Annotated in this window: 42 protein-coding genes and 2 pseudogenes (1 of these 44 running past the window's edge); 16 read left to right on the top strand and 28 right to left on the bottom strand. The window is 66.3% G+C overall.

The window, feature by feature from the left end; genetic code table 11:
• The 9 genes from IE206_RS37280 to IE206_RS37240 form a co-directional block, all read right to left on the bottom strand.
• A protein-coding gene (locus IE206_RS37280; protein WP_189970300.1) for an FG-GAP-like repeat-containing protein crosses the window boundary here: on the bottom strand, positions 1–2,754 show its 5' end (the start). It extends 3,744 nt beyond the left edge of the window; the window shows 2,754 of its 6,498 coding nt (coding positions 1–2,754); the start codon lies at positions 2,752–2,754; its stop codon lies off the left edge, out of view.
• A 347-nt stretch (positions 2,755–3,101) separates the two neighbouring features.
• Positions 3,102–5,978 carry a hypothetical protein gene (locus tag IE206_RS37275; protein ID WP_189970298.1) on the bottom strand — a complete coding sequence of 959 codons (2,877 nt, stop codon included), beginning with the start codon at positions 5,976–5,978 and terminating at the stop codon, positions 3,102–3,104.
• Positions 5,979–5,993: 15 nt separating this feature from the next.
• Positions 5,994–7,085: a hypothetical protein gene (locus IE206_RS37270; RefSeq protein ID WP_189970296.1), complete on the bottom strand. Its 1,092-nt coding sequence runs from the start codon at positions 7,083–7,085 to the stop codon at positions 5,994–5,996.
• The gene (locus IE206_RS37265; protein WP_189970294.1) at positions 7,085–8,011 is read right to left on the bottom strand and encodes a hypothetical protein; all 927 of its coding nucleotides are present in this window, start codon (positions 8,009–8,011) and stop codon (positions 7,085–7,087) included. The genes IE206_RS37270 and IE206_RS37265 overlap by 1 nt, the downstream gene beginning before the upstream one ends.
• Positions 8,008–8,925 (bottom strand): phage tail family protein, encoded by a 918-nt coding sequence (locus IE206_RS37260; protein ID WP_189970292.1) that lies wholly within the window; start codon positions 8,923–8,925, stop codon positions 8,008–8,010. Before IE206_RS37260 ends, IE206_RS37265 begins: the two co-directional genes overlap by 4 nt.
• Positions 8,922–13,898, bottom strand: a complete 4,977-nt coding sequence (locus IE206_RS37255) for a phage tail tape measure protein (RefSeq protein WP_189970290.1) — start codon at positions 13,896–13,898, stop codon at positions 8,922–8,924. Before IE206_RS37255 ends, IE206_RS37260 begins: the two co-directional genes overlap by 4 nt.
• A gap of 53 nt (positions 13,899–13,951) precedes the next feature.
• On the bottom strand, positions 13,952–14,254 hold the full coding sequence (locus IE206_RS37250) for a hypothetical protein (protein ID WP_226599558.1): 303 nt from the start codon (positions 14,252–14,254) through the stop codon (positions 13,952–13,954).
• Positions 14,255–14,280: 26 nt separating this feature from the next.
• On the bottom strand, positions 14,281–14,868 hold the full coding sequence (locus IE206_RS37245) for a hypothetical protein (protein WP_189970288.1): 588 nt from the start codon (positions 14,866–14,868) through the stop codon (positions 14,281–14,283).
• Positions 14,869–15,006: 138 nt separating this feature from the next.
• Complete coding sequence (locus IE206_RS37240) at positions 15,007–15,504, bottom strand: phage tail tube protein (RefSeq protein WP_189970286.1); 498 nt, start codon at positions 15,502–15,504, stop codon at positions 15,007–15,009.
• A 347-nt stretch (positions 15,505–15,851) separates the two neighbouring features.
• Between IE206_RS37240 and IE206_RS37235 the strand changes: the two genes are divergently transcribed.
• On the top strand, positions 15,852–16,319 hold the full coding sequence (locus tag IE206_RS37235) for a hypothetical protein (RefSeq protein ID WP_189970284.1): 468 nt from the start codon (positions 15,852–15,854) through the stop codon (positions 16,317–16,319).
• Positions 16,320–16,416: 97 nt separating this feature from the next.
• Here IE206_RS37235 and IE206_RS37230 read toward each other — a convergent pair whose 3' ends face one another.
• The 6 genes from IE206_RS37230 to IE206_RS37205 all read right to left on the bottom strand — a co-directional run bounded on the left by IE206_RS37230 (position 16,417) and on the right by IE206_RS37205 (position 20,344).
• The gene (locus IE206_RS37230; protein WP_189970282.1) at positions 16,417–18,303 is read right to left on the bottom strand and encodes an RICIN domain-containing protein; all 1,887 of its coding nucleotides are present in this window, start codon (positions 18,301–18,303) and stop codon (positions 16,417–16,419) included.
• 207 nt (positions 18,304–18,510) lie between these two features.
• On the bottom strand, positions 18,511–18,849 hold the full coding sequence (locus IE206_RS37225) for a hypothetical protein (RefSeq protein ID WP_189970280.1): 339 nt from the start codon (positions 18,847–18,849) through the stop codon (positions 18,511–18,513).
• Between the two features lie 86 nt (positions 18,850–18,935).
• On the bottom strand, positions 18,936–19,175 hold the full coding sequence (locus tag IE206_RS37220) for a hypothetical protein (RefSeq protein ID WP_189970278.1): 240 nt from the start codon (positions 19,173–19,175) through the stop codon (positions 18,936–18,938).
• Positions 19,172–19,495 (bottom strand): HK97 gp10 family phage protein, encoded by a 324-nt coding sequence (locus IE206_RS43740; RefSeq protein ID WP_506005494.1) that lies wholly within the window; start codon positions 19,493–19,495, stop codon positions 19,172–19,174. The genes IE206_RS37220 and IE206_RS43740 overlap by 4 nt, the downstream gene beginning before the upstream one ends.
• 74 nt (positions 19,496–19,569) lie before the next feature.
• The gene (locus IE206_RS37210; protein WP_226599557.1) at positions 19,570–19,983 is read right to left on the bottom strand and encodes a DUF6093 family protein; all 414 of its coding nucleotides are present in this window, start codon (positions 19,981–19,983) and stop codon (positions 19,570–19,572) included.
• Positions 19,976–20,344, bottom strand: coding sequence for a hypothetical protein (locus IE206_RS37205; RefSeq protein WP_189970272.1), 369 nt, complete (start codon positions 20,342–20,344; stop codon positions 19,976–19,978). Before IE206_RS37205 ends, IE206_RS37210 begins: the two co-directional genes overlap by 8 nt.
• Positions 20,345–21,217: 873 nt before the next feature.
• Here IE206_RS37205 and IE206_RS37200 point away from each other — a divergent pair.
• The 4 genes from IE206_RS37200 to IE206_RS37185 all read left to right on the top strand — a co-directional run bounded on the left by IE206_RS37200 (position 21,218) and on the right by IE206_RS37185 (position 28,691).
• Positions 21,218–25,606 carry an RICIN domain-containing protein gene (locus IE206_RS37200; protein WP_226599979.1) on the top strand — a complete coding sequence of 1,463 codons (4,389 nt, stop codon included), beginning with the start codon at positions 21,218–21,220 and terminating at the stop codon, positions 25,604–25,606.
• 414 nt (positions 25,607–26,020) lie between these two features.
• Positions 26,021–26,818 carry a hypothetical protein gene (locus tag IE206_RS37195; protein ID WP_189970267.1) on the top strand — a complete coding sequence of 266 codons (798 nt, stop codon included), beginning with the start codon at positions 26,021–26,023 and terminating at the stop codon, positions 26,816–26,818.
• A gap of 230 nt (positions 26,819–27,048) precedes the next feature.
• On the top strand, positions 27,049–27,426 hold the full coding sequence (locus IE206_RS37190) for a hypothetical protein (protein ID WP_189970265.1): 378 nt from the start codon (positions 27,049–27,051) through the stop codon (positions 27,424–27,426).
• Positions 27,427–28,121: 695 nt separating this feature from the next.
• Positions 28,122–28,691 carry an HD domain-containing protein gene (locus IE206_RS37185; RefSeq protein WP_189970326.1) on the top strand — a complete coding sequence of 190 codons (570 nt, stop codon included), beginning with the start codon at positions 28,122–28,124 and terminating at the stop codon, positions 28,689–28,691.
• Here the strand turns inward: IE206_RS37185 and IE206_RS37180 are convergent.
• Both IE206_RS37180 and IE206_RS37175 read right to left on the bottom strand, forming a co-directional pair.
• A complete protein-coding gene (locus IE206_RS37180) occupies positions 28,679–29,146 on the bottom strand; it encodes an NUDIX hydrolase (RefSeq protein WP_189970263.1) in 468 nt (155 codons plus the stop codon). The two genes, IE206_RS37185 and IE206_RS37180, sit on opposite strands and share 13 nt — an antisense overlap.
• Positions 29,133–29,891: a DUF5919 domain-containing protein gene (locus IE206_RS37175; RefSeq protein WP_189970323.1), complete on the bottom strand. Its 759-nt coding sequence runs from the start codon at positions 29,889–29,891 to the stop codon at positions 29,133–29,135. The genes IE206_RS37180 and IE206_RS37175 overlap by 14 nt, the downstream gene beginning before the upstream one ends.
• Before the next feature lie 97 nt (positions 29,892–29,988).
• On the opposite strand from IE206_RS37175, the gene IE206_RS37170 reads away from it, so the two are divergent.
• Both IE206_RS37170 and IE206_RS37165 read left to right on the top strand, forming a co-directional pair.
• Complete coding sequence (locus IE206_RS37170) at positions 29,989–30,693, top strand: HAD family hydrolase (protein WP_189970261.1); 705 nt, start codon at positions 29,989–29,991, stop codon at positions 30,691–30,693.
• 251 nt (positions 30,694–30,944) lie between these two features.
• On the top strand, positions 30,945–31,562 hold the full coding sequence (locus IE206_RS37165; RefSeq protein ID WP_189970258.1) for an SMI1/KNR4 family protein: 618 nt from the start codon (positions 30,945–30,947) through the stop codon (positions 31,560–31,562).
• A 66-nt stretch (positions 31,563–31,628) separates the two neighbouring features.
• Here the strand turns inward: IE206_RS37165 and IE206_RS37160 are convergent, their stop codons facing one another.
• From IE206_RS37160 to IE206_RS37115, 10 genes are all read right to left on the bottom strand, one after another.
• The gene (locus tag IE206_RS37160; protein WP_189970257.1) at positions 31,629–35,168 is read right to left on the bottom strand and encodes a DNRLRE domain-containing protein; all 3,540 of its coding nucleotides are present in this window, start codon (positions 35,166–35,168) and stop codon (positions 31,629–31,631) included.
• A gap of 1,414 nt (positions 35,169–36,582) precedes the next feature.
• Positions 36,583–37,563 carry an NUDIX hydrolase gene (locus IE206_RS37155; RefSeq protein WP_226599555.1) on the bottom strand — a complete coding sequence of 327 codons (981 nt, stop codon included), beginning with the start codon at positions 37,561–37,563 and terminating at the stop codon, positions 36,583–36,585.
• Between the two features lie 69 nt (positions 37,564–37,632).
• Positions 37,633–37,782: a hypothetical protein gene (locus IE206_RS37150; RefSeq protein ID WP_189970255.1), complete on the bottom strand. Its 150-nt coding sequence runs from the start codon at positions 37,780–37,782 to the stop codon at positions 37,633–37,635.
• Positions 37,783–38,018: 236 nt separating this feature from the next.
• Complete coding sequence (locus IE206_RS37145; RefSeq protein WP_226599977.1) at positions 38,019–38,918, bottom strand: aminoglycoside phosphotransferase family protein; 900 nt, start codon at positions 38,916–38,918, stop codon at positions 38,019–38,021.
• 131 nt (positions 38,919–39,049) lie between these two features.
• Entirely contained in the window at positions 39,050–39,178 is a 129-nt protein-coding gene (locus IE206_RS43310; RefSeq protein ID WP_264198676.1) for a hypothetical protein, read from the bottom strand.
• 469 nt (positions 39,179–39,647) lie between these two features.
• The gene (locus IE206_RS37135; RefSeq protein ID WP_189970249.1) at positions 39,648–41,093 is read right to left on the bottom strand and encodes a glutamine synthetase family protein; all 1,446 of its coding nucleotides are present in this window, start codon (positions 41,091–41,093) and stop codon (positions 39,648–39,650) included.
• On the bottom strand, positions 41,093–42,619 hold the full coding sequence (locus IE206_RS37130; RefSeq protein WP_189970247.1) for an amino acid permease: 1,527 nt from the start codon (positions 42,617–42,619) through the stop codon (positions 41,093–41,095). The genes IE206_RS37135 and IE206_RS37130 overlap by 1 nt, the downstream gene beginning before the upstream one ends.
• Positions 42,620–42,649: 30 nt before the next feature.
• Positions 42,650–43,699 carry a hypothetical protein gene (locus IE206_RS37125; RefSeq protein ID WP_189970245.1) on the bottom strand — a complete coding sequence of 350 codons (1,050 nt, stop codon included), beginning with the start codon at positions 43,697–43,699 and terminating at the stop codon, positions 42,650–42,652.
• Positions 43,700–43,920: 221 nt separating this feature from the next.
• Entirely contained in the window at positions 43,921–44,115 is a 195-nt protein-coding gene (locus tag IE206_RS37120; protein WP_189970242.1) for a hypothetical protein, read from the bottom strand.
• Between the two features lie 734 nt (positions 44,116–44,849).
• On the bottom strand, positions 44,850–46,088 hold the full coding sequence (locus IE206_RS37115) for a helix-turn-helix transcriptional regulator (protein ID WP_189970240.1): 1,239 nt from the start codon (positions 46,086–46,088) through the stop codon (positions 44,850–44,852).
• A gap of 930 nt (positions 46,089–47,018) precedes the next feature.
• On the opposite strand from IE206_RS37115, the gene IE206_RS37110 reads away from it, so the two are divergent.
• The 8 genes from IE206_RS37110 to add are packed head-to-tail and all read left to right on the top strand — an operon-like array spanning position 47,019 to position 56,178.
• Complete coding sequence (locus IE206_RS37110) at positions 47,019–48,308, top strand: radical SAM/SPASM domain-containing protein (RefSeq protein WP_189970238.1); 1,290 nt, start codon at positions 47,019–47,021, stop codon at positions 48,306–48,308.
• Positions 48,305–49,393, top strand: a complete 1,089-nt coding sequence (locus IE206_RS37105) for a hypothetical protein (protein ID WP_189970236.1) — start codon at positions 48,305–48,307, stop codon at positions 49,391–49,393. Before IE206_RS37110 ends, IE206_RS37105 begins: the two co-directional genes overlap by 4 nt.
• Before the next feature lie 5 nt (positions 49,394–49,398).
• Positions 49,399–51,093 carry a carbamoyltransferase family protein gene (locus IE206_RS37100; RefSeq protein ID WP_189970234.1) on the top strand — a complete coding sequence of 565 codons (1,695 nt, stop codon included), beginning with the start codon at positions 49,399–49,401 and terminating at the stop codon, positions 51,091–51,093.
• On the top strand, positions 51,090–52,052 hold the full coding sequence (locus IE206_RS37095; protein WP_189970233.1) for a phosphotransferase: 963 nt from the start codon (positions 51,090–51,092) through the stop codon (positions 52,050–52,052). Before IE206_RS37100 ends, IE206_RS37095 begins: the two co-directional genes overlap by 4 nt.
• Positions 52,049–53,329 (top strand): DegT/DnrJ/EryC1/StrS family aminotransferase, encoded by a 1,281-nt coding sequence (locus tag IE206_RS37090; protein WP_189970232.1) that lies wholly within the window; start codon positions 52,049–52,051, stop codon positions 53,327–53,329. Before IE206_RS37095 ends, IE206_RS37090 begins: the two co-directional genes overlap by 4 nt.
• A gap of 15 nt (positions 53,330–53,344) precedes the next feature.
• Positions 53,345–53,809, top strand: coding sequence for an NUDIX hydrolase (locus tag IE206_RS37085; RefSeq protein ID WP_189970230.1), 465 nt, complete (start codon positions 53,345–53,347; stop codon positions 53,807–53,809).
• 6 nt (positions 53,810–53,815) lie between these two features.
• Positions 53,816–55,096 carry a nucleotide sugar dehydrogenase gene (locus IE206_RS37080; protein WP_189970227.1) on the top strand — a complete coding sequence of 427 codons (1,281 nt, stop codon included), beginning with the start codon at positions 53,816–53,818 and terminating at the stop codon, positions 55,094–55,096.
• A 38-nt stretch (positions 55,097–55,134) separates the two neighbouring features.
• Positions 55,135–56,178 carry an adenosine deaminase gene (add, locus tag IE206_RS37075; RefSeq protein WP_226599554.1) on the top strand — a complete coding sequence of 348 codons (1,044 nt, stop codon included), beginning with the start codon at positions 55,135–55,137 and terminating at the stop codon, positions 56,176–56,178.
• A 32-nt stretch (positions 56,179–56,210) separates the two neighbouring features.
• Here the strand turns inward: add and IE206_RS37070 are convergent.
• A pseudogene (locus IE206_RS37070) lies at positions 56,211–56,792 on the bottom strand (amino acid--tRNA ligase-related protein); the annotation flags it as partial.
• 73 nt (positions 56,793–56,865) lie between these two features.
• Between IE206_RS37070 and IE206_RS37065 the strand changes: the two are divergent.
• A pseudogene (locus tag IE206_RS37065) lies at positions 56,866–57,625 on the top strand (IS5 family transposase).
• Positions 57,626–57,671 lie beyond the last annotated feature (46 nt).

The raw sequence follows: 57,671 nt of genomic DNA, 5'->3' as shown, positions 1-57,671 counted from the left end.
ATAGGTATTGGTGGTGACCTTGCCCATGGCATCGGTGGTCTCGAGGACATTGCCGACACCGTCGTACTTGGTGCTGGTCACCTGGCCCAGGGGATCGGTCACCGAGACAGGCCGATTCTCTGCGTCATAGGCCGTCGCGGTGGTCTGGCCGGCCGGATCGGTCACCGTGATCCGGTTCCCGACCTTGTCGTAGCCGTACGACCAAGTGAAGTCTGCCGCCTTGGCACCTGCAGTGTTGCCGCGCGGCGTCGTCATCGTCAGGACACGACCCGCCTTGTCGTAGGTGTAGCTGGTCTTGCCCCCTGCCGCGTCGGTCCGGGCCGTTACACGACCCATCACGTCATAGGTTGTCGTGGATACGTTTCCTGCCGGGTCCTTTGTCTCCGTTAGCCGGTTCGCCGCATCGTAGATGAAGCTCGTGGCCCTGCTTGCGCTGTCTGTCTCAGAGAGCAGGTTGCCGACACCGTCATATGTGTAGAGAGTCTTCCCTCCCTTCGGGTCTGTTAAAGAGATGATGCGGCCCGCGCCGTCGTATGAGTAGCTGGTGGCGTAGTCGCCAGGATTGGCCCCGCTTGTATTTCCTCTCGGATCGATAGAACTTGTAACACGCCCAGCAGAATCGAAGGATTTCGTTAACCGATCACCTGATGGGTACGCTATGGATGTCTGATTCCCATCAGAGTCGTAGGCGTATGTGGTTACCCGACCTCCGGGACTTGCAACAGAGGAGTTCTGACCGGACGGAGTGTAGGCATACACCGTCGTGCCGCCTGCGGCGTCGTTGGCATTGATGAGGCGGTTATTGGAGTCATATCCGTAGCTAACTCGATGGCCGTTCTCGTCATAGTGAGAATAGAGGTTTCCTTTGTAGTAGCTCCAGCTTTGTTTAGTGAGGGGGCTCGAAATTGTCACAACTCTGCCGGCGGCATCGAATTCGGACGTTCTCTTGCGGCCCAAGCTATCGGTTACAGAGATGGGATCCAGCTGGTAGTCGTACTCGTAGCTTGCCCGGTTCCCGAGCGGGTCATATCGGGAAAGCAAAACATTGGCACTGTACACATCGGACCAGACACCGCCGTCCGGTGCCGTGATATCAGTTTCGCCACCCTTATATGCAAATGAATACTTGCCTCCACCCGCAGTCTTCTGCTCTGTTATCCGCCCGCTTTCGTCAAATGTGTTTTGTGCGACCGAATTGCCTCGCGCATCGACAATCGAGCTTATTCGGCCCGATGCATCCGTCAGGTAATGGATGCTATTCCCACCCGGCCCAGTTACAGAGGAAAGCCAAGCGCCGGAATACGAGTAGGAGACCGTGCGGCTGTCAGAGAAGACCGCTTTGGAGATTCTTCCGGAATCGTACTGGAAAGCCGCCGTGCGCCCAGAGGGGTTGGCGATTTTTGCGAGCTTCCCGTCGGCGCCGTAGCTGAAAATAGTGGCCTTATTTTGCTGGCTCTTCTTTTTCGCAAGCCGACCAGTCGTATCGAACTCCAGAGAATCGCCAGTGCGGCTCACGAGGGAATATCCTCCTCCGCTCATCGCGCTGAGGGAGGATCCGACAGCAGGTGGAGGAGAAAAGCTTCCGTCTGGCTGTTTGTCGAACGGGTACTCTGATCCATCTTCGGCATGGAAGAGCGCGTCACCGTTACCCGAGAAGCTCAGCGAGGCGTCCCAGGGGGTTGACCATCCAAGCCCGAAGGACCCTTCTTTCAGATTATTGGAGGAGTAACTGCGTTCAAGCAGGATCGGGTCATCCCCACCAGAGGAGGCATCGGTCGAATTCTGCCCAAAGGCGCCAGTTGCGGTATTGACGCCGTTGGCGGCAGTCACTTGGCACTGAGCCGCACTTGCCGAATTACCGCCGCAGGAAGTTCCGTAGGTCTGATTCGACGGGACAGAGGAAAGGGCAATACCTCCTGTAGTTGTTCCGTCCCAAGTCGAACTATGTTCATCACTGGTAGGCCAGCTCCCATTCTCATATTGCCCATAGATCGAGACGTGAAATTTGTCAGGAACTGTCGGACGCGATCCAGGATGCTCGGAATTCCACTGCTTTTGGGCGTCGAGGCACACCTTCGAGTCGAACACGAAAGAGTACGAAAATGGGACGCCGTGGCGGAATGGTGGATACGGTCCCGCATTGTGCTTCCTAGGCCATGCTGCATAGATGTCCGATATGGCGCTCGCTGTAATTATGTCGGAATGACGGGAGATGAAGTCCTGATTTCCGACCATGCAGTCGTACGTTACTTTGAATTGAATGTTTCGCTGGCCCACATCCGACTTATCTATGTACGACGTAAGCATATTTTCATAATATAATTCGGTTTGAATGGTGAATTTATCGCCGTCGTGCGGTATTGCGCCGAGGAAATCGCTCGGCGAGCCATCTAGCGTGGACTGGCTAACTAGTGATCCATCTGGACCAATCAATTGGGCATAGTCAATATCGAACATGTAAGGGACGGCAGGAGTTCCTCCAGCTTTTGCCTCCTTCGTCGCCCTGTGTGGGGGATTCAATCGGTCTTGGAGCTTGCCACGCGTTTCGTCTTCCCTGATTTGGTTGCGGCGCTGTGTGAGGGTCATCGGCTCCTGATTATGCGCTGCGGCGGGGGGCTTCAAGCTGTGGCTCTCGACCTGCGCGATTGCTCCTTGTGCCTTCGGTGTAGCGGTCGAAACCCCAGCAAAGAGCAGAGATGAAACGAGCATCAAGCACATGACGATGTGGATTCGTCGGAGTTGTTGGACGGTCACGCAGGCCTCCCCGGTAAATCGCCTCCGTGTCAGGCCACGGAGATGATCAATGTGTGATCGAAGATGCGACGATAGTCACCGGTGCTCGCTCGGCGCCTGGGAATCGTGCACATGTGGCGGAAAAGTTTCCAAGTGTGGCCTCCGGTTAGCGTCGCGGCACGGCAAAATGCCCACATATCCCGGCAGGTATAGGTGAGGCTTCAACAACGACATCACCGGTGGGATTCATTCCGCTTTTAGCAGTTAGCCACCGAGTGTCGAGTTGCTCAGTGGTGGACAGCATTCTCACCTGCCAGAGACCATGACTCCTCCGACGGCTCCCCCATCCCGTTCCATGCCTTGGATCTCTACTTCGTGTAAACCACCCGAAGCCGTGGCGTGTTGGCCTGACCCACGCCCTGCGCGCGCCCGTAGTACGTGCTCGAGTTGCTGGCTGGGTCCAGGGCGATGCCGCGCCAGCGGGCCTCGTCGAAGATCGAGCTGATATCGACCCACTTGCCCTCGTTCCGGCCCCAGTTGACCAACACGGAACCGCCATCGGAGGAGAACGTGGAGGGCCGGGAATTGTGACCGTGAGCCTTGATCACGGCGGTGCCGCCACTGTTGGCGTACCAGTGCTCGAAGTACAGGTACAGCTGCACGGACTCGATCTTCGCACCGGCCAGGTCGTTGCGGAGCGCGGCGGGGAAGCCGACGAGTGAGGCCTGTATGCCGTTGGTGCCGGAGTAGTAGCCCTGCATCATCTGGTTCCCGTAGTAGCTGTTGTACGAGCTGCGGTTGGCGTAGCTTCCGCTCCAGGAGGCGGTGTACTCCTTGGTGTAGCGGGTCGGGTTCGGCTTGGGCGGGGGCAGGGCAGCGCCTCCGGTGTTCAGGCCGCCGGTGTTGGGGATGGCCGGGCCGATGTCCTCGACGTACAGCACGCTCGGGTAGCCGTCGCCGCTTACCATGCGGAGCTTCTGCCCGGTAGGGCCCCAGCGGACCATGAAGGATGTCAGCAGCCGGTGGGTGCCGGCGCCCAGGGCTGAGCCGGGGCAGGTCAGCTCCATGTGGGCCTTGGACCAGCCCTCGCCGCGTAGCGGCATGACATGGCTGTGTATCTGGCGGGATTTGACCGTTGGCGGGTTGGGGCCGCCGGTGCGCAGCCAGAACAGCATCTCGCCGCCGTCGCCCTCCGGGTCGACGTAGGTTTCCATGACGATCCGGTACATGCGCATGGGGTCGATCTGGCAGGCCAGTTCGACCCAGCCCATCTCGACTCCGGAAGTTGTTGTGACGGCCGCGCTGGTCTGGGTATTGATGGCCTGGATACCGCGGGGGAGTTGGGCGAGGTGCGTGGCAAGGCTGTCGCCGCGCCACGTCAGTTCCTCGGCGACAGTGAGGGACTGGAAGCCAGCCCTGCCTTCCTCGCTGATCGAAGCGACGGGGCGCCCCTTGGACGATGCGAGGGTGAGGTAGTTGGCCTCACCGGTCACGAGGCTGACCACCTGCTCGCCGTCCTTGTCGAAGAGGCGGACACCGTCCGGGGCCAGCTCCGCACGTTCCCCGGCCGTGGCACTGCTCATCAGCGGCCGGCACTCGACGTTGTCGAACCAGACGCTGCCGGCCGTTCCGTTCAGGGCTCCGATGCGCAGCACCGCCCGCACCGCGTTGGCCGGGGCGCGCACGGTTCCCGAGACCCGCCGCCATTGATTGTCGGCGGCGGGGTTTCCGGAGATGGTGCCGGAACTGATGGTCTGGCCGTCGCTGCCCTGCCAGGCGAGGGTGATGGCGGCATCCTTTCCGGCCCAGTCCGTGGAGCAGCGAAGATCGGTGCCCAGCCAGAAGGGTTCACCCGGGGCCACGGGGAACGGGTCGAAGCTGATGACCCTGGACTCTCCCTCGGCCGCCGCGTTGATCCGCAGGGCTGTCGGCGAGAGGTTCCCGCCCGCTTCGACGGTGGCCCAGTCGATGGCCAGCTGCTTGATCATCTGCTCGGTGTGGCCGGTTTCGAAGCTCGGGTCCGGCGCCAGGTTGCCGGTGGCGCCGATACGGAGCTTGTCGACCGTGATCGCGCCGTCGGCGATGGCCGGGGTGGTGACCGCGCCCCCGGTGAGGTTGTCGGGCCCGACGACACCCGTCCGCAACGCCTCGACGAACATAGAGTCGGCCTGCATGACCGAGGCGGTGCCGCGTCCGTAGTTGAGCCACAGCATCGGCCGTACGAAACGGACATCGGTGTGCACGGGCGCTGGGGCGCGCGGATCGGGGAAGTCCCCCGCAGGCGCTGCGGCTCCGGCGATCGTGCGGCCTCGCACATAGCCGGTGTACGTGGTCCAGCCGTCGGAGGCCACGAGGGTCTTGCCGTGGCACGCCATGTAGTGCTGGCTGCCGGGGGAGTCTTCGCCGTTGCGGTTGACCATGACGGCGCCGTCGGCACCGTAGCCGATCAGCCCGATGTACACGGCGCCCGGCCCTTCTGGAGCCTGGGCTGTGGAGCGGACCCGAGCCGACACCCGGTAGAGGGTGTCGGGATCGAAGGCGATCCTTGTGGCGGCACACAACTGGACCTGCCCCACGGCCTCCAGCACCGTGGGGCCCTGCAGCGCGTCGGTGACACCGGAACGAATGGACCAGCTGGCGTCCTTGCCGGAACAGAGCTGCTTCCAGCCGCGCGGGTCCCGCATCGTGTCAGCGAACCGCTGCGAGGTGGCGTCGGCCAGCGCGCCATCCAGGACGGACTGGTCGACAGCGGCCGGACCGATTGGTCCCAACGTGTCGGAGGCGACGGACGGGGCGCCGGAGGTGTTGCGGGCCACCAGCCGGATGTGGACCGGCTGCTTGGTGGGGATCGTGAACGAGCCGCCCTGAGGGGACTCGATGCTGCCCTGCAGGGTGCCAGCCCTGGGTTCGAATGGCGCCGTCGGGGAGGCGTGGACCTCGATGCGGGAGAAGTCGAGCGGCCCGGCCTGCGCGCTGCGGAAGGTGCCGTCCCAGGACACGGTGACCGCGCCGAGCACCGGCACAACTTGCGGGATGGACGGTGCGGGTGGTGGGGGCGCGTTGACGGCGGTCACCCCGTGAGTGCCGTCCGGCTGCTGCCCCACCAGGGCACGGAGTGAGCCGTCCTTGTCATAGACCTCGACCGTGCCGTCTTCGATCGAGGCGTTGACGAGCTTCGGGGCGCGGATGACGGCGCGGAGCTGCTGCTCCAGGCGGGCCAGGCGGGTGCCGATGTCGGCGGGCATGATCGTCCTTGAGGTTTAGGCGGCTGCGCCGTACTGGTAGGAGTCGGCCGGGGCGAGCTGGATCGTCGCGGTCTCGCCGGCTGCCGTGTCGGGGTGGATGGTCCAGCCGGTGATGCGGCACCAGCCGGACCAGGTGGTCCACTGGTCGCGGACGGCGACCTGGACGTCGTCGCCGATCTGCCAGGCGCCGATGCGGGCCTGGGGGTGGTCGCGGACGGTGATCTCCTCGATGTGACCGAGGCGTTGGCGCCAGGTCCGCTCGGCCCGGGCCCGCTGGGCGAGGGTCTCGGTGGCTCGTACGTCGGGGAGGTCCAGGGCGTGTTCCAGGCGCAGCCGCCCGTTACGGACGGCATCGATGGCACGTTTCTGCGAGCGGCCTTCACCGGTTCCGGTAGCGATGACGACCTGGGCGTAGTCGTCCGCGGAATACTGCACGGGGGTGCTGGTGATGATGTTGATGCCGGTGGAGAACGAGAGGTCGTCGCGGCGCCGCCCAAGGCGCGGATAGCCGAGTTGGATCCGGCGTACGGGGCGCCGTGCGCTGTCCCACCACACACCGCAGGTGTAGTCCGGGGCGTTGGGGCCTTTCACGAGGTCGTCGAGCTGGTCGCCGAGGACGGGGTTCTCCCACCAGCGTGAATGCCACGGCTCCGCTGGGCTGCCGACGGTCGCTGACGACGTGATGCCGTCAACGCTCAGGCCGAGGTCGCCGTCGGGGATCGACTGGGCGTAGGCGACGATGTCGCAGATGATGCGGCACGGGTCGGCTCGTACGTACGGGCCGCGGCCGCCCAACTCGCCGTCCAGATCTCGGCGGCGTTGCAGGTACGAGGTCCACCCGGCCGCCTCGACCACGACCTTGTCGCCCTCGGGTTCGGCCCGCCAGATGATGCCGCCCCACCGCAGGTAGCCGTCCCGTTCCACGTAGATCAGCGTGTTCCCCGCGTCGGCGATCTCCGGCAGACGCCGTCCCAGATGCGGCTCCAGCGTGCCTCGCAGGTGCCCGGGTCCGTTCAGATCAGGGCCGAACTCGACATCGGTCAACGGGAGATCGGAGGTGAGCCAGGCGCCGGTGAGGGCGTGCTGGGTGAGATAGCGGTAGCCCATCAGGCCGCGCCTTCGTCGAAGGAGATCTCCGCTATCGCGGTGGTGGCGACGTCGGCTTCGAACCATCCGGGGAAGTCGCTGCTGCGGGCCACGATGTGCTCAAGCCACTGGACGGTGTCCCGGTAGGCGGGCGGAATGTCGATGGTGTCGGCGCTGATGAAGTTCAGCCGCTCCGAGCCGGCGTTCGACTCGACCACCACTGACTGGTATTGAAGCGTCCCGAGCCGCCCGGCGCTGCCGCCGTAGCCGTAGCCGCCCATCAGCTGCACCCCGGCCAGGGTCATTTTGATGCGGGCTCGTACGGCCCAGGACGGGACATAGACCTTCCAGCGGGCCACCGGCGGCCACTGCGTCCAGGTGTAGCCGGTGCCCTTGTACGGCTGGTCCTCGGTCGGGGAGGCGGTGAACAGCTTCGAGACGCTGCGCGGGTTGGCGACGTTGCGCAGGTCACGGATCATGCCCGCGGTGATCGTCGCGGTTCTCGCCGGGATGTCGATGCACGCCAGCGCGACCCCGGTCATGCCGGCGGGCGGCGTCGTCGCGGTGGCCGCCACATTGGGCACGACCTCGAACACATTGATGGCGTCCTTGGCCGGGTCCCGGTTGCCCTCGAACTCGGGGTCCACCACGCGCAGGACGATCATGTCGGTGCGCGGGGTCGCCCCGGTCGGTGCGACAGGCACGGTGGCGGTGCCGATGTTGTACGCCGTGTACGAGCCCTGCCAGGCATTGGCTCGGCCCCGGATCACCGCAGACCCGTCGCCGATCTGCACCCCTGCTCCGGGAGTGGGCAGCGGCACTACTTTCAGATCCCCGTACTCGGTCACTCCCTCCGAGCCGCGGGAGAGGTCCCGGATCATCATGCGGAACGTCTGTGCGGAGTGGGTGGCGCCGGTCACGAGGAGCGGGGCTTGTGCGAGCGTCATGAGAAGGATGTCTCCAGAGGGGTTCCGAGGGTGGTGAACGCGTCACGCCACGCCACGGTGAGGCGGGCGGACAGAGTCGGGTCGGCGGCCGTCCAGCGGATCTCACTGCGCCCCGGCGGCAGGCGGAACGCGTCGAGCGGCTGCGTGGTGGCAACAGCACCGCCGTTGTCGCGGGTGATGACCCGCTGCCCGGGCCGGGTATCCACCCGCACCCACTGGCCGGCATCCAGCACGACCGGGATGCTGAGCGTCCGGCCCGTCTCCACGTGCGTGATCTGCGGGTTGGCACACGGGCCGCGCACCGTGAGCACGGGGAACGCATCTGTGTTGCCGCTGTTGGTGACCCAGCCCGGACGCTTCTGCCCACCCGCCGGACCGGCCCCGTTCACGACGATCGGGGCCTGCACGGGGGCGGTGAAGCCGCCGCCGGACAGCCAGCCCAGCCGCAACTCCACCTGCTGCTCGACGTCGCCGCCGTACACCGGGTCGGGGGCGGTGAACTCGACATCAAGGGGGATCCAGCCCAACGGGGCTTTCTCCCACACCGGTTCGAGCTTGCGGATCCGGCCGAACAGTACCCGGATTGGCGACCCGGGCCACTTGATGCGCAGAGGCATCACCGCACCGCCGACCGTCCGTACCCGGCTGTTCTCTGCGATCTGCTCCAGCGCCGCCAGCAAACCGGCAGCGGCCACCGGATCGCCGGGGGTCTTGATGGCGCAGTCGATCCGCACCGTGCGTGCCTCGTACCAGTCCGGCGCCAGCCACGCCCCGTCCGCGCCCGGACGCTCCACGACATCACCGCGTACACCAGGGCGGGCGAGGCCTTCGATCGCCGTGATCGGGATCCGGGTGCCGTGGCCGAGACGTATCCCGCCGATCTCGATCTGCCAGTCCGTAAGGTTCGTGCTCATCGCAGCGCCCCACCGCCCCGCTTCGCACGCCGTATCTGGTACGAGACGGCCGAAGAGATGTCGTCGGCTGTTGCGCCGGACCGGGTGACGTGAATGGTCTGCGATCCGATCGCCGGAGCCTGCTGGACCACGACGACCTGAGAGCGCCCGGCCCGCGCATCCACCAACGTCCGCGGCACGAGTCCGTACCCGAACTTGCTGGCAGTGCCCGCGAGCACGTTGGTGGCACGGCCGCGCTTGGAGCCCGCGTGCGGAATGTACGACTCGCCTCCAGTCTCCCTCTCCGCGAACTTGATCAGCCCGTTCGCCGAGCTGGAGGAGTAGATGCCGGGCTCCCACGTGCCGCCGTTCGCGTACGCCTTCCCTGCGTTCGCCTTCACCAGGTCGGACAAGAACCGGTCCGCCCGCCCCCCTGCCTTGCGGATCTGGTCGGTGCTCTTGTTGGCGATCTCGATGATCCGGTCCTCGGACAAGCCCGTCGTGTCCGCGACCTGATGAATCCCGCCGCCCTTCGACAACGACTTGATGATCTTCACGAGGTCGCCGAGCTGCTCCCCGTCGAGCATCTTGTTCGCGCCGGCCGACGCCTTATTCGCCTCGTCTGCCTTCAGCCAGTTGTGCGCGGCCTGGTCGGCCAGGACCTCCGCGTCCCGGTCGTTCTGCTCGGCGAGCCGCGTAGCCAGGTCACCGAATCCACCGGCAGCGAGCTGAGCCAGGTTGTTCTGGAACGCTGTGGAGTCCTTGACCGCGTTCTGCAACTGCGCCGTGTAATCGGCGAGCGAGGCCTTCGCCGTGCTCGACAGCTTCTTCAGCTGGTCGGCCATCTCCTGGATGTACTTGGTGGAGCCGGTGGCCATCTTCCGGGTCAGCTCAACCCCGTCGGCGCCCATCTCCTCCAGGGCCTTCGCCACATCCGTGCCGGCCCGCCGCGCGACTGTCGTCAGGTTGGCGCGCCACGCCTGAGCCGTCGACACGGAGGTGCGGAGGTTCTGCTCGAACAGGCCGAGGTCGAAGACCTCCTTGTCGCCCTTCTTCTTCTGTGACTTCGACATCACATCGGTGATCGAGAACCCGGTGGTGCCCATCGGCTGGTACGACCAGTTCGACAGGCCACCCGAGGCGTTGTAGACAACCGACCCGCCGAAGCGATTCGCGACCTGGTCGAGGATCATCTTCGACCGGGCCCGCTTGCCGGACGCGAACGGGATGTACGCCTCGCCCTGCGTCTCGTCCTCTGCCCACACCCGCCACGTGCCGCCCTTGGCGATCTGCGCGACGTGGTTCTCCCGCACCCCGCCGTCCGCATAGGTGACGATCCCGCCGTCCGCCTTCGGGAGGACGTAGCCGTCCGCCCACGGCCCCGAGCTGCGTTCCGACGATGTGCGGTAGACGTCGTTGTGGACGGTCGTGATCGTCACCGACTTGCCGCGCAGCCCATCGATGGCGCCCTGGATCGTGGCGACGTTGCTGGTCGCCGTTCCGGTCGGCGCGGTGACCGTGATGTCCTTGCTGCCGGGCACTTGGCTGATCGTGAATCCGAGGGCCTCAAGCTGTTCCCGTGCTGCGGCTGTTGGGGCGCTCACCGATATGTACTTGGCGCCCGGGTCGGTGAGGATCTTCTGCTTGACCGCTTCGAGGCTGCTGATCGCGGCCGCGTTCTCCGCGGTCACCGCGATGCCCTTCGCGCCGGGCGTCTGGCCGAGCTTCACGATCAGCGCGTCCAGCTCGCTGCGGGCAAGATCGGTCGGCGCGGTCACCTGCACCCGCCGGTCCTTCAGATCAGTGATCGTGAAGCCGAGACTCTTCAGGTTCTCCCGGGCCTCGTTGTCGAGGGTGGAGATCGTGACGGTCTTCTGGTCCGGCGTCGCCTTCAACGCCTGCTGCACGGCGATGAGTTCGGCGACACCCTTGTCCATGCCGGCGGTCTGGAGCAAGATCGACACCTGTGACGGCACCAGCCCCGCGTTGTCGGCGAGCTTCGCCGCCGCCTCGGCCGTCAGCCCGTATCCCCGGGCGGTGGCGATCGCTGATTCGCGGGCCTTGGCCATCTGCGCCTGCGCGGCCTGCAACGCCTCCGGAACACTCTTCCCGTTCGCGTCGGCGTACTGGTAGGCCGCCAACGCCGCATCCGCCGAGTTCGTCGACAGGCCTTGCAGAACGTCGTACAGCTTCTGCCCGTTGCGCGTGACCGTGGACAGTGACCCATCCATGTTGAGCAGCACCTGGCCATAGCCCTGCCCCTGGTCGATGCCGCCCTTCAACGCCTCGGAGGCGTCCGACACCGACCGGTTCAACCGGGCCTCGGCCGCCGACAGGTTCACCGACCCACCGGCCAGAATGTTCAGCGCATCGTGCAGAGCCCGAGCCCGGGTGTCCGAGTCCGCCGTCGTGTCGGACAGGCGGCGCATCGCATCGGAGAACTTCCCGAACGGGCCGACCGCATCCGCAGCCGACTTGCCCCCAGACCCCGTGGCCTCGGCGAGGTCCTTGGCGTCCTTGACAGCCTGGGACATCTCGCCCTTGACCGAGCCGAGCGCGGTCGCCGCCCGCGAGGCCGCCAGCCCCTGATCGTTGTACGTCTTCGCGGCGCCCGCGGACGTCGCCAGCCACTGGACGTTGGCCTCCGCCGTGTCCTTGAGCCGGTTCTGGAGCGCGTTGAGTCCGCCGTCCTGCCCGAGGTAGGCGTCGGTGAGCTGCCGCGCGTTGACACCGGCCTTGGCCATCACGTCAACGAGCCGGTTCTTCCCGTCGAAGACCTTCGTGTCCATGACCGCCTGCGCGGCCGCCGCCCGCACGCTCTCGTTGATCTGCCCATGTGACTCGCGCAACGCCTGGGTGAGACTGCTGATCCGCGACTGGTGCTCGGCCGCCGCCTGCGCCGCCTTCTGCTGGTGGGACGCCAGCATCGACAGGCCGACACCTGCGGCGGCGATCGCAACTCCCCACGGCCCGCCGAGCGCACCCGTGAGTCCCGTCGCCGCAGCGCCCAGCCCGGTGCCCATGGCGCGGGCGACACCGCTCACGGTGCCCTCCGCGGACCGGAACGCCGCCGTCATCTGCCCGACGACAGGAATGCGTGTCTGAAGAACCGCCAGGGCCTGTCCGACCCGGCCGATCGAGACACCTTGGGCGGCGGCCAGCGACTGCTGGAGCTGCATCTCCTGGCGCAGCGTGCGGAACGCCCCGGTGACCGGCCCGGCGACCGTCCCGCCCAGACGCATGAAGGTGGGGGTGACGTTGCGGGCCAGAAGCATCGCGAAGATCGCGGACTGCACCGGCCCCGGCAGCGCCGCGAATCCGCGCACCAGCCAGGCCACGGTCTGCCCGATCGGCACCAGCACCCCCGACACCGCGCCACCAGCCGAGGAGACCAGGTTCAGCGCGGTGACGACCATGTCCAGGCCGGTCGCGCCGCCCTCCGACTCGTCCCCGACCTCCGCGATCGCCTCGATCACCGGCGCGGCCGCCTGGACGATGTTGCGGAAGACGTCCCAGACCGCCCGCCCGGCGTTGACGAGGACGTTCAGCCCGGCGCCCGCCACATCGATTGCCCCGTCCTTGAACGGTTCGCCCAGGCCACTGAACGCATCGGTCAGCTCCCGCACGCCCGCCTTGGCCTTCGCACCGAGCCCCGGTCCGGCGAGCGTGTACAGGTCGTGGACGTAGTCGACCGCGCCTGCCAGATACGGCGTCGCGGCGCTCATCCCCGCAGTCATCAGGCGCGTGAACTTCTCCAGCGCCGGCGCCGTCGCGGTGTAAAGGACCTGTCCGGTGTTCTTCGCCTGCGTCTTGAGCTGGGTGACCGCACCCGCGAGGCCCTTGGTCTGGGAGGCGGCGATCTCACCCGCGGCACCGGTCCGTGTGACTGCGGTGTGCATCTGGTCGTACGCAGCGACACCCTGATGCGCCAGAGCCGCCGCACCCGCGAGAGCAGGTTTCCCGACCACGTTCGCGAGAGCGCCGAGAAAATCCTTCTGGGACATCCGGTGCTGGGCCTGCTCGAAGCCCTCGATGACCGTACGCAGGCCCTTGAAGTTGCCCTGCGCGTCCCACGCCTCGATGCCGAGGTCCGCCAGGCCCTGGCGCATCGCCTTGGTCGGCTTCGCCAGGTTCGTGAGCATCCCCCGCAGGGACGTTCCTGCTTTCGAGCCGAGGATGCCGGAGCGGGCCAGCATCGCCACCGCCGAAGCGGTGTCCTCCAGCGAAACACCCAACTGGGCCGCGACAGGCCCGGTGTAGGACATCGCGTAGTAGATGTCCTGCAGCCCGCCCGACGCCGCGTTCGCGCCCGCCGCAAGCACGTCGGCCGCGCGGCCCGCGTTGTTCGATGACAGACCGAACTGGTCCATCACGTCACCCAAATACCGGGCGGCGTCGGCGGCCGAAAGGTTGTCGGCCGCGGCGAGCTGCATCGCCGCCCGCGCGTTCGCGATCGACGACGTACTGGTCTGGCCCGCCTTGGCGAGCTCCAGCATCGCGTCGGCGGCCTTCGCCGCCGACGTCCCGGGAATGTTCAGGTCGGCGCCGAGCTCCCGCGCCTTCGCGCCGGCCTGGACCATCTCCTGGCCCGAAGCCCCGGTAACGGCGCCCCACTTGTTGATGCCGCGCTGGTATTCGTTGCCCTCCCGGGCGATCTCCGCGAGCCCGGCGACGATGCCGCCACCGACCACCAGACCGCGCAGATGGTGCAGCTCCTGGCGGGCGCTCAGCAGACCGTGCCGGAGCTGCTGGGTCGAGGAGTGCCCGTCCGAGCCGAGACGGCGCAGACCGCCCCGGGCGCTGTCAGCGTCCCGGCTCAGCGAGCGAAGCCCCGTGCCAGCACCGCGCGCACCGTCGCCGACCTGGGACAGCTGCCGGTGAAGAGAAGCCGTGTCCCTGCCCAGGCCCCGAAGAGCCTGGGAGGTCTGGCGGACCTCGGAGAGCAGCCGGGAGAAATCCGCCCGCGCCTGAACGCTGAGCGTGTAGCTCGACACCGGGCGGTGCCCTTACTCCCCGCACCCCTCTCCCGCAGTGCCCTCCAGCGCCCCTACCGGGGACGCGGTACGAGGCCGATGCGCACCCCGTACCCGTCAGGCCCCTCAGGGACCTGGTCCTGCTCGACCGCGATCAACTCGCAGCCCACACACCGCACCGTTGTGGTGACGTACGCATACCGGTCGCCACCCTCGGCCTCGTCCCACTCCGAAGCCCTCGTGCCGCACTGCTCACACACCGACCGCCGGTACGCCTCGAACGCGAGGGCCTTCGCCCGGTCCGCCTCCGACCACCCGCCGTCCCCAGCTCCCAGGAACAGGGAGTGGGGGATCCGGTAGCGGTCACACAGCTCCAACTCCGCCCGGAACTGCGCATCGGCGATCAGTCTTTTCCCAGCTCCACCGTCGTGGTGCGGGCGATCTGCTGCGCCTGCCAGGCAGCCGCGAACAGCGCGTTCGACTCCGCGACCGGCCATGAGTCCAGAAGGTCCTGCGCCTCCTCCTCTGTCAGCCCCTCCACCGCCTGACCGGCGTCGTCCCGTTCAATGTGGGCGGCCGCCACCAGCGCGGCCGGGAACGTCTCCGGATTCCAGGTGTCGCCGTCCTCCGCCTGCGTCTCCGTCGGCGGGAACCGCTTGATCAGCCCGTCTAGCACCGGCCTCGGCAGCGCCTTGAACGTCAGCGACAGCGAAGCGTCGTTGAACTCCGCCTGTGCAACGGAGAGTTCGGCCGAGGCCTGCTCGGTCTCAGGGCTGGTGGTGCGCTGGTTTTCAGCATCGGCCATGCGGCAGCGGGCGGCCTCCAGCTTGGCCTGCTCCAGCCGCTTCTTCACGGCCAGGTCATCACAGATCTGGAGCGTGTGCTCCGGCAGCTGTCGGGCACGAAGACGAGCCAGCTTCCGCGCCCAATGCGCATCAAGGACAACGGCGTTGGCCGGCGGGGCGGGAACGGAACGGGCTGCGGCAGACATACAGAAGACTCCGAAAACAGAGGACGAGGAAAGGGGCGGGGAGCCCGGTCGGGCCCGTACGGCTCAGCGCCGCGAGGGAGGTGAGCGAGGGCACTGTTACGCGCACTCGAACCCGGCCGGGCAGCCTCGGGAGGCGGACTACTTGTCCACCTTCGGTACCGTGGCGGGCGGGATCACCGCGTCCTGCGTCGGCTTCTCCGTGATCGAGAAGGACACCGTGAACTTCGCTGCCTCGTTGTCTGTCGAATAGTTCGGCGACCGCGAACCGATCCGCACAGGGAACACATCCATGGAGCGCGAGCCCGGCACATCGCCCTTCCGAAGGAACACGACCCAGCCAGTGGCGTCCTTCGTCAGCAGCTGCTCGATCTCGTCGGACACCTGGTCCTCATAGAAACCCAACGACGAGTCGTCTGCCTGATCCGTGCCGGGGATCTTCGACTCGAACGTGCTGCCCAGATCGGGGGTTTCGATCGCCTGGTTCGTCAGCGACCAGCCGTCGATCGCCGCGATCGCGCTCGTCAGATCGGTACCGGCCGTCAGCTCCGGCCGGGTAGGAACGTGACCGGGGTCGGCGACTGTCTTCAGCCACAGGACACGGGTAACACCGCGCCGTGAATACTTCTTTACCTGCAAGGTCTGCTGTCCGATTCCGGGACGGCAGCCGATTACACAGTCAAGGCGGCCCCGTCCCTCGAAGTCCTGTCGAGGAACCGGCCCATCCCGAAGCCGGGTGGGCGTCCGCGCGGGACCTCCGCGGTGAGGGGGAAGCGGCACGTTCAGCGAGGCGGTGCCGCTCTACAGGGTCACGATACTGTCGCCAGCCACAGACCCCACTACCGTCGAGCCGGCGTTCCGCTCTGCAGGGAGGCAGGGGGCGCTACTGAGGCGATAGTCAGTACCGGCACGACAGCCATCGGCATCAATCCGTCGACGAATAGGATCGTGTGATCCTGCGACATGGTCTCTGCGGAGGTACGGGCGTGGCAAATCTGGTACGGCAACAGGAACTCGATGTTGAGGTTGCTTATCGCGGGTTCTGTTTCCAAGAGTCGGACGACAGCGCAGTGCCAGTCCCGTTTAACGATGGGTACGAGTGGGGCGTGTTCCTCAACCCTCACGCACGGCGCATTGATCTGTTCAGCGCCGGTCACACCCACACCGCCACGGTCACGGTGAAGGTGTGGGACGCCGAGCCGCCCCTGGACACGAGCGTTCAGTGGGATGAGCAGGGCGAGGTCGACTTCGAGTCGACGACGGGCGAGGTCGCGGTCTGGACGCTGACCCTCGGCCGTGCCAAAGACGTGATCAGCCTTGCCGAATCGGGCGGGCAGTGGCGGGTCCGGGTCTATTGTTCCGGCCGTGCCGAGGTGGAACGTGTCACGCGAATCGAAGGCGTCGCTCACGGAGTGGAGAAGTACCTACTGGAGTTCTGGCCCCAGGACGCCTGAGGAGCATGTGGTGCGGCCTGCCCAAGCCAGAGCCGCACCACACGCTCGATACCGGACCTATGCCCTCATGTTCCGCCGCCCCTTGTAGGCCATGAGCTCAGTCCTCGCGCCACTTCGCGGACGGCTGACCCACGTTGTCCCACTGTTGGACCCGTGCACCGTTTGCTGTGCTGGAGTTGTCGATCTCAAGGATCTTGCCGCTGTTGACATTCTTCAGGATGCGGCTACTCGGGGTGCCCTGGAGCTCCCACTCCTGGGTGCTGACACCAGCACAGTCCCATTGCTGCACGGGAGCACCGTTGTCCTTACGTGAATCCGCGACTTCCAGGCACTTCCCGCTGCGGTCATTGACGAGGTTTACATAGGTGCCGTCAGACGTCGGCCTCGTCACCCACACCGCGCCCGGCTGCCCGTTGCAGTCCCACTGTTGGGCAAGAGCACCGTTGACAGTGCTGGAGCCATCGATCTCCAGGCACTTATTGCTGTTCTGGTTGGTCAGCAGGCCGCGGCGTTCCGGCGCACTGCCGGTGATGCTGACCGTGAAGCCGTCCTCTGGACCGTCGATGATCCGGTTGCTGGTGTAGAAGCCGCTCAGCAGGTTGCCGGCGGCGCCGTTCTGGGTGCCGTCCAGCGGCATGGCCGAGTAGTTCAGCTTCTCGGCGTGCACGTCGTACTCCTCAAGTGCGGAGCCTTCGTAGGTGGTGGCGAAGGGAAACTCGTCGCATTCCTTGCCGCCGTCGGTGTAGTTGGGCCCCCAGTAGCGGGTGCATTCGCGTACGGCCACCGCACGGTTTCGCTCGCGGCGCTTCTGGTCAAGGTAGAGCCGGTGCAGTGGGTGATCGGCGCTGTTGCCAGGGATCTTCTTGAGCGCGTTGAGAGGCTTGGTGGCCGTCGGGTTGGTGAAGGCCAACTGGATGTGCTGGGCCACTGCCTGCTCGGGCGCACCAGCCTGGGCGCTGTAGTTCAACGTCGTCAGGTAACTGAAGGCCGCTCCGCCCTTGTTCGCGGGATTCCCGGATCCGGTGGAGTTGCGCAGGTATGAGGCCGCGTCCCAGCGAGGGGCCATCATGAATGGCTTGACATCAGGAAGGTCCTGTCCGCCCTTGCCGTTGTCCCAGCCTTTCGGTAGAAGCGAGGTGAGCACAGGCTGGTACACCGCGAACACCACGTCAGCAGCGCCTGCTCCGGTGCCCTGGCCCGGAGCAAAACGTACCGTGTGCTGGAAGGTGGCGCCGCCGCCCTGGGACAGCTGATCCCAACTCATGTACTGGGTCGGCAGGTTGCCGCCAAAAGCTGGCTGGGCAGTCGACGGCCAGGTCTGCGGAAGCTGCCCGTTAACCAGATGGATCTGGCCGCTTGTCTCCGTCGTTCCGATCTTGGAAAAATCAGTGAAGTAGTAGTCGAAGTGGATAGTGCGGTCAGCCTCCTGCGGAATCGTGCCGACGACGTAGAGCTTGAACGTGCTCTCCCCGACCGGTGTGTTGGAGTCCTTGCGCTTCCATATGACCGTGACCTGCTTCCCGCTACACACCGCGAAGCGGGACTTGATGTAGAACTGCGTATCCCCGCCCAGTTGGGCCTTGCACTCGCCCATCGCCATAGTGCGTGCCGGTTCCGGGTACTGGACCGCCATTGCTCCCATGGATCGGCGTGCTGACGGCAGAGGGGCCACGGCTGACGGAGTGGCGGCGACAGCCGCGCTCTTGGCCGCGGGCCCCGTCGTCTCTCGGGCAGTCTGCGACTCCTGGGCAACCTGTGCCGCACGCTCCAGTCCCTTGCGGGTGGTGGCGTCCTGAAGGTCGGTGAGAGTTGGAGTCTTGGCGCCGGGCGGCAGCACCAGCGTCGCCGTGGAAAGGTCCGGCGTGCTGTCGGTGGCTGCTGGTGCGGCAACCGCCGGGCCAGCAACTGGGATGAGCGCGACAGTAACCAGCAGCGCCGCAGCCTGTATACGGGCTGCGTGGCGCCGCAGGGGTCTTGCAGACATGTCATACCCCCTTCAATAGCGTCCGGAGGCCCGGACGCCAGGTCAGGAGCAAGATCTACCTGATTCGTCTATCAGTTCGAATGCTGGATCGTCTGCAATGGCTGGAAATGTGGGAGCAGTGACGGAAACGACTCCCGGAACACGGGCCTACGCGCGAAGGCCCGGCGCGGATAGCTACGCACCGGCCAGCAAAATGACGACACTTGCTCACCCGGTAACGGAGAACTGGAACCTCTGGGCCCCCGATACCACGCAGTCCTTCGCCGACTCACTGTCGAAGCCGTCGTCGGCTAGCTGCCGCCGCGCCCATACGTACAACCCCGACGCCTCCAGGCCGTTGACCCAGGCGCCCGACGCCGTCCGCTGCAGAACAGCGCGACGAACCCGGTCCGCCAGCCACTCCGCCTGATCCATGCGCCGGGCTACCACCGTGACTTGGTAGGTGAGCGTGGCTTCTGCCCATGAGTCTACGAAGGGTGTCGCAGCAGGCGTCCCACCCAGCGGGTAGAGCACCGCGTACGGCAACTCAGCTGGCTCGCCGTCCACCAGCGGTAGTTCACCTAGCCCGCATGGACGCCCTGTTGCCCGAGCCAACAGATCCTGTACGGCTGCGGTGAGCGGCCCCCGGTCGATCACTCGTCGTCTCCCGCGAAGAAAGCCGCAGCCGGACCCTCAATAGACAGCACTGCGTACCGGCACAGGCCGAGCGCATCCCACTCCGGAACACCCGGCGTCGTCAGCATCGACAATGACCGGTCACCGTCACCGTCGAGAACCTCGGCGACCACGACAGCCCGCGTGAGCATGCCCCGATCATGGGCAGCAAGCACCTCGGCCAAGGCCTCCTCCAAGTCGAGCATCACCTCACTCACAACGCCCCCTCGACAGCGCGGCCGAGGTCCTGCACGAGCCGAGATCCCGCCTGATCCACGGCAGGTCCGAGATGCGGGTACGGCCGCTGGCTGTAGTGCCGACCGAGGCTGTCGACACCGACGAACCCGAACTCCAACCGCCTGCCTTGCGGCGCACTCGTACCAACGTCACCGACGACGACTCGACCAGCCCGGTGTACCTCGCTGCTCCACGATGCCCGGTACCGGCCGGTGATCACCCGGGGACCGGGACGTCCCGAAGCCCGCTGCCGCACGTCCTGCACGAGTGCTTGGGCGCTGTGTCGCATCGCCGCCTCCACCGCAACTAGCGACCGTTCCACCCCACGGTCCAACGCGGCAGCCAGCGCGCCAGCATCGGTGAACGAACCGCCGCTCACGGCTTCTTCCGGTCGTGCTCCTCCAGCCACACGGTGCGCAACACCGGGAACGACGACACCTCGTCGAGCGCCGCCACCCGGTACGTACGCCCCACAGCGTGCCCGTCACGGGCCTCCACCACCGTCACGGTGTCCGCCTCACGAAACTCCGGTGCCCCCAGGGGGAACAACATCCGATAGGCGGGGCGAACTTCCTCAACCCACGCCGATTCCCGCCCGGTACGGGCACGGATACGCTCCTGCCGCCCGTACAGACCCGACTGCCCGTCGTAGACCACAAGATCAGGCACAGGGACCAGCTGACCGGTCGCCGGATCGAGCAGGTCGTCCCCGCCGTCCCGCACAACTCGCACCTTGTCCGGCATCAGATGCCGCTCCGCGAACCGGCTGACCGCAGACTGATCAAGCACTCTTGGCCCACTCCGTCAGCTGCGCCAGCACTCCGCGGGTCAACTCACCCGGCTTCCCGTTGAGATCGTTGCGGTCCAGCACTGCCTCATCGAGCTTCTGCCAGTCCACGGCAGCAAGGAAGTTGACTACCACGTGCCGTAGATCGGCAGGCTCCGCCACCACCTCAGCCATGCCGTTGAACTCGACGCCCTGCCAGCTCTCGGCGACGTACAACGTCACCTCCGGGCCCTCATCCTGCGTCTGCGTGATCCGGTAAGCCTCAACCGCCGAGGCCACGTCACGGCCGTCGATCTCGATCACGGCCGGTTCGTCTGGACGGGTAGAGATCCGGACACGGCGAGGCTCCAGGTACGTGCTCATGTTTCGGAGCCTAAGTGAGCGAAGAAGAGGCCTCGAAGTGAGCGGCGCAGCGGGAAGACCGGACCGCTACCAAGCGCCAGCACTCAGGAGTGTCTAGCCTCGCCATGCCTTGTGTACACGGGCAAGGAACGCTGGGTGACTCTGCTCAACGCGGGCGTCAGCGACGCCTCGGCGCACCGACTGGAACCTCAAACAGCCCCTCATCCGCCGAGACCTGAGGCCAGTGGGATCACGCCACTTCGATAGGGGGGACAAACAGGCCTAAAGTCCTGGTTGGCGTATTCCGCTTCACAGGAACATCACAGGTGTTGCCTAGCATGCGCGTACGTTCGATGGGTTCCGGAACATGTCCGTACCTATGGCGCGACCTGTGGGGCTTTCGCGATATTCCTTGTTCCGCTCCTCCGCCTTGTGTCTATGGTGAGCGCCGCGTGCACGAAATCTTCACCAATCTGGATGCACGCGTGACATTCGGTGGCCGGGGGGACGCCGTCGCCCAGGGGGAGGGCTGCGTCGCCATGCTGTTATCGCTGCTCTGTGCACCAATCCTTGCTGAGTGGCGCGTTCCTGACGTGCGGTCAAGGCAACAGCTTCCCAGTCCTTGACCGGCTCCCGGCCGTCGGCCTCACCGGTGTGAACGACGAAGCGGAGGATGCCCAAGTGCGCTCCAGTCCATGGTTCCGTACGCCCAGATCACGAAGATCCACAGTCCTGACCTCAGTCATAACCTCCGTCACCGCGCTGGCTGTCACAGCCGGGCTCGCCATCCAGCCCGGTTTGACCGACCTGGGGCGGGGTGCTGAGGCTGCGAGCAATTCCTATGCCTGGAACGAGGACACCTCTGCTGAGCAGTTGCGGCAGGACCAGTGCCTGATGGCGGATGTGCTGCGGCTGGGCGGGTCGTCCATGGCCCAGAGCGCGCAGGACGGTCTCAACCAGCCGGCCGACAAGCTCCACACTCTGGCCGATCGGCAGTACTGGCAGAAGACTCCGCTCGCTACGGCGTACCAGGCGGACCGTGACGGGGCGGCCAAGCAGCTCGATGCCATGGCTGCCAAGCAGAAAGAATGGAAGGGACCTCTTTCGGGGCTGTCGGCTCCGGCCGGTTTCGCCAGTGTCGCCGACTTCTCGGACCCGCCGGGCACGGCCGGTGACGGCCGGCAGAGCTTCTACGATCAGACCGGTCTGTCCCGGTGGATCGCGGACCGGTTCTGGAAGGCCGAGAGCGACTTCTACCAGGACTCCACGCCGACGGCCGATGCGAAGACGCTGCAGGCCATTGATGCCGTGGGCCTGCCCCGGTACGGCACGGACCCCACATCGGGCGGGCTGTCAGGAGAGGAGTGGAACCGCGCTCTGGCGGAGCGCAGCGCGTTCCAGTGGTTGCGCGGCGACTGGTTGGACAAGGCCGGATCGGACGACGCCCGCATCTTCCTGGCCTCCGGCGGCTTTCCCCGCACCGCGCCGCAGCCGGGCACGGCGGAGTACCGCATCGCGGTCGAGGACCTGAAGTCCCGTTTCGCATCGTGCGCCTGGCGTGATCCGCTCGACCCGGACAAGGTGCTGGGCGGTATCACCGACACCGCCGCGTCGGAGTGGCAGCAGGAGGTGGCCGCGCAGGCCGTGCAGCGCAACCAGATCCTGAGCGCCAGCGCGGACGCCACCAAGGCGCTGGCCACCGGCGCGAAGGCGCTGGGGGAGCTGCTCGGCGACTCGTGGGTGGCCGATCACATAGCCCGCTGGCAGGACTACTGGTCACCCGGCGGTGCCGGCTGGGTCGGTGATGCACCGGCTGTGATCGAGGTGCATGACGCACAGGGCAAGTGCCTGGATGTGGAAGGCGGCCGGACGGACAATGGAACCCCCGTTCAGCTGTACACCTGCAACGGCACCGCAGCCCAGCAGTGGAGGATCTACGGCGACGGCCGCGGATCGCACCTGCAGAGTGTCGATTCCCTCAAGTGCCTGGACGCGGCGGGAGGGAAGACCGACGACGGCACCAAGATCCAGATCTACCAGTGCAACGGAACGGCCGCCCAGGGCTGGGAATTCAACCTCCGCGCCACGACCCCGCTGAAGAACGTCGGCGCGGGCAAGTGCCTGGATCTGCACACCTTCAACAACGGCAACGACGCATGGCTGTGGCCGTGCAACGGCACCGGGGCGCAGAAGTTCGACGTCAAGCCGACCGGTCACAACGGCACCGTGCCCCCCGACACCCAGTTCACCCAGGCCAGGAACGGCATCAACGGCGCCCAGAGCGGGGCCAAGCAGCAACTCGAGATCCTCCGGGCCCAGCTCGCCACCGCGCAGAAGGCCGCGGCCGCGTCGGACACCGCCGAGCAGACCGCCTACACCAGCGCGGATGCCGCGGGCGCGCCGCGTGGCCGGGGCCTGCTGGTGGGTCAGCAGAAGAACCAGGTCACCCAGGCCACGCTCGCGGCCCTTCAGGCGATGGTGAACGCCGGCGTGACCGCCGAGGCCGCCACCCGCGCCTCCGGCGCTGACAGCCAGACCATCGCGCAGCGGGCGCTGGCGCAGGCGGCGCAGGTGCAGACCGAGTTCCGCAAGAAGGCGGCGGAGACGGCCGAATGGCAGGCCAAGGCAGCCGCAGATGCGGCGAAGATCCACCGTGACAACGCGAAGAAGGACAAGGAGACCGCGGAGGCCAAACTCGCCGACACCTTGAAGGCCGAGGGCGATGCGAAGGCGGCGGCCGCCGACGCGCACGCCAAACGCCTGGCTGCCGAGGCCGAAGCGGCCACGGCGAAGACGGAGAAGGACACCGCCGTCGTCAAGCAGGGCGAGGCCGCCCAGCACAAGCAGAACGCCCAGACCGAAGCGGCCAACGCAAAGACCGCCAAGGACAAGGCCGAAGCCTCCGAAGCAACCGCGGTCGAGAAGAAGAATGCCGCGGTCAAGGCCCGCGACAACGCGAAGGCCAAGCGGGACGACGCCTGGGACGCCCAGCAGAAAGCCGATGCGGCCCGAGCCAAGGCCGACGCGTTGGCCGCCTACGCGCAGGCTCGTGAGTCTGAGGCTGATGCCAAGGAGTCGAGGGCAGCCGCCAACGAAGCGGCCAAGCACGCCGATGAGGCCGAAGCAGCCGCCAGTAAGGCACGTTCCGAGGCCGACGCGGCCTCGGCAGCGGCCGCAGAGGCGGATGCCGCGGCCACCCGGGCCGAGGCGGCCGCTAAGCGTGCCCGCTCCGATGCGGACGCCGCCCAGGCGGCCAAGGCGAAGGCCGATGCCGCGGTGAAGACCGCGACCAGCGCCGAAGCCGACGCACTCGCCGCATCCCAGCACGCTGCCTCCGAAGCCAACACCGCCGTCAAGCTCGCCGACGAGGCCGAGGCGAAGGCCAAGACCGCCAAAACGCAGGCGGACGAGGCCAGCAAGGAAGCCGCGAAGGCGGTCGAGGCATCGGCGAAGGCCGCCGGCTACGCCCACGTCACCGCCCAAGCTGCCGAAGACGCCGGCAACGCTGCCGTCCAGGTCGCCAAACCCGCCAACGACGCCATCCAGCTCGGCTCCCCCTACATCACCACCGACTCCGCCGCCGGCCTGGTCGTCCTGGCCGGACAGGCGTCCAAGACGATCGCCGAACAGCAAAAAGCCGTCGCCGACGCCCACTCCCAGAACGCCCAGAACGCAGCGGCCACCGCCCAGGCCCTCGCCGACCAGGCCCAGGCCGACACCAAGGAGGCCTACCAGCACGCGGCCAACGCCGCCCGCTACGCAGCAGACGCCCGCGGCTACGCCACCGAAGCCCTCGGCTACGCGGCCGCCGCGGCCACAGCAGCGTCCAAGGCCGCCGACTCACTGGCCCGCACCATCGAGTACGACCGCCAGGCCACCGAAGACGCCGCAGCCGCCAACACCGCAGCAGGCCAAGCAGAGGGCTACGCCAAGGACGCCCGCACGGCGGCCGACCAGGCAGCCCTGGACGCCGACGCCGCGCACGTGGCGGCAGCCCAGGCCACCCAGGACGCCAAGGACGCCCGCGCCGCAGCCGACCGCGCCGACATCGCAGCAACCCAGGCCGAACAGGCCTCGAAAGACGCCGACAAGCTCGCCAAGGACGCCCAGACCGCAGCCGACCAGGGCGCGACGAAGGAGAAGAACAAACAGATCACAACCGGTGCGGGCAGCATCGGCGGCGTCTTCTACAAGTCCAGGTTCGAGCCCGTCGGGGACCCGGAGATCCTGAAGAAGGACAACTGCAACATCCTTGCCCACACGGGTGACTGCGTCCTCACTGCGAAGGTCACCGGCAAGGTGTTCGTCGACCTCTACCTGTGCACCAATCCAGATATCCCGGACGCGCAGGCCGGGTGCCTCGCTTCTGACACCCTCTACCTCACCACTCAGGAACTGAAGAAGCCTGAGACCCAAGAGATCACTCACGTCATCACGCCGCAAGCGTTCAATGACGCTGTCTCCAAGGGGTTCGTGAAGGCACTCACCGAGGACTTCGTCGGCTGCTGGGACAAGATCACAGGAGGAGGCGGGAGCTGGGGCAACTGCGGCTGGGCAGCCTTCGACATCACCACCCTCGTCTTGGGCAGTGCCGCGATCAACGCGATCGCGGACGGCGTCAAGTCCCTCGACGCGGCGGTGAGGTTTGGCATCGGGGTGGGGGATGCCTGGAAGGGCCTGCGCGCAGCCGGTCTCACCGACGCTGCCATCACGGGCATTGGTGCGAAGCTCTTCGACAGGTTCGTCAAGGCGTGCGGTACGGGTGCACGCGCCATGCTGTCCGCCCGTATGCCGGCGGCCAAGGGTTCCTGCCCGCTGGAGCTGATCGGATACAACAGCGACGAGTTGAGTCACCTCGCATTCGAGTACCGGGTGGAGAATGGCTTCTACGGCGCAGATCACAACGTGGCCGTGGCGAGGGTGCCAGGCTGGAACGATCCCAAGACCGGTGACCTCGTGGTTGCCAGCAGCGGGTGGAGCGGGCACTCCGAGACAGAGATCCTGGACATCCTGAAAGCGAAGGGCGTCGACCCCAAGAAGATCACTGCCATGTACACCGAGCGGCAGCCGTGCAAGGACTGTGACGATGCTCTTGCGAAGGCTCTCGGGCCAGATGTCACGGTCACCTATTCCGTCCCGTACGCCCTTGAGTACGCGCCAGCCTCGAAGCAACTTCTCGCGCAATACATCAGCCAAGCGAAGGGCGGACGAATGGCACGTTCCACGGCCCGCGGCCAAGGCGCTGAGGTGCAGAAGCAAGACGCGCCAGAACCATTGATGTAGTTGCTGCCAGGGCCCCGCCGGGATCTTTCGTTCCGGCGGGGCCTCCACAATTTCGCCCGAGTGGCAACAGGCTTGACCGGGCGGGGAGAATCGGCAGGCCGAACCGTCGCGCCGCGGGCAAGTGACTCAGGAGACCTCTTGACATACATAGATCCTCAAATCCGCACGAATGCGGAAAGAAGTGGCACCCCGCATGCTCCGGAAGAAGTCCTCGCCGCGTGGCATGCGCTGGCAGAGGCAGTCTCCCGGGAGCTCCAGTACGCGGGACTTCCCTCGTACGTTGAATTTTCCAATGCCCCAGCCGAAAGACGGACCGGCGCGTGCGTTGGTGTCAGCACGACGGACAGTCCTGCTGGCGGCGTCTACGTAAGCTGGAATCCCAGCGAATCGCTGGCCGAGACTGCCCTGAGTTTCATGAAGCCAGACCGGTTCGATCTCCTGGAGCCGCTGATCGAGCACTCTGTCCGGGTCAGTTCACTGATGGATGAGGCCATCAACAACGTGCTCCTGCTCGCCGGTTTCCGCACGCGTAACGCCACCGAGCTCAACGACCTGTCCTCGGGGATCCATGTCGCGGGCCGGCAGCCGAGACAGTGGTACCTCGCGGCCATCCTCGCGGAGGGCGTGGTCGGTCTCATCGCCTCCATCCACGCTTGCGACCCATGCGAGGACGATTCGAGCGCGCTCGTCGGCATCAGTGCGGAGGGCAAGGCTCGGCTCACCGGACGTGGTATCCGGATCGCGCAGGACGGTCTGCACAGTCTTGCGGCCGATGACTTGCAGGACCATATTCGCGCAGTCCGCAGGATCGCCGGAGCGATGCACAGCCAGGACATGGCCCGCAGGGGGTTCTGGAAAGCGGACCGGTCGCTTCTGGAACTTGCCGACGAACTCTGCCTTCCCCCGCAAGAACCGTCAGCGACAACAAAGTCTTCGCGGACCTCGGCTCAGGTCCTCGCTGCCGCATACCTGGCCCTGCTCGGCAGCCTTGAGCTGGCCGACGAGGACACCATCGACACCGATGACGCCGTCAAAATCACCGAAACATGGACAGGGACCCTCCGCAGGCGGCTGGACGACGCGCCTGCCGAGGATCGACAGGAGTTGATCCGCCTCTTCAACGAGGCTGCCGGCGAGGAGACGGACCCCGCCGTCAAGGCGTTCGCTTCGGGTCTCCCAGTGGCCGTCGGTTTGGCTGAAGAAGGCAACTGAGTGGAGCATCGCTTTCGCAGTTGAGTAGACCCGCCTACCTCAAGCAGGCGACAGCATTGTCCTAGCGGTACCGCTGCTGTGGTCATCTGCGACAAGCGACAACAGAAAAGGTTCTGCCCCGGCGATCTCGCCCGGGCAGAGCCCTTTCCGTTGCTGGATACGTTGGGTCGTTCGGGCATGTGGGGCGACCAAAATGTCAGTCCGGCGCATAAGGAAGCGGGGGAAATCGCATGGGACATGGGCTTTCCCTGCACCGGTTCGTGGACGGCGAGGCGGAATCGCTGGACGAGCGGGTGATCAGGGAGGTATTGACGCCTCATGCTGTGAATTCGGGCCAGAACGACACTGAGTTGCTGATCCGGGCGGCCGACGGCGGAGAAGCGGAGGTGGACGTGAGTACCGATGGCATCAGCGTGCACCGCTTCCCACACGGTGGAATCCTGGACATCGTCGCCGAACTGGCCGACTGCCTCGGCGCCGCCATCGCTCTTCCGGGCGGTGTCCTGGTGAGCGGTGAGGAGCAGCGCGTGAACCTGCCGGATGGGTTGAGGGACATGGCTGTCGTCGTGGAGATGACGGGCCCGGGCCTGCGGAGGGCTTTCGGCTAGTGATACGGCGGTGGTTGCGCAGCGCCCGCTGTCTGACATCGCCAGAGACGAACGTCCGCAGGCATGGAATGCACGTGACCTCCCCTGGGTGTCTGGAGATTACCGACAAGGGCATCCAGAGCACTCACCTTTGGCGACCATACGCACCGTCGGCCGCAAAGCTGAACATGGGGCCGTCTCCTCGCCGTTGTTTCAGCACCCCCGAACGCCCTTCGATCTGTGGCTGGTTGGGTTCGCGCCAGCGGAGCCGCCGGAAGCTACCCTAATTACACCGAACGGTTGCCCGTTCCTTCCTCTGCCCATTGACACAACCAGACTGCCCTGACACATGGCCGTCAGTGAAGCCTCAGGCAGGCAATGCGGGCGCACTCTAGTGCTTCTAGGCACCAAACCAGTTTCCGCGTCCCGCACCAACGGCAGGTGCTACCGGCGTGGGCAGCAAAGTTGAAGATCGACGTACGGCGGACCTTGCCGGGCAAGGAGCGAGAGAACGCCAGCGGAGCCGCTCGCCGGGATTCGGCGGACCCCAACCAATCTCGTGACCTGGTCTCGACCAGTTTGGTAGGAGAAGAAGGAGGCCGGCCTACCCCGGGGTGCCGCGGCGGAAATCGACGGGAGGCGCTCGAATCCCAGGTAAACAGCCCTCGGCGCCCGACCGAAACCCGGTTCCGCGCCGGACAGTGCGTAAAACTGTGTTGGGAGAATCGATAGTGGATACGCGTTGGGCACGGCACGTAGCTGAAACCGAACTCGGCCAAGTACTGCCCCGTAGGTGGGCACATTCGCGGGGTGTGGCCCATGCCGCTGCTCGCCTTGCGGCAACGGCGGGCGACGACGCCAACCTGCTGAGTGCTGCGGCGGTGCTCCACGACGTCGGCTATGCGCCACGGCTGGCGGTCACCGGCTTCCACCCGCTTGACGGGGCTCGGTTCCTGCGTGACGAGCACCAGGCGGACGAACGGCTGGTCCGGCTGGTGGCCAACCACTCCTTCGCGTTGCTTGAGGCGGAGGAGCGGGGGCTGAGGGACGTGCTGGAGGCGGAGTTTCCGCTGCTGGGGGACGAGCGGCTGGTGGATGCGCTGGTGTGGTGTGACATGACCACCACGCCCTTCGGGGAGCCCACCACTGCTCAGGAGCGTGTCGCGGAGATCGTGGGCCGCTATGGAGCGGACAGCGTGGTGGGCCGGTTCATCCGCCGGGCGTCGCCCGAGATCTTTGCGGCGGTGGGCCGGGTGGAGGTGGCGCTGGCGGCTCACCCGAGGTAGGGGTAGGTGCCGGCGAGGTAGTCGCCGATCTGCTGGCGCATGCTGGGGTGGATGTCGTAGTCGTCGAGGTCGGCGGGTTGGACGAAGCGAACCCCATCGGCCTCGTCGTTGATGGTCGGCTTCCCGCCGACGGGACGGCCGATGTAGGCATTCTCGTACTGCTGGCGGATCTCACCGTCGGTGTAGGCGACGATGTGGTGCGGGTTGGTGTACACGCCGAGGAAGCCAGTGATCTCGGCGACGATGCCGGTCTCCTCTTCGCACTCGCGGACCGCGCACTCTGCGGCGGTCTCGCCGATGTCCTGGGCACCGCCAGGCAGGGCCCACTGCCCCGTGTCGCGGCGTCGTTGGAGCAGGATTGCACCGTCTTCGTCGACGACAAGCAAGTTGCTGGCCGGGATAAGGGTGTTTGCCTTGGGCGCTTTCGGGTCGTGGTAGTACTCAGTCCTGCCCATGGGCGGTGCTCTCCTCCTGGTCGAGTCTCCAAGGCCGTGAACTGGCCCAGACGGTGTTGAAGCTGTCGGCGTACGTATCGAACCAGCCTGCACTGTCTGCCCTTTTGAGGTGGAGCAGCGGGTTGGCACTGGCGGGCTGGCCGTAGACGTGCGGGTTGACCAGCAGGGTGTCGTCGTAGCGGAACAGCGAGGTGTACAGGGTGGTGTCGTGCAGGCGCACCTCGCAGCCGGCCTGTGGTAGGAGCGGCCGGTAGTAGGTGAGCGAGGCGCGGATCTTGGCAGCGAGAGTGTCGCCGATGCCCTCCTCCCGGCCCCGTACCGCGACGGCCTGGCCGGTGGGGTCGCCGAAGCAGAGCCGGACCCGTACCCCGTCGCGGGCGCGCTCGGCGAGCATCTTGGCGACGTGCGGGTTGGACTGGGCGAAGAACGTCCCGGAGAACACCAGCACGCTGATTTCGGACTCGGCCTCGCGCAGCAGGGACAGCCACAGCTCGCGTGGGACGCTGGCTCGATTGGGGTAGCTGCCGACGAGATCGGAGCTCATTCCGCCGGGCTGCTGTGGTGCGGGCCACAGGAAGGACTCCTCGACGCGCAGCTGCTGAGCTACGCCGAAGCGATGCCGTGCGTGCGGTACCCGCCCGCCGAGCCAGCGGCCGACCGTCTTGGGATCGACCTTTAAGGTTTCCGCAAGTGACTCCGGGGAGACACCGCGCTGGGCGAGCACGGAGCGCAGCCGTTCATTCACAAGAGTCATCCAAGCCGAGTTGTCCAAGGGCAAGCAAGGGCGGGACCGGGGTGGCCCGGAGGCATGGCTGGTACTGGACGGTGCTTACGCTGGCGGTATGCCGCTCATCGTCCTGTGGGACATCGACCACACGCTTATCGAGAACTCCGGGGTCAGCAAGGAGATTTACGCCCGAGCCTACGCGCTGCTCACGGGCAAGTGGCCGGAACATGCTGCCGCGACGGAGGGACGCACAGACCGATTGATCATGCGCGGCCTGTTCAACCAGCATGCGCTCACCGAGCCCCCTTGGCCACAGATCGAGGCCGCTCTCACCCAGGCTGGTCAAGAACGGGCCGACGCCCTGCGTGCTCGCGGCAACGCACTACCCGGAGTCCGAACCATCCTCAAAACAGCTTCCGCACAGGAGAGTTGGGTGTCGTCAGTTCTCACTGGAAACATCCAGGCCAATGCCCGGGTAAAGCTGGCTGCCTTCGACCTGGACGGACTGGTCGACCTGTCCGTCGGTGCCTACGGAGCGGACGCAGAACAGCGGCCCGCACTGGTAGATGTAGCTCGCACTCGTGTACGCCACCGCTATGGTCTGCCGACGGAGACGCCCGTGGTGCTGGTCGGAGACACCCCCCGGGATGTCGAGGCCGCTGAGGTGGCGGGCGCCCATGCCATCGCGGTCGCTACTGGCGTCCACAGCCAGGCCGAACTGGCCAGAGTCGGCGCTGCGGTGGTGTTGCCGGACCTCTCGGATACGACAGCCTTGATCGGGCTGCTGGAAGGCTTCGTATCCCGGCAAAAAGCCCACTGACATGGCCGTCGAGCCCTGTCGAACGAGCTTCGCCGTCCGCTTAATCCGCAGCCCGGCATGTCAGCCCAGCCCCGAGAGAATCAACGCGGTCCAGGGGCGCGGTGCCAGGGCCTCGACCGGTCCGTTTCCCTGGAGCTGGCCATTCAACTTGACGCCGCACCCGACTCCTCACAAGCCTCATGGGCTTCGTGGGGTTGCCCTTATCCCGTGGCGTCCGTGGCTCGCTGCGGTGCGCCGGTACCGTGTCCGTCATGAGCGATGTCGTACAAGCTTGGTCCCGTATCGAGAGTTGGCTTCGGCAGCACCAGTGCACCAATGCCCTCTCCGGGTTGCGCCCGCCTGCCTCCGAAGAGGCTGTCCAGTCCCTCCAGGACGCCATCGCGTACCCGCTCCACCCGCACCTCGTGCAGTGGCTCGGCATCCACGACGGCGCCCCCCTGTATGACGCCCCTGTCTGGCCGGGCGGCCACGTCCCGTACGACGTCGAAGGGCTCAAGGGCGGCCCGGAGTACATGGAGGAGATGCTTGAAGAGTTCGATGAGCAGCGTGAGGAGGATCCCGAGCATTGGATTCTCGATCCGTGGGCGGACCCGTTGTGGCTCCCCATCGCCGGCACGCAGACGGGGCAGAGCTTGTTGATCGACCACCGGCCCGGCGACACCTACGGCAACATCATCGAGCTCGACTACGAGGGCAGTGAGGTCACCGCGGTCCGCTGGAAGGATTTGGGGGAGATGGTCAGGATGATGGCTGAGTCCCTTGACTCCGGGTCCCCGATGCCGTATTCGCCCCACTATTCGCGCGTTCCCCAGCTGGACGAAGGCCCGCCGCGGCACCTCAACTGGACGTTGGAGAAGATCCAGGGTTAGGACAGTGAAGAGGGGTCCCCTCCCGTACGCCGGGAGGGGACCCCTCTTTCTATCTAGCTACTCTTGCTATGGCTTGACGAGATCGGGGACGTCGATGAAGTACGCATCGTTGTCCAGCATTCGTTGCTTGGTGTAAAAGCCCGAGAGGCGGGATCCAGCACGTTCGTTCTGGGCGCCGGCCATGGTGGCGCGGGCACACTTCTCCGTGTAGGTGGGGGCGGTGTTCGGCGCCCTCAAGTCGTCGTAGAGACGCCACTTGTTGTCGGCATCTTTACGGGCATACGCCTGGAGGCATTGTGAACCGTTGAGACCCGCCTGCGATCCACCGCTCTCCTTGGAGGCGGCGAAGGCGTACTCGTCGCACTGGGTCTTCTTCTTGTCTCCGGTCGCGTCCGGGTGCAGGACCAGTGCGTATGGGCCACTGTCCGGGCAGACGACACCACGGTTCTGGTCTCGCTTGGCCGTGTCGAATTCGCGGTGCAGCGGGCTGTTGTGCTTCTCGCTGCCGGGGTGCCAGTCGAGCTTGTCGCGCATCTCCATGTAGTACAGCGCGGCGGCCTCTGCGTTCTTCTGCTTCAGGTCGAACGTCGGCGTGTACTTGGGGAAGACGCAACCGACGGACGCGGCATTCGGCATCATCTGGTCGCATCGAATCTGGCCCCAAAACACCCAGCTCGGCTCGGTGATCTTCACCGCGCCAGGAACAGCGGACGACTTGAAGCCGAGGAAACTGCCGCGGTCGAACACCTGGGACTTGCCGGCGGCCGCCGTCTTCCAGGTGAACTTACGCGTCTGGACGGTCTCCTGGGTCACCGACGAGGCGGTGGTCCAGGAGGTCGGGCCGGTGAACTCGGGCCCGATGAATTCCTTGTTGCATACGGTGTCACCACCGCAATTGGTGTCCCAGTAATCAAGTGTCACCGTCCCCAGGTCACCGTCGATGGACAGCGGGCTGATGAAGTTCCGCTGCAGCCACTCGCCCTTGTTGTCCAGCTTCATCTCTTCGCGTACGAGGAAGATGGCGGTGCCGATGTGCTGGGGCGGCTGATTGGTGCTGATCCGCCACCAGTCGACCACTACACCAACCTTGTGGCAGCCCTCGCGGCGGGTGAGTGTGTAACCGCTGGTCGTCGGGGCGCTGCACCAGGGGACGAGAGCATCAGCGGGTGCCGCAGGAAGTGCCCTCGCTGCCTTTGCAATCTCGGCGTCGTACTTACGGCTCTGGCACATCTCGATGTCAGAGTTATCGGTCTTATAGCATTTGTCGCGGCTTCCGGGCTTCAGAGGAACACCATGCGGGCTCTCCTGCCTTTTAGGAGTGTCCTGCGCTTCGTATGGCTCCTCCTCCGGGATGGTGTCTTCCTCGGTTCCACCTGCGGCCGGTATGGCGGTGTCGCCGCTGATCGGCTTCTTGCCGGTGCCGTAGTCGTAGACCTTCTCCGCGCCCTTGTTGTCGGCGCGGTCAACCGCGCGGCCCTCGGTACGGTTCATGCCACGCTCGCCCGGCTTGCCCGTCACCGTAGTGGGCTTACCGGCAACGGCGGGCTTCTCCGCACTCCAAGCGCCACCGTTGGTACGGCTCTCGATACCTCGGGCATCGTCACCGGCCGCTGGTGTGATGTCGAAGGTGCCGTCGCCCTTGTTCGCCGTCCATGCGCCCTCGGGGTAGTCGGTCGAAGCGATCTTCGTCGGAGCCCCCGGCGCGGTGGTGTCGACGACGAACTGGCGCCACGGCGACCAGTCGGTGTTGTAGTGGGTGCCGTCGTAGGCGTTGGTGCGGAACTTGTAGGTACGGCCGTCCTGCAGTGTCCCGTCCGGGATCTTCACATCCACCGGGGTGCCTGGCGGACCGAACTCGGAGACGAACACACCATCGGCGTTGGGTGCCTTGACCGGTGTGTTCGTCGCGGCGTCGTACACCTGGAAGGTGCCGTTGACCCTGTCGCCGGCGTTGCGGTCGTCGAACGTGTCACGCAAGGTGGGGCCGGTCGTGTTGACAGCCCATACGCCGGCGTAGGACTTGAAGGGCGGCCCGGCCTGCTGCTTGTCGCCGCTCTGGGGCCGGTAGTTGTAGGTGACGGTCAGCTTCGGCGGATTGCTGGTGGCATTCGCGGAGTTGACGCGCTTCCAGTCCGAGGTGTTCGCCTCGGAGTAGCTGCGCAGGCCGGTGGTGCCGTCCGACGCCTTGGCCGAGGCCCAGGTCTGGACGAGGCTGGTGACGTCGGCGTTGATCCACCCGTCCGGCTTGGCCGTGCAGGCAGGGTTGCCCCGGGTCTCGGTGCCCTTGGCGAACTGCTGGCGCCAGGTGCCCGTCGTGTCCTGGTTGGCCCAGGTGATCGAAGCTCCGTTCGGGTTCTTCGTGTCCCACACCTGCCACCAGGCATCGACGCAGTCCGTGTTGCCGGAGTGGAAGTTCCACAGCGACAGCTTCGCGTCGGTGATCAGCGCGTCCTTGAACTGTTCCGCGTTCCAGCTGATGTAGGAACGGGCGACGCGCGGGGTGCCGTTGGCGTTCTTTGTGCCGGGGTTGCCGAAGTCCAGCTCGACGTCCGACCAGTTCGACCCGGACTCGCCCTGCTGGATGTAGGTGTCGCCGAGGTTGGAGAGGCCGGAGGTGGTGGGGTCGATGGTGACCGGGTACTGGGTGCCCGGGTCGGCCAGCCACTTCGTGTCCGGCTTCATGACCAGGTCGACGTTCCCGCCGCCCTTGTTGACGATCTCTACGCCTGCGGGACGGGTGTTGGAGTGGGTGCCGGACACCTTGTCGACCTGCGCGTCCCACATGACGGGTGCGGGCATCTCCGCCTCGACCGCGCCCGTCGTGGTGTCGACGAACTCGATCGCCCCGCCCTTGCCCTGGCGGGCCTCAAGGCCCTGGGTGCGGATGGGGAGGGTGTACGTGTAGTCGCCCTGCGGCCGCTTGTTGACGCGGACGTATTGCTCGAACCCGGTACGGGTGGCGTCCACGATCACGTCGGCATCCGGCAGGGCACCTTTGTAGGTGGCGCGGGTGCCGTCGAGTTCGGGTGCGGGCAGGCCGCCGTGCCAGCCGAGGGTGATCTTGCTCTTGCCCTCGCCGATGGTGGCGAGGTCGCGCTCCGGCGCGGACTGCGCGGCCCGTAGGCCGGTGGGGATCTGGCCGCCGGAGCCAGCGAGCTTGAGATCCGCCGGGTGCGACTTCGCTGACACCGAGCCGTCGGCATTCTTGGTCAGCGTGGCGTCGAACGCCTGCCATTTTCCGTCCCGCCACACGCGCTCGGGGCCGGGGGTGGTCTCGGTGGTCAGCGTGCCGTCCGGGTTGGCGAACGTAAGTGTCGTGGCAGTGGTGTCGTCGGTGACGACAACCTTCTTCCCCGTCTGCTTCGCTTCCGTAATCGCCCACACCCTGCTGCCCTTCGCGTGCTGGGCAGCCCAGGCGATATCGCCCTTGAGTACGTCCTCCTGTGACACCTCTACCGGAGACGCCTTGGTCGGACGACCAGGTGAATTCGATCCCCCCGGGGCGGCATTGGCCATGCCGGTGGCGAGAAGTGCCGTTTCGGCGAGGACCACAAGGGCCGCACCGAAGGCAACCTTCTTTCTGATACCCGATATGACGGGCTTCATTATTTCCCCCTTCACATGCTTCATGCGCAGCACTGATGCGCCGCACATGAGCCGTGACCCTACCCGTTGGTACAGACCAATGAAGCTCCGCCGGATAAAGGGTCAGATGCCTTAACTGTCCGGATTATTCGGAGGATTTAGTGTCACGTTGACGCCCTGCCGGTCCGCCCTCGGGGGTCGGCGGAATCCCAGGAAGGGAGCAGTCGAAACGTCAAGTGGAAGTAAAAGGCGGCTACTTCGCGCGCCGATCGCAATTGGCCCCGACGGTACGCAGAAAATCGATGGCAGCCCGTCGAGCCCCTACACCCCGGACCGATGTGACCGGAATCGCAGAGATATCGTCGGTAGCCAGACGCGAGGGTCCTCGCGCCGGTGCTGGCGTTCCCACACCAGCCACACGGAGTCGACGGTGACGGTTATGTGACGTCGGACCCGGTGCGCCAGCGGGGAGACGAGCCGGTCCGAGCGGTTCGCCAACTACCTGTTGTAAGTGCCGACTCGTCCCTAAGTTGAGGTGAGGTTGCCCGAGCGGGCATCGCATGCTGCGGCCATGTCCAGGCTGGCCCTGGCGACAGCGGCCCGCACCCGCTGGTTGAGGACAGCCGCCGGGTCCGGATTTGGCATCGCGGTCTCGCAGACGGGCACGATCCGGGGATGACCGCCAAGCGGCTGGCAGCGGCCGGACCGAGGTAAATCTCGATCGGAGCCACCGTGTCGAGCTGACCCTGTAGGTGCTTCCCGGCGGCCTCCATCCGGTCGCCGTCGGCGAGCCGGCCGTCGGCGGTGCGCGAGCGGGCGGCCTGGATGATCCAGCGCCGGGGCGACAGGACGGCTGGCAAGCACGAGGTCGATCCGGCGCTCATCTCACGGGTCGGGGTCGCCACGATATCCGCGTCCGAGGTGACTACCTCGGCGACCTCGTGGCGGTAAGCCACAACGTGGGGCTGGTCCTGCGGCAGCCACAGCACGTGCGGCCGGAGCCGTTCTCCCAGGTGCCCGGCCGTCGCCTCCCGTGGCGCCGAGCCTCGGCGGTCAGCTGGCAGTCCTGCCGCGAACGCGCGGACCGTGAGTGCCACCATGTCCTCCCACCGGTCTTGGCCCGTACGGGCTCCGTCGACGACGACCTCCTGCAACGCCAGGACGTCGGGCGCGATCTCCGGACCGCCTGGACCCGAGCCCGCCAGGCAGCTGTCCCTCGGTCAGCCAGGCGGAGCTTGTAAGTATTGAGGTTGGCGGGCCGTACGGTGAACACAGGCACTCCCTCTATCGCCCGAACGGGGCTTTAGAGACGGCGTGTTGGGGGTGCGGGGGAGCATTACGGCCGCAAGGCGGCGGTGCGGTGTTGGGACAAGGCGTTGCCGCAGGTGCTTTTGCCTCCAACACTGTCTTTGTATCCGGACGTTCGGAGCACTGGTCATTGCCAGAGGGTGCCGTCGTGCAGCTCCAGCGGCCCGCTGCCGTGCCGCAGCGCCGTCAGGCACGCGGCGACCCGCTCCCGCAGCGGGGCCCCGACCAGGTGCACCAGTTCGTCTTCGGCGACCATCCGCCAGGCCCGTATCTCCCTTGGAGGGATGCGGATACGGGCGAGATCGGACTCGCCCAGCACCGGGCCGCTGAAGGTGAAGCCGACCCGGCTCGGGTGTGGGGTGTCGTTCGCCCAGTTCACGGCAAGCAGGCGGCCCAACGGCAGATCCAGGCCGAGCTCTTCGCGTACTTCGCGGCGGGCGGCCGTGCGAGGACTCTCGCCGACGTCGCTGTCGATACCGCCGCCGGGCAACTGCCACCGATTCTCCGTGTGGTAGGCGGGCTGGACCAGTAGCACCCGGTGGGCCGCGTCGGGGAGCAGCACGGTGGCGGCGCAGATCACCTTCGGGCGGACCGCCCGGTAGGACGCCGGATCCAGGGCATTGGCCTCTTCCAGCGAGGCGCGCTCAACGGGGGACAGCCCGGCGGCCGAGCCCGGCTGGACGATCCCTGCGACCAGGTGGGCCACGGACCCCGCCCACCAAGCGGCCAGCGCCGCCCGCACCTGCCCGGCCGGGTGCGGAGCAAGCAGATGGGTGGCGATCTCGGGAGCCTCCCACCGGACCCTGCCCGAAGCGGTCCAGCGGGGCGTGACCGGAAGAGTGGTGAGGGGTCCGGCGAAGTGCAGGTGCACCACGGTGTCCAGCTCGTCCTCGGCGGCCGGAAGCGAATCGACGGCCAGCAGGCGGCCGACCGGAATCGGCGCGCCGAACTGCGCTGCCAGGTGCCGGGCCAGTGTCGCCTCGGGGCTTTCGCCGCCGCACACGACACCGCCCGGCAGGACCGCGGCTCCGTCGCGTTCCAGGAGCCCGATCCGCCCCTTGGCGTCCATCACCAGCGAGGTCACCCGCAGGACCGGTGAAGGCGTCATGACGCCGTTCGAGGTGGATGGATCTAATGGGTAGGAGTGAGGGGTCTGCACGGTGGGCTCCAAGGACGTTCAGGAGAAGTCGAGTTGGGTGGGTTGGGCCGCCCGGGGTGTTCCGGCGGCCACGCGCACGAGGTCGCCGAGACGGGAGATTGCACGAGGGCGGTCGGCTCTCGTCAACAGGCGGTGGAAGAGCGCGGCGGTGACCGTGACGTCGTCCATCGCCCGGTGCCGACGGGTGGCTGTGGAATGTCCCCATGGGGGAGGAGCACATCGAGGCTGTATGAGGAAAGGCCGGGCAGGACGTGTCGGGCGAGGGGCTGGGTGTCCACGACCGGAACATGTGCGAGGCGGGCGCAGGAGGCGCTGAAGCGGCCGGCCCGCAGACACCTCCGTTCACCGGCCCGTGCCCGGGTGTACCCCCGTGGCCGGTGCTTCCTCGACGGTGCCGTGCCGCGTTAGCCACGCCGCCCACCGGCTCTTTCCCCGGTCGTGGCCCGGACGTACTCGGTGTGCAGGTTGCGGAGCATGGTGTGGGCCTCGTCCACCGAGGCGAGGTCGTGGTGCTCCAGGCCGTAGCGCAGCAGGCTCATCGCATCCAGCGCCCCGTACGCGGTGACTGCGTGCCGTTCGGTCTCGCAGAGTTTCCGGCCGAGGCCGTTGAAGAACGACGCCTCAAGATCGGGGCGGTCATAGAGGATGCGGTAGGAGAGGCGGGGCAGGTCGCGCTGAGCGGAGGGCCGGGTGTCGGCCCGTTCGAAGTCGATGATCCGCAGGACCTGTTCGGTGGGATCCCACAGCCAGTTCCGCGGCATGAAGTCGCCGTGCGACACCACCGCCAGCAGGTCGGCGGGCCGCTCGCGGGTCAGGGCGCGCAGGACCGTCAGGTCTTCCGGTGTCGTGTACAACCGGGCAGAGCGGAGCATCTGCTCCACCTCCGTATCCCAGTCGATCGTGCTGGACGCGGGATGTTGGCTGTGGGCGGGGGTGGCGGTGAGGCGGGCGAGGAGCTGCCCGGCCTGGCGGTAGACCTCGCGTTCCTGCTCGGCCGCCAGCCGCTGTCCGCGCACCGGGCGGCCGGGGACGGCCGTGACCACGAGGGCCTGGGCACCGATGTCGTGGGCGGCCAACAGTGGAGCTCGGCCCGGTCCCAGAGCTGCGGCCCAGCCCGACTCGTAGGCCGCCACCTCACGTCGGAACAGCTTGGGGCCGGGGTTGTGCTTGGCGAACCACCTGCAGCCGTGCCGATCCTCGACCTCCCAGGTGCGGGGCCGGCCGATCCCCGGCGAGGAGTGATCGGCGACCACGCGGAACGTTCCGCTCACCGAGGTCACCAGGCGGTGCATCGCCTCGGGCATGTCGGTCACAGTCGTACTTCCTTACGCTTTTGCGAAACCAGCATCAACACTCGACGTGATCGTTTGGTCGCGGATGGTGTCTGTGCGGTGGGTAGCGTGCCAGGCGGCACTGACAACGGGCCCTGGCCAGGTCATTTGATGTGGTGGCCGCCCGTGCCCCGCGAGGTGTTGAGTACGCCGAAGCGCCAGCCGAGCGTGATCAGGTGGGGATCGTTGTGGGCGTCCCAGCGTGACCGCAGGGCGTGGATCTTCTGCTTCATGATGTCGAGCGACGACAGGCCGCAGTTGTGGGTGATCTGCAGGTAGGTGTCGTCGAGCGCCAGCCGCCAGAGAATCTGGACCTCATCGGCATCGGTGCCGCCCGGGGGCGGCGCGGTATCGGGCCGCGGGGGATCAGGTCGAGGACGTAGCAGGCGTGGACGAGAGCGTGCCGGTGACGTACCCCGATGCGCCGGTGGGCGCTCGTCATCGCGGCGCTAACCGTGCCGACCGCCCGGGACAGCTCGACGGCCGCCTCGGCCGTGCTCATTCCCTCGGCCATCCTGGCGATGACCCCTATCTGAGCGGGCGTTGGAAGCAACGGCTGCCTGTTGGGCCGGGCGGACATGACGGGGCGACCTTTCATGAGGTGACGAGTCCCGCTTCGAAGCGGGGAGGGGGGGCGTACTGCTCCGGGCCGAGAGCAGAAAGTGTCGCGCCCGGGCCAGGGTGAGGCGTGCGGGTGCGGGGTCAGGCGCGGGTGAACCAGCGTTCCTGCTCGGCGTCGGTGACGACGGTGCGGTGGTGGTCGAGTTCGATCTGCGAGAGATGGGCGTAGTGCTCCACCAGGTCCACCCCGAAGGCGGCCTGGGCGATGGGACTGTGGCGGAACGCGGAGCGCGCCTGGTCGAGGGTGACCGGCACCGAGACCGCGTCCGCTGACTCGTATGCATTGGAGAGGCAGGCCGATGGCAAGTCGGGGCTCTTGACCAGTCCGTGGGTGATGGAGGCGAGCACGGCAGATACAGCGGTATACGGGTTCGCATCAGCGCCGGCAAGGCGGACCTCGAGGTGCAGTCCATCGCCGTGACCGACCACCCGCACCGCACACGTGCGGTTGTCGAAGCCCCACGTCATGCGGGTGGGGGCGAATGAGCCAGGCACATACCGCTTGTAGGAGTTGACGGTCGGCGCGTACAGCGGGGCCAAACCCGGCAGCGCGGACAGCAGCCCCGCGACCGCCTGCTTCCCGATCAGCGACAGCTCCCCGTCCGGCGTGGGGAGCATGGCGTTGCCGCTGCGGGTCAGGGAGACGTGTACGTGCAGGCCGCTGACGACACCGGTCTGCGGGGATGCCATGAACGTCGCGGTCATTCCCGCTCGGCCGGCCAGCGTGCGCACCGCGTGCTTGAACACGAGATGCCGATCGCACGCGGACAGGGCCCCGCCGTAGGGGAACGTGATCTCCACCTGCCCCGGGGCGCCTTCCGTCTTGATCGCTTCCACAGGCATCCCAGCCCTCGACAGAGCGCCCTGCAGGCGGCGGAAGTACCGGTCCATCGCCGGAGGATGATCGAGGGCGTAGTCCAGGTTGTCCTCGGCCACCGGCCCCAGCCCGCCGGACCCGACGCGCATGGCCTTCGCATAGGCGCCGCGGTAGAGGACGAACTCGGTCTCCAGACCGACCTGGGCCTGTAGGCCGTGCGCGGCGAGCTGGGTGAGCTGGTCGCGCAGGATCTGCCGCGGGGCTACGTCGAGCGGCTGCTCGTCCGGTCCGATCGCATCCCCGAGGACCAGCGCGGTTCGCGGCAACCACGGCACCATGCGCAGGGTCGCGAAGTCGGGCACGACAGCGACGTCCTCGTAGCCGGTCGACCAGGAGGTGAGGTCGAAGCCGTCGACGGGGCTCATGTCGATGTCGGTGGCGAGGATGTACTTGCACATCTCCGCGCCGCGGCCGGCGACCCGGTCGATGAAGTGCCGGGCGCCATAGCGTTTGCCCTTCAGCTGACCTTGAAGGTTCGGCAGCGCGAGGACCACCGTGTCGACCAAACCAGCCTTGACGACACTTCGCAGTTCGTCGAGCCCCAGTCTTCCCACTGGGAGCTGCCGGGACGATGACGGATCTTGGATCGACTGTACGGACGGCGTGGTCAGGCGGGGGAGCTTCTTGAAGGAGGGAGGCGTGGCGGTCATCAGACGACCCCGTCCTGGATCTTGGCCATCTCGGCATCGGCGGCCACAGCCGGTATCTCGTAGTCGCGTCCGGCGATCCGCCACCACACCGTGGCCAAGGCCAGCACTGCCACCAGGGCGACGGGGGCGTAGTTGAAGGTGTCCACGGAGACCCATCCGCCACTCTCGGGCCGGGTCTGCGGCAGGCAGAACAAGACCGTCACGAACGCCACCCAGGCCACCGCGACCACGCCGACCGGAACACCCCAGCGCCCCAGGTTCCACGGACCGGGGGCAAAGGAGTCCCGATTGCGGATGCGCAGGTAGATAGGGATCGCATACGCGGGCGTGATCCCGATGACGTTGATCGCGACGACCGCGTTGTACGCGGTGGGACTGTAGAGAGACGGCAGCGCGAGGCATGCTGCGACCGTGACCGACAGCCACACCGCAGCCCGGGGCGTTCCGTTGCGCGCATCGACCTTGCGCCACAGGTGCGAACCGGGCAGCGCGCCGTCACGGGAGAACGCGAACACCATCCGTGAGCAGGCGGCTGTCTCCGCGTTCCCGCAGAACAGCTGCGCGATGATCACGACCAGCAGCAGCGCCTTCGCCCCTGCTGGACCCAGCGCGTCGAGGAAGATCTGCGCCGGCGGCACACCAGTTGAGGTGCCCTGCACGCCCGCGTAGTCGCGGATGGCGAAGGTCAGGCCGACCAGCAGGACGAAGCCCGCCGCCCACGACCAGGTGATGGCGCGCATGATGCCGCGCGGCGCCGCAACGGAGGCGTTGGTGGTCTCCTCCGACAGGTGGGCGGAGGCGTCGTAGCCACTGAACGTGTACTGCGCCAGCAGCAAGCCGATCAGCACCACGTACCAGTGGGCCGACCAGCCGGTGTCGTTGACGAACGTCGTGAACACGAAGCGGGCGGACTGGTGATGGGAGGGCACGATGGTCAGCGCGGTGACGATGACGGCCACACCCGCCAGGTGCCACCACACGGACACCGAGTTCAGGACGGAGACCAGGCGGACACCGAACAGGTTCAGGACGGCATGCAGGGCGAGGATCACCAGGAAGATCACGATGGTCTTCTGCGGCGTGGGCGTTAACCCGAACTGCAAGTTCAAGAACGCCCCGGTGAAGGCGGCGGCGCCGTAATCAATACCCGCGATGGCACCCAGCAGCCCCAACAGGTTCAACCAGCCGGTGCACCAGCCGGCCTTCTTGCCGCCGAGCCTGTCCGCCATGAAGTACAGGGCACCGGACGTCGGGTAGGCGCTGGTGACCTCGGCCAGCCCGGCGCCGACGAACAGCACCATGAACCCGACGATCACCCAGCCCCACAGCATCACCGCCGGGCCGCCGGTCACCAGACCGAACCCGTACATGGTCATGCAGCCCGACAGGACGGAGATCACGGAGAAGGAGATCGCGGCATTCCCGAAGCCGCTCATCCGGCGCGTCAGGACCGGCTTGTACCCGAGGTCGCGCAGCCGGTCATCATCGTGCTGCGGGCCCCGTAATGATCGTTTCGCAAAGGACATCGAAGTGCCTCCAAAGGCGAGTCAGGCGAGTCAGACAGGACGGGGACGGCGGGCAGTGCCGCCGGCCGTGCGAGAGCGGGCGGGACTGAGACATTCGGAGCGGGCACGTACGAACTCACGGACAGCGAGCCCCGCGCTGGCCGGGTCGTCGGTGACGTACGCCCAGGGAAGACGGGTGGCGTAGCGGTCCAGCGCAAGGAAGACCTTCGCCGCATCGATGTACTGGTGCGCTGCCCACAATGCGTGCGCCAGGTAATTGAGATCCCCGACCGAGGTGACCGGTCCAGAATCAGCATTCCAGCCCTGGAAGGCTCGATGGACGTCCCAGATCACCGGTTCCCTCGACCACTGGCGATGCGACAGCGGGTCCGCAGTGCCGTCCTCGCGGTGGCGCCGGTAGTTCTCCGTCCTCGAGTACAGCGGAAGGATCCGCAGCGGTGAACCTTCCGGCGCCCAGGAGGTGACCCACTGGGCGAACCCGAGCGCATCCGCGTTCGACGTGTGGGGGCACGCATACAAGAACTGGTGCATCCGGTGGTAAGCCTCACGGTTACCCCAATCCCGTTCATGAACCGCCCGAAGCAAGCCCCAAGGACCGGCCGGCAGCATCGGCTCCCAGGGTGCCCACCAGTTCCACGGATACTCCAACCGGGCATCCGCCTGCGCCAGTGCCAACAGAGTGATCCACGGAACCGGATCAGCTGACGACGACCCCTTGATCGCCAAGTCGCACGCCTGCTGCGCCTCCTGGAGCAGCGCGGGCGTTCCCGGATGACCACTCCGATGCGCCTGGAGGGTCCGTTCCACGGAAACCCGGGCCAGCATCAGCAGCGCGTCCGGGTTATGAGGTTCTTCGCCGAGCCACGCCTCGATGACATCCGAACGGGCGGCTGCAGCGGCGAGGACCTGCGTACGTGATGTTCTCAACGCCCAGTCGGCGCCCGTGTGCGCCAACAGCTCTCTCGTCGTCCGCCAGCGCCGCGCCTGCACGTCTTCCAGGGCGCCCCGTAGCTCCGTGTCGAACCCAGCGGGATGGTAGATCGGTGTGAACTCGCGCAGCTGTCCTGAATCGCCCCGCATCAGCCCAGCCCGTCACGCCGAGTCGATAACTCTCGGCTCGCGACACAAGACCACCATGGGGCGAGCATGCCCACGACAAGTTGAGGTTGTGGGATGCCGAGGTCATCTGGCGACATCGTCAGGGAAGTCATCGGAGTCCTTGATTGAGGATGGGAGCGGAGGGGCGGGGCGAAGTGGCGCGCGGGCGAAGGTGAGTTCCGCGGTGAAGGCGATCTTGGAACTCAGAACTTGATGCCGCCGATCAAGTTCACGACATTCGTGGTGACTTGGGAGATTGTCGGGGCGATCGAAGAACTTGCGAGGTAAAAGTCCAGAAGGATGCACACGATGGCGTGCGCCGCCTTCAGCCCGCCGCTGCGGATCAGCACGAACACGAGGACGGCCAGCAGCACGACGGCCGAGATGCTAACGGCCATGGCGGTGCTCCTGCCGCGCTGTGGCGTCGACCGGGTGGCCAGCACCCCTGAGATCTCGCCAGAGGAGCAGGATGGGAGTCGCACCGCTCGAGGGGATCGGTTGAGGCGGGTCTGCTGGTGCGGCGCTCGGAGCGCGCCCTGTGCCGTGGACATCAGGAGAGTGTCGTGGTGATGCCTCACGCACTCGTGCCCGTGTCCTCTGCGGGTCCTCGTCGCTCTCGACGAGCCCGGCTAAGTGCTCGTCGCAGCGCAATAGGTGGCGTTAGGCTGCGCGGCGCCTGAGGTAGTTCACGCCAATGCAGGCCAGGGGGTTCGGTCTTGTCTGCTTGAGGGACGAGGACGTGACAGCTCGCACCCAAGGCGACAGTCCCGGGCTCGCTCCAGCCTGCAGCGGTGCCGACCGGGACAAGGAAGTAGAGGCGGGGCTCCAATCCGTCCGGCTCAATGAAGACGGGGCCAGCCGGTTCCCCTGCCTCCTTGAGAAGCTCCACTGCGCGTAGGCCGTTGGCTTCGAAGGCGCGGATGGCGTCCCACCACTGCCCTGCACTGCATAACTCGGCCTCCTCCCCGATGGGCATCCATCGAGGGTGAGGAATGGATGCGCTCGGATCGGCATCAGACATCATGAGAGTGGTCTCCCCACAACTGGTTGTGAGGAGACCATTCCATTCAACACCGGTGTGCACGCGGACAGATTGTGCGTGGGAGTACACGTCAACTGCCTTGCATCTCGGTCAGATTGTGGTAACGCCCGTCCAACTCGCAAAGCCTGCAAGCTCGTTGGACGGATGTGTCTCCAGGCGCAGGAGAGCGGCAGCTGTCTCACGCGCCGAGGGGTGGAACCTGACGTGGTTCGGGGCGACCTTGCGCGCCCGTTGCAGGTCGGCGAACGCGCCGCTCCTGTCCCCGGTGGCCAGCTTGGCCGAGGACACGTCGATGAAGTGGTGGCTGGATCGTTCCCCCATGGTCGTCGCCGGAGGCATCCACTCTCCACCAGTCGCTGCGCCCCACTCGTTGAGTCGCGCAATCGCCTGGTCTGTGTCACCCATGTCGATCAGCGTGTGTACTTCATGGATGCGGATGTTCGTAGGCCCGAAGGATGTCTCGTACGCGAGGGAATCCCGGTTGCCGGCCATGCCGGCAACCGCTTCGGCCTCACGGAGATAACTGCTGGAGGCCTCGGCGTTGTTCTCCCGGGACTCCAGAACGGCCAACTTGAGCAGCAGCGCGCCGTCGACCGCGAGGGCGTCTCGCGTGTACGCCCTTTCAGGCTGTATCCGCTCCAGCTCCTGCCTCAGTCCAAGGAGCTTGCGACGGGCGGAGCTGTAGGCGCCCTGCCGAAGCATCGCGCCCGTGACGAGGTAAGAGGCAGTGACCTGCATCAGTGGATCACCGGACCTCTCGGCCGCCCAACGGACCCGCTCTAGAGCGGTGTTGGAGAGATCGTGATGGCCGAGCTTGTGAGCGAGCGAGTTCACTGCCCGGTAGGCGCGAGCTAGATGCCAGTACGCCTTCCGCTGCTCATCTCCCTGGGCGCCGAGAGCGACGTGGGTCAGTTCGGTGATGATCGGTGCCAGAAGCGGCCCCATGGGGGCGTACCGCGCATCACGTCGGAGAGCCGCTATCTGGTCGATCTCGCTGGCGAGGACGGGCAGGCTCCGAGGGGCGATTTCGAGCTCGTCCGGAGTGTCGTAGCACAGCATGATCCGCCGTAGCTCGGGCACCACGGCATGGACGCGATCTTCAGCCTCGGGCTCGCCGTAGTACGGCTGCCCGGTAAGCACTTCGACGCCGAAGTGGAGGGCTTTTGAGAGGGCCAGCGTGAGCGACGGTGAGGCCTTCCTCGCCCCGGACTCCAGCTTCTGAATGTAACTCGGCGATACTGCGACCTTTTGGGCAAGTTGAGCAGCGGACAACCTCCGCGTCTTCCGGGCTACGCGGAGTCGGTCGCCCAGCATCATGGTTTCGGCCATCGACGGATCTTCCCTTCACGACGGAGCTCTCGAATCAGAGTACGGACATCGCCCCCTGCCGTGGATCGGGTTGCCGGCCGCTAGCGAACAGAGCTGACCTGCAAGTGATCTTCGTCGGGAGGGCAGTGGTCGAATCAGCCCGTGGAGGCGTGCTGCAGATCCAGCTTGAGTTCACATCTGCAGCAAAACGTGATCAATTGGACAAGTATCCACGCTGGCTTCTTCGCTCGTTGTCAATAGCTGCACCGCAAATGCCTACGGACAGATTGTCCGCAGCGATTTCTCGGCCAGAACTCACGCCCCAATATGGCGGTGAGGGCGAGCGGATCTTGCGCCTCTGGACAGATCCAGTCGGCCTCGTGGCTGGCGGGCCGGGGCAGGGGGCCGTGGCAGTGGCGCCTATCCGAGACGTTACTACCTTCACGTACGTCGATAGCGCCGCACAGGAAGGCCCGTTGGCTGTCAATGGTCCTGTCCAAGAAAGCTGCGGACAGTCTGTCCGCTCACCGTGCTCACGCAGTGGAATGGTCTCTCTGCGTTCAGCAACAGACGGCCTGCTGGTCATCTCCAGCCCACCCCGGAGCCTCCCCGGGTGCCTCAAGTGCGCACCGCCATCGCTTCTTCTCGTCCCCCCAACACAGGAGGAGTTCTTCCGTGGCAATCAACCCCAGTGAGCGTCAACCGGTGCTCCCGCAGTGGTCCGGCCTAGCCGGGCAGCAACGTGAGCAGCCTGGGCTTGCCGCGATTGCTCCTCGCGAGTGCCGTCGCGACGCATGGTCCATTGAGGGGGCGTGCTGCGGCGGCAGATCCCGGCGCTCAGAGCTGACGTGCTGACCCGTTGGCCGCCGGTACTAGCGCGCCACTACCCCGGCTTAGATGCCGTGTCGACTATCCACATTGGAACAGCCAATCACTCCCGGGAGTTACGCCATGATTCGTGATCTGGAGTTAAATCCTCTCATCCCGTACGTCCGCAGTGACCTGCCTGGTCGCTTTAACGAGCTCGATGTGCTCCGACGGCACTGGGGGCGTTTTGCGGCGGTGTCACAGGGGGCAGTTGTGCCGCCCTACGAGGTGCTGATCCATCCGTCCAGCGGGTGCAACCTGCGATGCGCTTGGTGTATCGGAGACCATGTCCCCCTCGAGTTATGGGATGAAGACCGTGAGCAGCTGGTCATGCTCGACGCGGCCAAAGGCGCTTCGGATCGGCTTCCGGATCACCTGACGGACCCGGCGAACATGCTCAAGCTCATAGGCGACATCGTCGACTACCGGGTGAAGGCTCCCTACCGACAGAAGGGCGAAGACCGGTCGGGTGTCTTCAAGGTGGAGGCCGTTTCATTCTCCGGGCTGATCGGCGAACCGCTCGTCGCCCGCAAGGCGTTGATACCGGCATTCGGTCTCCTGGCCGAGCGTGGCATCCGCTATGGGATCTTCACCAACGCCGTGCTGATGGACGAGGCGTGCATCGAAGCCTTGCTTCCAGCCGGATATGTGCACATCAGCATCGACGCGGGAACACCGGAGACCTATGCGCAGCTGAAGTACGGCGGCCGTCCCGCCGGCAAGGCCATGTTCGAGCGTGCCCTCGCCAACCTGGCGCGGCTTGTCCAGCGGCGCACCGAGACTGGATCGGACGTGGAGATCAACACTTCCTTCGTCATGTATCCGGAGAACTTCCACGAGGTACATTCGGCCGCCGCACTCATCCGCGCGGCGGGCGCCGACAGTCTGCGCTTGAAGCAGGACAATTCCGGGCAGCGTCCGCTCGGCCCTGACCAGGCACGCCACGCGGCTCAGTTGATCGGGCGGATTCGCGCCGAGTTGGAGACCGACTCCTTCCGACTGTTCGAGATCCACCGGGTCGGCCAGACCGGCGAGATGGCCCGGTCGTGCTCGACGTGTTCGATCACCGATCTGATGGCTGCGGTGGGCTCGGACGGCTGCCTGTACCCGTGCAACTACCACCCCCGCCCCGGTGGGTTCAGCTACGGCAGCGCCCTGGAACAGCCGTTCGCTGCAGTCTGGGAGGGGGAGCTGCGTCGGCAACTGCGTGGCAGGCTTCCCGTGATCTGCCCGAAGGTGTGCGACCCGTTCAAGAACCGTTCCAACCGGCTCCTGGCAGAGGCCAAGAGTGTCGTGGCGGCCGACGGAATCGACCGGCTGGAGGAGCACGTGACCGACCTGGTGGACGGCGGCGCCTACACGGTCGAGGGGTGACCTGCGTGCAGGACAGCTTGTCGAGCGAGGAGCTCGACACCTGGGCTCGCCGTCCCGCACCGGCCTCGCGGCGAGAACTCATCGGTGTCGCGGAGGCCGTGGTCGAGATCAACGCACCGTCGCCGATCGTCGACTACGTCAGGTGGTACACGGAGGGCTACTTCGGAAGTCAGCAGTCCCCGGCCCAGGCCCGGCTCTTCGTCCATGGAGTACCCCCGGAACGGTGGCGCTCGGTCCGCCAGTCGCGGCTCGCTCCGCCGCTGCGTCGCGCAGTTCTCCGCTCGGCTCCGGACATGATCTGCCTCGTGGATGACGGGTGTCGGGCAGTCCATCTCCTGCCGCCGGTCGCCTCCGAGCACCAGTCCCTGCTCGTGGTGGTACGGATCTTACGCGCGCTCGTCCTGCGTGAACTGCTGGCGAGGAACCACCCGTTCTTCCACGCGGCTTGCTTCGCCTTGCGGGGAATGGGCGTGGCGCTGATCGGATCTCATACGGCTGGCAAGACAACGACGCTACTGCACGCCCTGGGCCATCCAGAGGTGGCGCTGGTCAGCAACGACAAGTTCGCCCTGGTGCCTATCGCAGGCTCCGAGCCCATTGCGGCGCTTGGGTTTCCCATACAGGCCGGGATTCGTGCGGGCAGTGTGCTAGCCCTGGCCGAAGGCCCGCTGCGGTCGTTCCTGGTGCGCAGATGGTCACAGCGGTACGGAGACGTCGAGGCCCGTTACAGCCGGGACACACGTCTCCAGGTGCGGCCGCAGGAGTTGGCTGCTGCCGTCGGCAGTGTGGTGATGCCCCGGTGCCGTCTGGGTATGGCCATCGAGCCGCACCTTGATCCACAAGCGACCATTCCGCGCCTGCAGAGGCTCAACAGTGCTGACTGCAAGGCGCTTTGGGCGCGTAACCTGCTGCACCACCCCGCTACGGTGTTCCCCCAACAGGCCGCCGTGGCCGACCCGGCAATACGAGCTGAGCTGCGGATTCCGCAGATTCCTGCCTACCGCCTGATCCAGCCGCCCGCCGCCGGCCCGTTGACCGTTCGACTGCTCGAAGACCTCATGTGCCGCACAGCGGTGGGAGAGTGAGTGAGATGCGCATCCTCGGTATCGCCAGTGATCTGTATATTTCCTCTGCCGCACTGGTCGAGGACGGCCAGGTCGTGGCAGCCGCGGCCGAAGAACGCTTCACCCGGAGCAAACACACGCGGGCTTTCCCCGCCCGCGCCATCGACTACTGCCTGTCTACCGCCCCCGGTGGGCTACGCGGCGTGGACCGGGTCGCGGTCAGCACGAACCCGGCGATCGACCTGAGCGTGCCCGACGGCCGCTACGCCGGCCGCGCCCGCTGGCACCCCGAGGGCCTCTACTCGGTGCCGAACAACCTCGCCACCCTGATGGACGCCCCGTACCAGGGGCACACGACGCAGATCCTGCAAACTGCGGGCAAGCCTCTGCAGATCGACTACGTGTACCACCACGACGCGCACGCGGCGAACGCTTTCTTCCTCTCTCCCTTCGAGTCAGCCGCGATCCTGACGGTCGACGGCCGGGGCGAGGACTGCACCGCGCTAAGCGCGATCGGCAACCGCAACACGTTGACCACCATCGACACCATCCCCTACCCCCATTCGGTGGGACTGCTGTACGGCGCGGTCACCCAGTATCTGGGCTTCCGGATCGACCGCGACGAGTGGAAGGTCATGGGGCTGGCCGCCTACGGAGATCCCGACTCGGCCGCCTACAAGTCGCTCCGCGATCTCGTCGATTTCGAGGACGGTACGGTCCGCGTCGACCTCAATTACTTCGGCTACTACCTACGTCCCTCGCGTGGCGCGGTCAGTGAGGCGTTCATCCGCCGGTTCGGTCCGGCACGGCGGCCGGGTGAGGCGATCACCAGACGGCATCATGATGTGGCCGCGGCTGTTCAGCACGTACTTGAGGACGCGCTGCAGTACCTGCTCGTGAACCTGCACCAGCAGACCGGGATGCGGAGGATCGCCTTGGGCGGAGGGAGTTTCATGAACTCCGTCTTCAACGGAAAGATCACGTCCTCGACCCCATTCGACGAGATCTACATCTCCAGCTGCCCGGACGACAGCGGCACCTCGATCGGCGCGGCCCTTTACACCCACTGCGTGCTGCTCGGCGCGGATCGCGGTCCGGCGATGACGCACAACTACTACGGCCCGTCCTTCGACCAAGCCTCGATCGACGAGGCGCTGGCACGCGCCAAACTGCGGGCGCCAGCCGTGGACGATCCGGCGGAGGCATCGGCGCACGCCCTGGCCGCCGGAAAGATCGTGGGCTGGTTTCAGGGCCGTATGGAGCTCGGCCAACGAGCTCTGGGTAACCGGTCGATCCTCGCCGATCCCCGCAATGCGTCCATGCGTGACAAGATGAACGACGCAGTGAAGTTCCGTGAACCCTGGCGGCCCTTTGCGCCGGCTGTGCTCGCCGAGGACTTCGCCGCCTACTTCGGCCCGGAACCCGCCGTACCGTTCATGGAGCGCACACTGCCTGTACGGCCCGAAGTACAGGACCTCATTCCCGCTGCGGTTCATGTCGACGGCACCGCCCGGCCGCAGACCGTAACCACGGATACCAACTCGCTCTTCCACCAGCTGATCACCACATTCCGCGACCTCACTGGCGTCGGCGCGGTCCTCAACACGTCGTTCAACCTCGCCGAGGAGCCGATCGTATGCAGCCCTCAAGACGCGATCCGTACCTTCTACTCCTCGGGCCTTGACCTGCTCGTCCTGGGAAACAGGGTGCTCACCAAATGACGACGACCATGGATGCAGAGGAACTGTCCGCGTGCCTGAGCCAGTACGGGCTGCGGGCCCGCGGGCCCGCACGGCCACTGCCGGGTGGACACGTCGGAGTCACCGTCGTGGTGCCAACCGGCCAGGGGCCGTTGGCCGTCAAACGGTTCAGCGGACACTTCGACACCGCGCGCGCTCAACTGGCGGCACAGGCGCACCAGCACGCGGCGCAGGCCGGACTGGCCCCACCGTTGCGGCAGACACCGAACGGCCAGTTGACCACCGAGCTCAACGGCGCCACGTACATGCTCACCGAGTACATCCATGCAGTACAGCCGTCCGGGCGTGCCGACTTCGCCGCCGCACTCGCCGCGCTGCACACCCGCTTGGAGAGTTTCCGCCCCGGCGGTCCCTGCGCGGACTTCCTTGAGCTGTCCGACCCTCCTACTGCGGGCCTGGAGCGCGTTCTGCGGCAGACTCCCGACAAAGCCCGCCGCGAAGTCGTCAACTGGCGTTTGCGGATCCTCGCGGAGTGCGGGCTCGGAGCGCAGGCAGTGGCGAGTGTGCCCAAGAGGTGGGTCCATGGTGACGCGCGCCCGGACAACGTGCTCACCACGCCCACCCCGGAACAGCACTTGTTCATCGACTTCGACCAGGTCTCCCGCTTCCCGCAGCCCTACGAGGTTGTGCGAGCCTATGTCGCCTCCGTCAGCCCTGGACTGGCCGCCCCATTGCTGGCCTCGACATTCCGGTCCTATCTGAGCGCCTATCAAGCCATCAGACCGATCTCCGCGGCAGATCGCGCACTCATGATCGACCTGTACATCACCGTCCAGGCGGCTGAGACCCGGACCTTCACCACTTCCGAGGGCGAGGTTCGCGACATGTCGGCCTTCGCCCATACCCGTCACCAGCAGTTGATCTGGATCACCGAATATTGCGACGTCCTGCGCACGGTCGCGGAGGAGGTACGGCCATGACCGCTCTCGCACTCCTCGGTGGACCGTCCCTGCGCACCCGCCCCTTCCAGGCGTGGCCGCAGTTCGACCAGGCTGAACTCGGCGCGCTGGCCGATGTCCTGGGCAGCCGCCGCTGGGGCGGCATCCACACCGGCTCGCAAGGAGAATCCTTCGAGACCGAACTTGCCGGATACCTCCAGGTGCCCCATGCAGCCGTGGTCGCCAACGGCACCGCCGGATTGATGATCGCCCTCAAGGCCCTGGGCGTACGGTCGGGAGACGAGGCCATCGTCCCCGCGATGACATACCTGGCGACAGCCACCGCAGTCTCCCTGCTCGGCGGCGTGCCGGTCTTCGTGGACATCGACCCCGCCACCCACACGATCACCGGCTCCTCTCTCAAGACCGCGATCAGCGAGAAGACGAAGGCAGTCATCGCCGTTCACCTGGGCGGGCACCCGGCCGACATGGACAGCCTCAGCACCGTCGCCGCCGCGTACGGCATTCCGGTCGTCGAAGACTGCGCCCAATCCCTTGGAGCGACCTGGAACGGTATCCAGACCGGGTCTCTGGGCGCGATCGGCGTGTTCAGCTTCGCCAGCACCAAGAACATCTCCGCCGGCGAAGGCGGAGCGGTCGTCACACACGACGATGAACTCGCCGCACGGATTGCCTCCCTGCGAGACCACGGCCGCCCTCTCGGAGTCACCACCCATCACCCCGAACTCGGCTGGAACCTGCGCCTCAGCGAATTCCAATCCACTGTCCTGCGCGTCCAGTTGAAACGCCTGGAGCGTCACCTGGCAGCGAAGGAGAAGGCCGCGGCATTCCTCGCGTCGGCGCTGTCCAGCCTGCCCGGATTAACGCCCGTGCCCACTGCTCTCGACCCGCGAGTGACCGCGCATGGCCGGTTCTCCTTTGCCTTCACCTTCGACGGCGAAGCATTCGACGGCAGGGAGGCCAACAGCGTCTCACTCGGTGCCTTCCGCGCCGCGCTGCGGGCAGAGGGCATACCTGTTTCCACTCGTAACCTCATCGCTTGCCCCGATGAACCGGTCTACGCCGACACTGCCAGCCGCGACCATTCCCGCTCGCGGACTGCCTCAGCCGAGCAGGCCCGCGAGGCATGCGCCACGCTGGTGCTGCTCGGGCAGGCCGCCGGATCAGGGCTGCTGCTCGAGGAACCGACGGAACTCGCCGACGTCGTGCGCGCCGTGGAAAAGATCCACGAGAACCGCCACCATCTGCGCCAACAGCAGCATCAGCCCCTCCGCCCCCGCGTTTCATCCGATCACTAGTCAAGGAGTATCCGCATGCCCCGAGCTCCCTTCCAAGTCCTCGTCGTGCCTTTCCGCCGAGTCGGCGAGCAGGTCGAATTCGCCGTGCTGCGACGCGAGGACATGGACGTCTGGCAAGCAGTGGCCGGCGGTGGCGAGGCCGGAGAGACTCCGCAGCAGGCCGCCGCGCGCGAGGCCCGTGAAGAACTCGGCCTTGACCAGCCAGTTTCGCTGTACCCCCTGCAGACCACAGCCAGCATCCCGGCACGGTTCTTCGCCGATCGCGACAGCTGGCCTGCCGGAACCTACGTCGTACCGGAACACTCCTTCGCCACCGACCTCACCGACATCGAGATCAAGATCTCTCACGAACACATCGCCGTCCAGTGGCTGGACTACCAGGCAGCCCAGAAGGCGCTGCGATTCGACAGTAACCGCACGGCCCTCGGCGAACTCCACGAGCGCCTCCTGGCCGCTGACCTGCCGCTGCCGGTCGAGTGATCGCCCGTGGCTGATGCAACTCTCCGACCCCGCCGCACGGTCATAGTCGGCCAAGGCTATGTCGGCCTCCCTCTGGCCATTCGAGCAGCGCAAGTCGGCCACCACGTCGTGGGATTCGATACCGACACCAGACGCGTGAAACGACTGCAGGCTGCAGAACCATTGAGCCCCGACGTGCCCGCGGACCAGATCGCGGCCGTCCTGGCCAGTGGCAGCTACACGCCGACCGCATGCCCGGGGGACTTGGCCGGGTTCGACGTCGCGGTCATCGCGGTGCCGACCCCACTGCGAGACGGCGCGCCAGATCTCTCCGCAGTTGAGCACGCTGGCCAGATACTCGCCCCACACATGCGCCCCGGCTGCATCATCATCCTCGAATCCACCACCTACCCCGGGACCACCGAAGACGTCCTGAAGCCCTTACTGGAGGCCGCGTCCGGGCTGAGAACAGGCACTGACTTCCACTTCGGCTACAGCCCCGAACGCATCGACCCTGGCAACCGGACCTGGACCCTCCAGAACACGCCCAAGATCGTCTCAGGCATCAATGCAGCCTCCCTGGAGGCCATAAGCGCCTTTTACGCGAGCCTCGTCGACACCGTCGTCGAAGTCGCCTCCATACGCGACGCCGAACTGGCGAAGGTCCTGGAGAACACCTTCCGCCAGGTCAACATCGCCCTGGTCAACGAACTCGCCACCTACGCCCGGCAACTGGGTACGGACATCTGGGCGGCACTGGATGCCGCCGCGACCAAACCATTCGGCTTCATGCGCTTCACGCCGGGACCCGGTGTCGGCGGGCACTGCCTGCCGATTGACCCCACCTACCTGTCCTGGCAGGTCCGGCGCCAGACGGGCGGCGCCTTGCGCCTTGTCGAGATGGCCGACGAGATCAACACGTCAATGCCGGCCCACGTCGTGCAGCGTCTGACCGAGGCGCTCAACCGCCGCGGTCTGCCAGTCAATGGATCGCGCATCCTCCTCCTCGGTCTCGCCTACAAGGCCAACACCAGCGACACCCGGCACTCGCCGGCCTTCACTGTCGCGCGGCTCTTGACCGCCCAGGGCGCGCGGATCCAGGTCGTCGACCCCCACGTCGAGGAACCCTTCGACTTGGATGCCCACGCGCACCATGCCCACCTCACAGCAACCAACCTGGCGATGGCCGACGCCGTGGTACTTCTGACCGATCACGACGCATTCGATCTCCGGCTCGTCGAGCGACGAGCGGTCTACGCCCTGGACTGCCGGGCCCGTCTGAGCGGCGCGAATGTCGAGCGTCTGTGACGTGCGCCACTATCCGCGAGCCCCGCGAGGACGGAAACGTGGCTCAGATTCCCTCAGATTCCGGGAAAATCACCGCAGGTGACCGCTGCCTGACCCGGTTACCCAAGGCCGACCTCCATCTCCACCTCGAAGGCGCTATGCGGCCCGAGTCTCTCGCGGACTTGGCGGCCGTCCACAGCGAGCCGATACCGCAACTCGGCTGCTACCGCTCCTTCGATGAGTTCCAGCACTGCTACCGCAGGGTCGTCAAGCTGATCCGTACGGGAACCGATCTACGCAGACTCGTACGCGAGGTTGTCGAGGACGCCGCAGCCTCCGGAGCTGTGTGGATCGAACCGCACTTCAACCCGACCACCTACGCTCCGGCACTCGGCTCACCCGAGGACGTGCTCGACCTCGTCCTGGAGACAGGGGCCGCGGCAGGACAACCCCTCGGCGTCGGCTTCGGACTCACCCTCAGCGCCAGCCGCAACCGCGATCCACGCCAAGCCACCGATCTTGCACGACTGGCCGCCGCATACGCAGGCCGGGGTGTAGTGGCCTTCGGACTCACTGGCGATGAAACTGCCGGTTCTCCGGAAGCGTTCAAGGATGCCTCCACGATCGCCCGAAAGGCAGGCCTCATCATCGCGCCCCACGCGGGCGAGCTTGCAGGCAGTCCGAGCCTGTACAGCGCACTCAACGTGTTGATACCCGGTCGAATCGCCCACGGAGTCCGGGCCGTTGAGGATCGTGCGCTCCTTGATCGCCTCGCCGACGAGCGCATCACCTTGGATATCTGCCTGACATCCAACTGTGCGCTGGGAGTCGTGAGGCACATCAAGGAACACCCTCTGCCGCACATCTTGGAAGCCGGGGTGGGCTGCTCCCTCGGGTCCGATGATCCACTGCTGCTGGGGACCAACCTGCTCGCGGAATATCAGCTCGCTCGCTCCGAGTTGGCACTGTCGGACTCGCACCTAGCCGCACTGGCCCGCACATCAGTACAGTCATCTGGAGCACCAAACGATCTCCTCGCGCGCGCCTTGCGCGACATCGAGGTTTGGCTTAGGGACAACGGAACGCAGGAAACGCCTACCTAGCGTGGCCAAGCACCCCACCAAGCAGGCTGATTCTAAGGAGACAGCCGGTTCGGTCCGCGGAACAGGAATGTCGCCTCGCGGATCGAGTGCAAGCCGAGCATCACCATCAAAACCCGGCCCAGCCCCATGCCCAGGCCACCGTGCGGCGGGCACCCGAACCGGAATGCGTTCAAGTAGTCCTGCAGCGGCTCGGTACGCATGCCCTTCTCCGCGGCCTGCTTGAGCAGCAGGTCATAGCGATGCTCACGCTGCGCTCCAGTGGTGACCTCCAAGCCCTTCCACAGCAGGTCGAAGCTCAACGTGACGTCCGGCTGGTCGGCCGGACGCATGTGATAGAAGGGCCGGATGCTGGTGGGGTAGTGCGTGATGAACACGAACTCGTGCCCCGTCTGCTCCCGCACGTACGCGGCGATACCCCGCTCGCCCCCCGGGTCCAGGTCCTCCTTCACGCCCTCTGGGTCCCATCCCCGAGCCCGCAGCACGGCCTGGGCCTCGGCCATCGTCACCCGGGGGAACGGCGTCGTGGGTACAACGACCTCGACCCCGTACGTCTCGCGGATCGTTTCTCCGTGCCGGTCGGCTACCAGGCCGATGCCGTGCGCGAGCATCTCCTCCGACTTAGAACCCCTAACAAAATGATCTTCGCGATGGTTGGATCACTCCGGGACCGTTGATCGGCGGTGCGGGGTGGCGCGGCCGAAGCCGTGGGAGATCGACGACGAGCTGTGGGCGGTGATTGAGCCGCTGTTGCCCAGGGTTGAGCGGCGGCCCCGGCATCCGGGACGCAAGCGGCATCCGGACCGGCTGGTGTTCCAGGGCATCCTGTTCGTGCTGCACACCGGGATCACATGGGAACACCTGCCGCAGGAGCTCGGTTTCGGCTCGGGCATGACGTGCTGGCGCCGCTTGGCCGAGTGGACCGAGGCCGACGTGTGGCCCCGGCTGCACCAGGAACTCCTGGCGAAACTCCGCGGTGCGAATGCCCTGGACTTCTCCCGGGCGGCGGTCGACGGCTCCCACATCCGGGCGATAAAAGGGGCCCAAGACGGGACGAAGTCCTGTTGACCGGGGTAGAACCGGCAGCAAGCACCACCTGATCACCGACGCCACCGGCATCCCGCTCGCCGTCACCCTGACCGGCGGCAACCGCAACGACGTCACCCAGCTCATCCCACTGCTCGAAGCCGTTCCGCCGGTACGCGGCAAGCGCGGCCGGCCCCGGCGCCGCCCGGATGTAGTGCTCGGGGACCGCGGCTACGACCACGACAAGTACCGTCGACTCGTGTGGGCACTTGGGGTGAAGCCGGTGATCGCCCGCCGGGGGACCGAGCACGGCTCTGGACTGGGAACTCAACGTTGGGTCGTAGAGCGCGCGTTCGCCCATCTGCACTGGTTCCGCCGCCTGCGGATCCGCTGGGAGATCCGCGACGACATTCACGAAGCCTAATTCGTTCTCAACAGCCCATACAGAGCGGTTGTCGCTCCAGCGGGTT

The sequence above is a fragment of the Streptomyces violascens genome (assembly GCF_014649955.1).
GTDB classification, from domain to species: Bacteria; Actinomycetota; Actinomycetes; order Streptomycetales; family Streptomycetaceae; genus Streptomyces; species Streptomyces violascens.
Note: the sequence above shows the minus strand (reverse complement) of the source record. Positions and strands in the feature narration are given on the sequence as shown.

Excerpts from the sequence above, each read along its gene's own strand:
- IE206_RS37230 (WP_189970282.1), bottom strand. The coding sequence starts at position 18,303 with ATGTCTGCAAGACCCCTGCGGCGCCACGCAGCCCGTATACAGGCTGCG.
- IE206_RS37170 (WP_189970261.1), top strand. The coding sequence starts at position 29,989 with ATGCCGCTCATCGTCCTGTGGGACATCGACCACACGCTTATCGAGAAC.
- IE206_RS37145 (WP_226599977.1), bottom strand. The coding sequence starts at position 38,918 with ATGCCCGAGGCGATGCACCGCCTGGTGACCTCGGTGAGCGGAACGTTC.
- IE206_RS37260 (WP_189970292.1), bottom strand. The coding sequence starts at position 8,925 with ATGAGCACGAACCTTACGGACTGGCAGATCGAGATCGGCGGGATACGT.
- IE206_RS37195 (WP_189970267.1), top strand. The coding sequence starts at position 26,021 with ATGAAGCCAGACCGGTTCGATCTCCTGGAGCCGCTGATCGAGCACTCT.
- IE206_RS37245 (WP_189970288.1), bottom strand. The coding sequence starts at position 14,868 with ATGTCTGCCGCAGCCCGTTCCGTTCCCGCCCCGCCGGCCAACGCCGTT.
- IE206_RS37150 (WP_189970255.1), bottom strand. The coding sequence starts at position 37,782 with ATGGACGACGTCACGGTCACCGCCGCGCTCTTCCACCGCCTGTTGACG.
- IE206_RS37095 (WP_189970233.1), top strand. The coding sequence starts at position 51,090 with ATGACGACGACCATGGATGCAGAGGAACTGTCCGCGTGCCTGAGCCAG.
- IE206_RS37190 (WP_189970265.1), top strand. The coding sequence starts at position 27,049 with ATGGGACATGGGCTTTCCCTGCACCGGTTCGTGGACGGCGAGGCGGAA.
- IE206_RS37275 (WP_189970298.1), bottom strand. The coding sequence starts at position 5,978 with ATGCCCGCCGACATCGGCACCCGCCTGGCCCGCCTGGAGCAGCAGCTC.
- IE206_RS37100 (WP_189970234.1), top strand. The coding sequence starts at position 49,399 with ATGCGCATCCTCGGTATCGCCAGTGATCTGTATATTTCCTCTGCCGCA.
- IE206_RS37180 (WP_189970263.1), bottom strand. The coding sequence starts at position 29,146 with ATGGGCAGGACTGAGTACTACCACGACCCGAAAGCGCCCAAGGCAAAC.
- IE206_RS37160 (WP_189970257.1), bottom strand. The coding sequence starts at position 35,168 with ATGAAGCCCGTCATATCGGGTATCAGAAAGAAGGTTGCCTTCGGTGCG.
- IE206_RS37090 (WP_189970232.1), top strand. The coding sequence starts at position 52,049 with ATGACCGCTCTCGCACTCCTCGGTGGACCGTCCCTGCGCACCCGCCCC.
- IE206_RS37125 (WP_189970245.1), bottom strand. The coding sequence starts at position 43,699 with ATGCGGGGCGATTCAGGACAGCTGCGCGAGTTCACACCGATCTACCAT.
- IE206_RS43310 (WP_264198676.1), bottom strand. The coding sequence starts at position 39,178 with ATGAAGCAGAAGATCCACGCCCTGCGGTCACGCTGGGACGCCCACAAC.
- IE206_RS37155 (WP_226599555.1), bottom strand. The coding sequence starts at position 37,563 with ATGACGCCTTCACCGGTCCTGCGGGTGACCTCGCTGGTGATGGACGCC.
- IE206_RS37200 (WP_226599979.1), top strand. The coding sequence starts at position 21,218 with ATGGCGGATGTGCTGCGGCTGGGCGGGTCGTCCATGGCCCAGAGCGCG.
- IE206_RS37130 (WP_189970247.1), bottom strand. The coding sequence starts at position 42,619 with ATGTCCTTTGCGAAACGATCATTACGGGGCCCGCAGCACGATGATGAC.
- IE206_RS37135 (WP_189970249.1), bottom strand. The coding sequence starts at position 41,093 with ATGACCGCCACGCCTCCCTCCTTCAAGAAGCTCCCCCGCCTGACCACG.
- IE206_RS37265 (WP_189970294.1), bottom strand. The coding sequence starts at position 8,011 with ATGACGCTCGCACAAGCCCCGCTCCTCGTGACCGGCGCCACCCACTCC.
- IE206_RS37120 (WP_189970242.1), bottom strand. The coding sequence starts at position 44,115 with ATGGCCGTTAGCATCTCGGCCGTCGTGCTGCTGGCCGTCCTCGTGTTC.
- IE206_RS37115 (WP_189970240.1), bottom strand. The coding sequence starts at position 46,088 with ATGGCCGAAACCATGATGCTGGGCGACCGACTCCGCGTAGCCCGGAAG.
- IE206_RS37270 (WP_189970296.1), bottom strand. The coding sequence starts at position 7,085 with ATGGGCTACCGCTATCTCACCCAGCACGCCCTCACCGGCGCCTGGCTC.
- IE206_RS37085 (WP_189970230.1), top strand. The coding sequence starts at position 53,345 with ATGCCCCGAGCTCCCTTCCAAGTCCTCGTCGTGCCTTTCCGCCGAGTC.
- IE206_RS37205 (WP_189970272.1), bottom strand. The coding sequence starts at position 20,344 with ATGAGCACGTACCTGGAGCCTCGCCGTGTCCGGATCTCTACCCGTCCA.
- IE206_RS37165 (WP_189970258.1), top strand. The coding sequence starts at position 30,945 with ATGAGCGATGTCGTACAAGCTTGGTCCCGTATCGAGAGTTGGCTTCGG.
- IE206_RS37110 (WP_189970238.1), top strand. The coding sequence starts at position 47,019 with ATGATTCGTGATCTGGAGTTAAATCCTCTCATCCCGTACGTCCGCAGT.